The organism is Pseudoalteromonas distincta (assembly GCF_000814675.1).
Lineage (GTDB): Bacteria > Pseudomonadota > Gammaproteobacteria > Enterobacterales > Alteromonadaceae > Pseudoalteromonas > Pseudoalteromonas distincta.
The window spans coordinates 57,672-115,342 of the sequence record NZ_JWIG01000008.1 but is presented as its reverse complement, the minus strand read 5'-3'; the positions used below and the strand labels follow the sequence as shown (position 1 = coordinate 115,342).

51 protein-coding genes (1 of these 51 only partly in view) are annotated in these 57,671 nt (G+C 38.4%); 26 read left to right on the top strand and 25 right to left on the bottom strand.

Annotated features, from left to right (window positions below; genetic code table 11):
• Positions 1 to 272 precede the first annotated feature (272 nt).
• Positions 273 to 1,838, top strand: coding sequence for a diguanylate cyclase domain-containing protein (locus tag QT16_RS06315; RefSeq protein WP_234047856.1), 1,566 nt, complete (start codon positions 273 to 275; stop codon positions 1,836 to 1,838).
• 49 nt (positions 1,839 to 1,887) lie between these two features.
• Here QT16_RS06315 and QT16_RS06310 read toward each other — a convergent pair whose 3' ends face one another.
• Positions 1,888 to 2,103, bottom strand: a complete 216-nt coding sequence (locus QT16_RS06310) for a hypothetical protein (RefSeq protein ID WP_002958138.1) — start codon at positions 2,101 to 2,103, stop codon at positions 1,888 to 1,890.
• Between the two features lie 170 nt (positions 2,104 to 2,273).
• Between QT16_RS06310 and QT16_RS06305 the strand changes: the two genes are divergently transcribed.
• From QT16_RS06305 to QT16_RS06290, 4 genes are all read left to right on the top strand, one after another.
• Complete coding sequence (locus QT16_RS06305; protein WP_039487212.1) at positions 2,274 to 4,181, top strand: DUF1800 domain-containing protein; 1,908 nt, start codon at positions 2,274 to 2,276, stop codon at positions 4,179 to 4,181.
• A gap of 9 nt (positions 4,182 to 4,190) precedes the next feature.
• A complete protein-coding gene (locus QT16_RS06300; protein WP_039487210.1) occupies positions 4,191 to 5,531 on the top strand; it encodes a DUF1501 domain-containing protein in 1,341 nt (446 codons plus the stop codon).
• A gap of 106 nt (positions 5,532 to 5,637) precedes the next feature.
• Positions 5,638 to 6,351, top strand: a complete 714-nt coding sequence (locus tag QT16_RS06295) for a DUF1499 domain-containing protein (RefSeq protein ID WP_039487207.1) — start codon at positions 5,638 to 5,640, stop codon at positions 6,349 to 6,351.
• A 143-nt stretch (positions 6,352 to 6,494) separates the two neighbouring features.
• The gene (locus tag QT16_RS06290; RefSeq protein ID WP_002958143.1) at positions 6,495 to 7,541 is read left to right on the top strand and encodes an NAD(P)-dependent alcohol dehydrogenase; all 1,047 of its coding nucleotides are present in this window, start codon (positions 6,495 to 6,497) and stop codon (positions 7,539 to 7,541) included.
• Between the two features lie 63 nt (positions 7,542 to 7,604).
• On the opposite strand, the gene QT16_RS06285 is transcribed toward QT16_RS06290, so the two are convergent.
• A complete protein-coding gene (locus QT16_RS06285; RefSeq protein WP_039487205.1) occupies positions 7,605 to 8,810 on the bottom strand; it encodes an MFS transporter in 1,206 nt (401 codons plus the stop codon).
• Positions 8,811 to 9,170: 360 nt separating this feature from the next.
• On the opposite strand from QT16_RS06285, the gene QT16_RS06280 reads away from it, so the two are divergent.
• Positions 9,171 to 10,469: a methyl-accepting chemotaxis protein gene (locus tag QT16_RS06280; RefSeq protein WP_039487203.1), complete on the top strand. Its 1,299-nt coding sequence runs from the start codon at positions 9,171 to 9,173 to the stop codon at positions 10,467 to 10,469.
• Positions 10,470 to 10,688: 219 nt separating this feature from the next.
• Here the strand turns inward: QT16_RS06280 and QT16_RS06275 are convergent, their stop codons facing one another.
• Positions 10,689 to 12,608 (bottom strand): alpha/beta hydrolase family protein, encoded by a 1,920-nt coding sequence (locus tag QT16_RS06275; RefSeq protein ID WP_039487201.1) that lies wholly within the window; start codon positions 12,606 to 12,608, stop codon positions 10,689 to 10,691.
• 404 nt (positions 12,609 to 13,012) lie between these two features.
• On the opposite strand from QT16_RS06275, the gene QT16_RS06270 reads away from it, so the two are divergent.
• Entirely contained in the window at positions 13,013 to 15,178 is a 2,166-nt protein-coding gene (locus QT16_RS06270) for a TonB-dependent receptor (protein ID WP_039487200.1), read from the top strand.
• Between the two features lie 211 nt (positions 15,179 to 15,389).
• On the top strand, positions 15,390 to 16,352 hold the full coding sequence (locus tag QT16_RS06265) for a TDT family transporter (RefSeq protein WP_039487199.1): 963 nt from the start codon (positions 15,390 to 15,392) through the stop codon (positions 16,350 to 16,352).
• 2 nt (positions 16,353 to 16,354) lie between these two features.
• On the opposite strand, the gene QT16_RS06260 is transcribed toward QT16_RS06265, so the two are convergent.
• Positions 16,355 to 16,546 carry a DUF2986 domain-containing protein gene (locus QT16_RS06260; protein WP_039487197.1) on the bottom strand — a complete coding sequence of 64 codons (192 nt, stop codon included), beginning with the start codon at positions 16,544 to 16,546 and terminating at the stop codon, positions 16,355 to 16,357.
• 249 nt (positions 16,547 to 16,795) lie between these two features.
• Between QT16_RS06260 and QT16_RS06255 the strand changes: the two genes are divergently transcribed.
• Positions 16,796 to 18,283 (top strand): dipeptidase, encoded by a 1,488-nt coding sequence (locus QT16_RS06255; RefSeq protein WP_039487193.1) that lies wholly within the window; start codon positions 16,796 to 16,798, stop codon positions 18,281 to 18,283.
• A 47-nt stretch (positions 18,284 to 18,330) separates the two neighbouring features.
• On the opposite strand, the gene QT16_RS06250 is transcribed toward QT16_RS06255, so the two are convergent.
• Positions 18,331 to 19,077, bottom strand: a complete 747-nt coding sequence (locus QT16_RS06250) for an EAL domain-containing protein (RefSeq protein WP_238719425.1) — start codon at positions 19,075 to 19,077, stop codon at positions 18,331 to 18,333.
• 247 nt (positions 19,078 to 19,324) lie between these two features.
• Between QT16_RS06250 and QT16_RS06245 the strand changes: the two genes are divergently transcribed.
• Complete coding sequence (locus tag QT16_RS06245; protein ID WP_002958152.1) at positions 19,325 to 19,507, top strand: 2TM domain-containing protein; 183 nt, start codon at positions 19,325 to 19,327, stop codon at positions 19,505 to 19,507.
• Positions 19,508 to 19,849: 342 nt separating this feature from the next.
• On the opposite strand, the gene QT16_RS06240 is transcribed toward QT16_RS06245, so the two are convergent.
• From QT16_RS06240 to QT16_RS06235, 3 genes are all read right to left on the bottom strand, one after another.
• Positions 19,850 to 20,287: an OsmC family protein gene (locus QT16_RS06240; RefSeq protein WP_039487188.1), complete on the bottom strand. Its 438-nt coding sequence runs from the start codon at positions 20,285 to 20,287 to the stop codon at positions 19,850 to 19,852.
• A gap of 124 nt (positions 20,288 to 20,411) precedes the next feature.
• Complete coding sequence (locus tag QT16_RS20560) at positions 20,412 to 20,552, bottom strand: DUF2256 domain-containing protein (RefSeq protein WP_002958154.1); 141 nt, start codon at positions 20,550 to 20,552, stop codon at positions 20,412 to 20,414.
• Positions 20,553 to 20,554: 2 nt separating this feature from the next.
• On the bottom strand, positions 20,555 to 22,072 hold the full coding sequence (locus tag QT16_RS06235) for a cryptochrome/deoxyribodipyrimidine photo-lyase family protein (RefSeq protein WP_039487186.1): 1,518 nt from the start codon (positions 22,070 to 22,072) through the stop codon (positions 20,555 to 20,557).
• 120 nt (positions 22,073 to 22,192) lie between these two features.
• On the opposite strand from QT16_RS06235, the gene QT16_RS06230 reads away from it, so the two are divergent.
• The 6 genes from QT16_RS06230 to QT16_RS06205 all read left to right on the top strand — a co-directional run bounded on the left by QT16_RS06230 (position 22,193) and on the right by QT16_RS06205 (position 29,212).
• The gene (locus tag QT16_RS06230; protein ID WP_039487183.1) at positions 22,193 to 22,801 is read left to right on the top strand and encodes a flavin reductase family protein; all 609 of its coding nucleotides are present in this window, start codon (positions 22,193 to 22,195) and stop codon (positions 22,799 to 22,801) included.
• 43 nt (positions 22,802 to 22,844) lie between these two features.
• A complete protein-coding gene (locus tag QT16_RS06225; RefSeq protein WP_024598254.1) occupies positions 22,845 to 24,776 on the top strand; it encodes an alpha/beta hydrolase family protein in 1,932 nt (643 codons plus the stop codon).
• A 76-nt stretch (positions 24,777 to 24,852) separates the two neighbouring features.
• Positions 24,853 to 26,514: a YHYH protein gene (locus QT16_RS06220; protein WP_082007389.1), complete on the top strand. Its 1,662-nt coding sequence runs from the start codon at positions 24,853 to 24,855 to the stop codon at positions 26,512 to 26,514.
• A gap of 9 nt (positions 26,515 to 26,523) precedes the next feature.
• Entirely contained in the window at positions 26,524 to 27,054 is a 531-nt protein-coding gene (locus QT16_RS06215; protein ID WP_039487178.1) for a hypothetical protein, read from the top strand.
• Positions 27,054 to 28,499 (top strand): ATP-binding protein, encoded by a 1,446-nt coding sequence (locus QT16_RS06210; protein WP_039487174.1) that lies wholly within the window; start codon positions 27,054 to 27,056, stop codon positions 28,497 to 28,499. Before QT16_RS06215 ends, QT16_RS06210 begins: the two co-directional genes overlap by 1 nt.
• A gap of 38 nt (positions 28,500 to 28,537) precedes the next feature.
• A complete protein-coding gene (locus tag QT16_RS06205) occupies positions 28,538 to 29,212 on the top strand; it encodes a response regulator (protein WP_024597035.1) in 675 nt (224 codons plus the stop codon).
• Between the two features lie 24 nt (positions 29,213 to 29,236).
• On the opposite strand, the gene QT16_RS06200 is transcribed toward QT16_RS06205, so the two are convergent.
• Positions 29,237 to 30,094, bottom strand: coding sequence for a PA4780 family RIO1-like protein kinase (locus tag QT16_RS06200; RefSeq protein ID WP_002958167.1), 858 nt, complete (start codon positions 30,092 to 30,094; stop codon positions 29,237 to 29,239).
• Between the two features lie 302 nt (positions 30,095 to 30,396).
• Between QT16_RS06200 and QT16_RS06195 the strand changes: the two genes are divergently transcribed.
• On the top strand, positions 30,397 to 30,672 hold the full coding sequence (locus QT16_RS06195) for an EF-hand domain-containing protein (protein WP_007581281.1): 276 nt from the start codon (positions 30,397 to 30,399) through the stop codon (positions 30,670 to 30,672).
• A 12-nt stretch (positions 30,673 to 30,684) separates the two neighbouring features.
• Complete coding sequence (locus tag QT16_RS06190; protein WP_039487169.1) at positions 30,685 to 31,140, top strand: hypothetical protein; 456 nt, start codon at positions 30,685 to 30,687, stop codon at positions 31,138 to 31,140.
• Between the two features lie 88 nt (positions 31,141 to 31,228).
• Here the strand turns inward: QT16_RS06190 and QT16_RS06185 are convergent, their stop codons facing one another.
• The 5 genes from QT16_RS06185 to QT16_RS06165 all read right to left on the bottom strand — a co-directional run bounded on the left by QT16_RS06185 (position 31,229) and on the right by QT16_RS06165 (position 37,622).
• Positions 31,229 to 32,608, bottom strand: coding sequence for an FG-GAP repeat domain-containing protein (locus QT16_RS06185; protein WP_039487167.1), 1,380 nt, complete (start codon positions 32,606 to 32,608; stop codon positions 31,229 to 31,231).
• Between the two features lie 499 nt (positions 32,609 to 33,107).
• The gene (locus tag QT16_RS06180) at positions 33,108 to 35,048 is read right to left on the bottom strand and encodes a putative bifunctional diguanylate cyclase/phosphodiesterase (protein WP_039487164.1); all 1,941 of its coding nucleotides are present in this window, start codon (positions 35,046 to 35,048) and stop codon (positions 33,108 to 33,110) included.
• Between the two features lie 259 nt (positions 35,049 to 35,307).
• Positions 35,308 to 36,153: a glutathione-dependent disulfide-bond oxidoreductase gene (yghU, locus tag QT16_RS06175; protein WP_039487161.1), complete on the bottom strand. Its 846-nt coding sequence runs from the start codon at positions 36,151 to 36,153 to the stop codon at positions 35,308 to 35,310.
• A gap of 87 nt (positions 36,154 to 36,240) precedes the next feature.
• Positions 36,241 to 36,822 (bottom strand): rhomboid family intramembrane serine protease, encoded by a 582-nt coding sequence (locus QT16_RS06170; protein ID WP_010555361.1) that lies wholly within the window; start codon positions 36,820 to 36,822, stop codon positions 36,241 to 36,243.
• Positions 36,823 to 36,938: 116 nt separating this feature from the next.
• Entirely contained in the window at positions 36,939 to 37,622 is a 684-nt protein-coding gene (locus tag QT16_RS06165) for a type 1 glutamine amidotransferase domain-containing protein (RefSeq protein ID WP_039487157.1), read from the bottom strand.
• A 157-nt stretch (positions 37,623 to 37,779) separates the two neighbouring features.
• Between QT16_RS06165 and QT16_RS06160 the strand changes: the two genes are divergently transcribed.
• A complete protein-coding gene (locus QT16_RS06160) occupies positions 37,780 to 38,703 on the top strand; it encodes a LysR family transcriptional regulator (protein WP_039487155.1) in 924 nt (307 codons plus the stop codon).
• Positions 38,704 to 38,722: 19 nt separating this feature from the next.
• Here QT16_RS06160 and QT16_RS06155 read toward each other — a convergent pair whose 3' ends face one another.
• The 5 genes from QT16_RS06155 to QT16_RS06135 all read right to left on the bottom strand — a co-directional run bounded on the left by QT16_RS06155 (position 38,723) and on the right by QT16_RS06135 (position 44,933).
• A complete protein-coding gene (locus QT16_RS06155) occupies positions 38,723 to 39,457 on the bottom strand; it encodes a dienelactone hydrolase family protein (protein ID WP_024597042.1) in 735 nt (244 codons plus the stop codon).
• A gap of 559 nt (positions 39,458 to 40,016) precedes the next feature.
• Complete coding sequence (locus QT16_RS06150; protein ID WP_039487152.1) at positions 40,017 to 41,342, bottom strand: glycerophosphodiester phosphodiesterase family protein; 1,326 nt, start codon at positions 41,340 to 41,342, stop codon at positions 40,017 to 40,019.
• 69 nt (positions 41,343 to 41,411) lie between these two features.
• Entirely contained in the window at positions 41,412 to 42,263 is an 852-nt protein-coding gene (locus QT16_RS06145) for a carboxylate/amino acid/amine transporter (protein ID WP_002958180.1), read from the bottom strand.
• Between the two features lie 114 nt (positions 42,264 to 42,377).
• Complete coding sequence (locus tag QT16_RS06140) at positions 42,378 to 44,513, bottom strand: M3 family metallopeptidase (protein WP_039487149.1); 2,136 nt, start codon at positions 44,511 to 44,513, stop codon at positions 42,378 to 42,380.
• 213 nt (positions 44,514 to 44,726) lie between these two features.
• Positions 44,727 to 44,933 (bottom strand): hypothetical protein, encoded by a 207-nt coding sequence (locus tag QT16_RS06135; protein WP_002958182.1) that lies wholly within the window; start codon positions 44,931 to 44,933, stop codon positions 44,727 to 44,729.
• 196 nt (positions 44,934 to 45,129) lie between these two features.
• On the opposite strand from QT16_RS06135, the gene QT16_RS06130 reads away from it, so the two are divergent.
• The 6 genes from QT16_RS06130 to yegD all read left to right on the top strand — a co-directional run bounded on the left by QT16_RS06130 (position 45,130) and on the right by yegD (position 52,098).
• Positions 45,130 to 45,990, top strand: coding sequence for a mechanosensitive ion channel family protein (locus QT16_RS06130; protein ID WP_002958183.1), 861 nt, complete (start codon positions 45,130 to 45,132; stop codon positions 45,988 to 45,990).
• A 414-nt stretch (positions 45,991 to 46,404) separates the two neighbouring features.
• Entirely contained in the window at positions 46,405 to 48,657 is a 2,253-nt protein-coding gene (locus tag QT16_RS06125; protein ID WP_039487146.1) for a TonB-dependent receptor, read from the top strand.
• Between the two features lie 105 nt (positions 48,658 to 48,762).
• Complete coding sequence (locus tag QT16_RS06120) at positions 48,763 to 49,062, top strand: hypothetical protein (protein WP_002958185.1); 300 nt, start codon at positions 48,763 to 48,765, stop codon at positions 49,060 to 49,062.
• A 76-nt stretch (positions 49,063 to 49,138) separates the two neighbouring features.
• Entirely contained in the window at positions 49,139 to 49,795 is a 657-nt protein-coding gene (locus QT16_RS06115; RefSeq protein ID WP_039487143.1) for an HAD family hydrolase, read from the top strand.
• A 33-nt stretch (positions 49,796 to 49,828) separates the two neighbouring features.
• Entirely contained in the window at positions 49,829 to 50,671 is an 843-nt protein-coding gene (locus QT16_RS06110) for a DNA ligase (protein WP_039487141.1), read from the top strand.
• A gap of 62 nt (positions 50,672 to 50,733) precedes the next feature.
• On the top strand, positions 50,734 to 52,098 hold the full coding sequence (gene yegD, locus QT16_RS06105) for a molecular chaperone (protein WP_039487138.1): 1,365 nt from the start codon (positions 50,734 to 50,736) through the stop codon (positions 52,096 to 52,098).
• 19 nt (positions 52,099 to 52,117) lie between these two features.
• Here the strand turns inward: yegD and QT16_RS06100 are convergent, their stop codons facing one another.
• The 3 genes from QT16_RS06100 to QT16_RS06090 form a co-directional block, all read right to left on the bottom strand.
• Complete coding sequence (locus QT16_RS06100) at positions 52,118 to 52,582, bottom strand: methylglyoxal synthase (protein WP_039487135.1); 465 nt, start codon at positions 52,580 to 52,582, stop codon at positions 52,118 to 52,120.
• Between the two features lie 66 nt (positions 52,583 to 52,648).
• The gene (locus QT16_RS06095) at positions 52,649 to 53,293 is read right to left on the bottom strand and encodes a LysE family translocator (protein WP_039487133.1); all 645 of its coding nucleotides are present in this window, start codon (positions 53,291 to 53,293) and stop codon (positions 52,649 to 52,651) included.
• Complete coding sequence (locus tag QT16_RS06090) at positions 53,290 to 54,489, bottom strand: multidrug effflux MFS transporter (RefSeq protein WP_039487131.1); 1,200 nt, start codon at positions 54,487 to 54,489, stop codon at positions 53,290 to 53,292. The genes QT16_RS06095 and QT16_RS06090 overlap by 4 nt, the downstream gene beginning before the upstream one ends.
• Positions 54,490 to 54,672: 183 nt before the next feature.
• On the opposite strand from QT16_RS06090, the gene QT16_RS06085 reads away from it, so the two are divergent.
• Entirely contained in the window at positions 54,673 to 55,146 is a 474-nt protein-coding gene (locus QT16_RS06085; protein ID WP_039487128.1) for a hotdog fold domain-containing protein, read from the top strand.
• Positions 55,147 to 55,167: 21 nt separating this feature from the next.
• On the opposite strand, the gene QT16_RS06080 is transcribed toward QT16_RS06085, so the two are convergent.
• The 3 genes from QT16_RS06080 to fahA form a co-directional block, all read right to left on the bottom strand.
• Positions 55,168 to 55,650 (bottom strand): bactofilin family protein, encoded by a 483-nt coding sequence (locus QT16_RS06080; protein ID WP_002958196.1) that lies wholly within the window; start codon positions 55,648 to 55,650, stop codon positions 55,168 to 55,170.
• Positions 55,640 to 56,803, bottom strand: a complete 1,164-nt coding sequence (locus QT16_RS06075) for a M23 family metallopeptidase (RefSeq protein WP_039487126.1) — start codon at positions 56,801 to 56,803, stop codon at positions 55,640 to 55,642. The genes QT16_RS06080 and QT16_RS06075 overlap by 11 nt, the downstream gene beginning before the upstream one ends.
• Before the next feature lie 143 nt (positions 56,804 to 56,946).
• A protein-coding gene (gene fahA, locus QT16_RS06070) for a fumarylacetoacetase (protein ID WP_039487124.1) crosses the window boundary here: on the bottom strand, positions 56,947 to 57,671 show its 3' portion. 589 nt of this gene lie beyond the right edge of the window; 725 of the gene's 1,314 nt are visible here — the last part of the coding sequence; the start codon falls outside the window, past its right edge; the stop codon is at positions 56,947 to 56,949.

The following is a 57,671-nucleotide window of genomic DNA, read 5'->3' as shown; positions in this document are numbered from 1 at the left end:
AATTTTTTGCCTAGCTATCAACACGTTTTTCTGCCCTCAAAATAGACCACTTAATTAAGCGAATTGGTATGATTTTATGTCTATATTAAATATATTATTGAAAGTGCTAAAGTTTTAACGCTATAAAACTTAATAGTAAGCTTTGTTTATTCCTGCTCATGAATTTATACTACGCTTTAGTAAGAAGCTAATTATTTATAATTTAGATGCAGAAGTCTAAAACATAAAACGTAAGCTACTTTGACTTAATTCTACACGATTAGATAGAGACTATGACATTAAGATTTTTTGTAATAATAGGTACTTTAATTTTAATGTGCTTTGTAACAAGTTTATTAGTTGGGTATCGCTATTTTTTTAGCCTGCCGACTATAAACACTAGTATTGAAGATTATCAAAATCGTGAATTACTGAGTCTTAAAATTGCGCTTGATAAAGAGTTTATATTTTTAGAAACACTCAATTATGACTACGCCGTATGGGATGATACCTATAATTATATGGCAGATTTTGACGCAGAATATGTAGATTCAAACTTTGTAGGGGATACCTTCTATTCTCTCAAAATTGATGGTGTGTTTATCTACGATGTAAACTTTAATATGGTGTACGGACAAGCGTATGATTATATGAAGCATACGGAGTTTGATGCGCCTGATTTAGATTTACAGGTTAATAAATTAAACCGCGCAATTATTCCTAATCCAAAAGCTGCTAATGACGACAATAGTTTAAGCCATTCTGGTTTTTTACAAACAGCGGGCGGCCCTGTTATGTTTGCATCGCATGTAATAAAGCGAACAGATAAAACAGGTGAGCCTGTTGGTAGTATTGTTTTTATAAAAAAAGTAAGACCGTCGTTGATCAAATCCTTAGCGGAAATTGCACAAGTGGAGCTTAGCTATACACAAATAGCACACGGTAGTTCTTTAAACGATATTGCGACGCTTAAAGGGAGCCTCCAAGAAGAGGACATTGCCACTCAAAGGAAGAGGGTGATTCTAGATGTAAATGGTAAGCCATTGCTTGCTTTGAACATTAAGCACCATCACCAAACACTGCCAGTTTTATTTGATCATTATTTAAAGCTTATTTTGTTAATGTTTTTTGTAATGTCATTATTAGGTTTTTATATTGTAAATCGTTATTTTATTGAACCGCTTATTAGTGGTGCGTCCGCTATTAATTCAATGTTGGTTAAAAACGATTTACAGCCTTTGAGGTTCACTAATCAATTTTTAGAAATGCGCGTTTTAATTAGCGGTTTTAATGCGTTAATTAAACAAGTAAAAGAGCAAAATTCTAAGCTCGAAAAAATAAGTAAAATTGATGGGTTAACCCAAATTTACAACAGGCGTGCCTTTGATGAAATTATAGCGGCTCAGTGGGAGCAGGCTCAACAGCAACAAAATGCCTTTGGAGTAATATTACTTGATGTAGATCACTTTAAAAATTATAACGATTTTTATGGTCACCAAGGCGGAGACAACGCTTTACAGCTCCTAGCTGGTAAATTACAAAAAATGGCAAAGCAAAACACAGGAACAGTTGCGCGCTATGGCGGCGAAGAGTTCATATTATTCTTTAAAGAGCTTTCTTATGAAGAGTTTGTAAATATATCTCAGCAATTGCTTTTGGCGGTTCGGGAGTTAAATTTACCTCATGAAGCGTCGCCTGTACGTAAATATTTAACAATTAGTGCTGGGTGTGTATTTGCTACAAAAGAAACCTTAAGTGGTAATAATGTGTCTATTCAATCACTAATTAAAGAAGCCGACATAATGCTCTACGAAGCGAAAAACTCAGGTAGAGATAAAACATCAATCAAATCTATATAATTTAAGTCAATTATTAAAGATGCATCAGCTGTTTTTTATTATTAAACGCTCAAACCTCTTTCCCGCCATGGCTCTGTGCTAGGTCGTCAAGTTCGGCGCAAGTGTAATCAAAACCACTTTCGTCGTATTCGTATGTCACTTTTACACTATCGCCGCCATTAAAAAGTCGTGTTTTTACATCGTTAACCGGCCAGTCTTTGAGCTCGTGTAAAAACCGGTTAGCAACTTGTGATGATTCAAAACAATAGCGAATTTCTGTTTTCATAAATAATAAAGCTCTGGCTGTTTACCCCAGCTGCTAGCGCATTATTAATGGGGCGTTCATGATTCGGTTACAAAAAATAAAGAGTTAAATTGTAAATTTTGTGTTTCAATAAATGCATTAAACTCGGTACACACTAACGTACTTTAATTAACAAATGATGACGACTTTACATGCATTATAAATTTGCTCTTATCGCAAGCTCGGTTTTTATACTATGCGCTTGCGGTGGTTCAGGCTCTGATGATACGCCAACCGTTAACGGAAATAAAATCCCCATTTTGTCAGTCGCTGATATTCCTAGTGAATTAAGTAAAGGCCAAACAATTGAGCTAACAGCAATAGCCAGTGACAAAGACGGCACTATTACATCTGTTGTGTGGCAACAAACGCAAGGGCCTGAACTAATTAGTGGGCCTTTAGAGGCAACAACTACTTCAGTAACACTGCTAAATGCGCAAAGTTATAAGCCTGTTGATTACGCTTTTTCGGTCACAGCAACCGATAACGAAGGGGCAAGCAGTGTAAAAACGCTAAGCTTTACTGCACGTAATAATATGGATGACATTAGCGCCGCACGGTTACTACACCAAGCAACAATGGGACCTAAGCTTAGTGAAATACAAAACGCACAAGGATTAAGCGAGCAGCAATGGCTTGATAAGCAAATAGCGCTACCTATTAATTATCACCGTGATTATTTAGTAAAGTTAAATGACGATGACGACTTTAAATACATAAGCCGCATAGACGCATGGTGGAAGGCAGTAATGCAAAGTGACGATCAACTTCGTCAACGTGTTGCATTTGCGTTAAGTGAAATATTAGTAGTGTCGGATGAAAACAGTGCCTTAAGAGGGCAACCTGAGGGCATGATCACTTATTACGATTTGCTACTAAAGCATGCCTTTGGTAATTATCGTGACTTACTCGAAGATGTCACGCTTTCGCCTATTATGGGAACTTACTTAAGCCATTTGGGTAACGAAAAAGCAGACGATACACTTAATATTCGCCCAGACGAAAATTACGCACGTGAAGTAATGCAGCTATTTACTATTGGCCTTGAAGAGCTAAACCTAGATGGCAGCGCCAAGCTTGATGCACAAGGTAATACCATTGCCACTTACGGGCAGGTCGAAATAGAGGGTTTTGCACGCGTATTTACTGGTTGGACGTTTGCCGATAGTGAAACATTTAAGCGTAAAAGTCGTGACTATATTAAGCCAATGGAAGCATTTGACGAGTACCATTCTAGTAAACAAAAAACCTTACTAAAAGGCGAGGTTATACCGCAAGGTTACGCAGCAGAAGAGTCATTGCAAATAGCGCTCGATAATTTATTTAACCATCAAAATGTTGCGCCATTTATTACTAAGCAACTTATTCAGCGATTAATTACCTCAAATCCAACCCCCCAATACGTTGAACGAGTAGCTAATATATTTATTGATAACGGCGCTGGTGTACGCGGCGATTTAGCGGCTGTAGTAAAGGCTATATATTTAGATGATGAAGCGCGCCACTTTGGCTCAGTGCTTAACTATCAAGGTAAAATTAAAGAGCCTATTTTAAAAACCGTACAGTTTTGGCGAAATCTCGATGCTAAATCTTTGGCTGGTTACTATAAAACATGGAATTTAATAAATAGCTACGGGCAAGGACCCATGCAGTCGGCTTCGGTATTTAACTTTTTTAGGCCTGATTATCAAACCGCAGCTTTGCGAAATGAAGGTATTGTTGCGCCAGAGTTACAAATAGCAAACGATGCAACACTGATTGGCACCATGAATGCGCTTTACGCAAGTTTAGTGTGGAGTACCGCTGAAGCACACAGTGATTTAAATTCAAATGGTATTTATGTTTACATTCAAGACGACATGAATGTGTTAGAGAAAAACGGTGTTAGCGCGCTATTAACTCAGTACAACACGCTATATTTTGCAGGCGCAATGAGCAGTGACACACGCCAAGCATTACTTGATTTAGATGCCTACTTTAATGAAGAGCAATACCGTGAACGGGTTTCGTATTTACTATATATGATTGCTATTTCACCTGAATTTAACGTGCAGTATTAGGAGCGCATAATGAGCATTAATAGAAGAGAGTTTTTGTCGTTATGTGTAAAAGGCAGCGTATCGGCTGCCGCGTTAACGAGCCTGCAATTACAAGCATTAACTGGAGCGACTAATGCCGTTGAGTTAGGTGATTATAAAGCATTAGTGTGTGTGTATTTATACGGGGGGAATGATTCGTTAAATATGCTCGTTCCGCTTGAAGGCGAGCAACGGAATTTGTACGAGCAAAGTAGGCAAAACCTAGCGGTAGAGAGCCCACTTGAGCTAAGCATTAAAAGCCAGTTTGCCGGTGGCGTCGGTATTCATCCTTCACTTGAACCGATACAAAATGTGTTTGAATCTCAAAATTTAGCATTTATAGGCGGGGTAGGTACTTTACTCGCTCCCACAACATTGAATGACTATAAAAATAAAACAATAGGTTTGCCTAAGCATTTGTTTTCGCATAACGATCAGCAAGCTGCGTGGATGTATGGTCGAGAAAAGCAATCACTTAATAGCGGGTGGGGCGCACGACTTTTAGAGCGTTTAGAGTTACAAGATGAGTTTGCAGCTAATGTATCACTCGACGGTACTAATTTATGGCAAACGGGAAGTGCTAGCAATGCATTTGCGCTTAACAAAAGCGGCATTAGTAGTATTAACGCGTTTGGAGGGTATCAACCTCGTAGCGAGCACGTAACCGCTATTATGAACCGCTTACTAAGCAATACGAGCCATCCGTTAAGTACAGCTTATGCCAATGGCTTAACAAGTGCGATAAATAACACTCAAGCAATGAACAGCGTGTTAGAAAGCGCGCCTGCACTTATTACCCCATTTAGCGATAATAGCCTTAGTGAGCAATTTGCCGCAGTCGCTAAAACAATTAGCGTACAGGCAAAATTGAGTACTCAGCGCCAAGTGTTTTTTGTTTCTATGGGGGGGTATGATACCCACGACAACCAATTAACAACGCACCCTGCTTTATTAAATACGTTAGCTCAAGGCTTAAGTGAATTTGATAGTGCAATGAAAGAGCTTGATATGGCTGATAAAGTGACTACGTTTACTATGTCTGATTTTGGTCGCACGTTGACCTCAAATGGCGATGGCACTGATCATGGTTGGGCAGGGAACCAAATAGTAATGGGCGGCGCAGTAAAAGGCGGCAATATATGTGGCGAGCTATTAACTCAACATTTGGATGGCCCACAAGATACCGGTGGCGGGCGTTTAATTCCAAGTGTTGCTAATGAGCAGTACTTTGCCACACTGGCTCAGTGGTTTGGTGTGCCAAGCTCTGAGCTTGTTGATATTTTTCCAAACTTGAGTAACTTTGATCACACAACATTGGACTTTTTTGTGTAATTAGTCGCTAATAGTAATCTAAAAGCACTTGTTAGTAGTATAAGCTACTGGTTAATAGTGCTTAATTGTTTTAATAATAAAAATCACACAATATAGGAATCATAAAATGAAAGTTTTAGTGAGCTTAGTTAGTCTAATCGCTTTTTTACTCGTCATACTGCCAGGGCCTTTGTATAAATTTGGTATTGTAGAGCTAGGAACTGCGTTTGCTGGTTTTAAATTTGGTGTTTACGCTGGTGGCGCTGCATTGGTGCTACTTATAGTACAAGCGTTATTTATGCGTAAAACGTTAACGCTAAGCAATGGTGTTATTGCGCTTGTGTTTTCGGTTGTGGCTATTGCTATGCCACTTAACATGATGAACAAAGCTAAAAGCGTACCGGCAATTCATGATATTTCAACAGATTTAGTTAACCCACCAAAATTTGTAGCAATTGCGCCACTGCGTGCTGAAGCACCAAACCCAGTAGAGTACGCGGGTGAAGAAACGGCAGTACAGCAACGCAAAGCATACCCTGAACTGGCAACGTTAAGCTTTGCACAATCTAAAGCCGATTTGATGGCAGCAAGCGAACAAGCAGTTAAAAATCTTGGCTTTGCAGTGGTAAGTGCAAACACGGCTACAGGTATTGTAGAAGCTACTGATACAACCACATGGTTTGGTTTTAAAGACGATGTGGTAATTCGTATTAAAGATGAAGGCAGCCAACGTTTTGTTGATATTCGTAGTAAATCGCGAGTAGGGCGTAGTGATTTAGGAAAAAATGCAGAGCGCATTCATTCAATTATTAATGAACTAAACAGCTTACTTGCAAAATAATTAAATTTAGTGCCCTAGTACTAACGATTGAGCTCAAACACTGTTTGGGCTTTTTTTGTGCCTATTTTATATTGTCAGGTTCTATTCACGGGCTATGGACTATGCTGTTGATGATTTAAATTTTTAACCACTATGGAGTTATTATGAAAACAGTAGGATATGCAGCAAAAAGCCAAGGTTCTGAATTGACAGAGTTTTCTTTTGAGCGCCGCGATTTACGAAATAACGATGTAGAAATTGAAATTTTATACTGTGGTGTGTGCCATTCAGATTTACACGCCGTACGAAATGATTGGGGTGGCAGTGACTATCCGCTAGTACCTGGGCACGAAATTGTTGGTAAAGTTATGTCGGTAGGTAGCGACGTTAAAAAATATAAGCAAGGCGACACAGTTGCTGTGGGTTGTATGGTTGATTCGTGCCAAAGTTGCGATCAATGTGATAACGACGAAGAACAATTTTGCCGCGAAGGCATGGTTGGTACTTACGCAGGCAAAGACCGCGTTAGTGGTGAAATGACCCAAGGTGGGTATTCTAAACATGTTGTTGTACGCGAAGAGTTTGTACTTTCTGTACCAGAAAATTTAGACCTTTCTCGCGTTGCACCGCTACTTTGTGCAGGTATTACTACGTATTCGCCACTTCATAAGTGGGGCGTAAAAAAAGGTAGCCGTGTTGGTGTTGTTGGTCTAGGCGGGCTTGGTCACATGGCCGTTAAAAATGCAGTTGCAATGGGCGCAAGCGTTACGGTAATTGGTCGTAGTGAGTCTAAAAAAGATGATGCGGTTAAATTGGGTGCTCAGCACTATTTAGTGTCATCTAATGATGACGAAATGAAAGACTCGCAATCTGCCTTTGACGTCATTATAGATACAGTCCCTGTAAAACATGATTTATCTATTTACACACCGCTACTTGATGTAGATGGTACATTAGTTATTGTTGGCCAAGTTGGCCCTGTAGATGAGCTAAGCACGGTGCCACTGTTAATGGGTCGCCGTCGTATTGCAGGCTCACTTATTGGTGGCATTGCACAGACGCAACAAATGCTCGACTTTTGTGGTGAAAATAACGTGCTACCTGAGTGCGAAATGATCAACATTGACGAAATTAACACGGCATACGAGCGTATGGAAAAATCTGACGTACGATACCGTTTTGTTATTGATATGGCATCGTTAAACGCTTAATTTCACCTAAAAAGAGCCGCTAATTAGCGGCTCTTTTTGTATTTTAAATTAACCAGGACTCAGTTAATTAGCTGCTTGCGCTGTTGGTTGCTGTTTGTTTAGTTGTAAGTAACTTAATAGCCACATACCCAAACCACCTAAAAACAATGCAGCTGCTACGTAACCTGTTTGATTTGGTGCAGCACCTTGCGCTATTGCAATTCCGCCAACCCAAGGACCTATAGCATTGGCAGTATTAAATGCGCACTGTACTAAGGCACCAATCATAGCGTGGCCTTCGGGCGCAACATCCATTAAAAGCGTTTGAATCAGCGTAGCCAAGCCCACACTGCAACCAATAAAGAAGATCACCGCGTAAAGAGCCCAAATATTATGGCTTGCCGTTACATATGCAAAGGCAAATACAATAGTACATACAAGCGCAAGGCCAGTCGTTTTAATTGCTGATTTATCGGCAGCTTTACCCAGTACATAGTTACCGAGTGTACAACCGATACCAAACATTACCATTGCGATAGAAATAGTATACGGGGCTGTTTTTGTTACCACTAATATGGTGTCGGCAATGTAAGTATAAATACAAAACACCCCGCCAAAGCCAATAATTACAATACCCAAAATGGACCAAACCAGTTTATTTTTAAGTACGCCAAACTCATTTAGTAAGTTAGAAGGCTTAGCGTTATCTATATTTGGCACTACTTTATAAACAAAAACAAAAGCAATAAAGGCCAGTACTGCAGCGCCAGCTAAACAATAACGCCAACTTAAATTTTGACCTACAAGTGTAACTATAGGCACGCCAACAATAGTAGCCACAGTTAAACCCATAAACACCTTAGACATAAAGCTAGCACGCTTACCTTTTGGAGCAATATCTGATGCTAATAAAATAGCAGCACCAAAATATGCACCATGAGGTAAGCCACTTAAAAATCTAAATATTACAAGCTGCTCAAGCGATGTTGCCATCGCGCTTAACCCGTTTGAGATAAACATTAAGCTTATAAAAATGAGCAATGCTTTGCGCTTTCTCATATTAGCAGTGGTAAGCATTAAAATAGGCGCACCCACTACAACGCCAATGGCGTAAGCACTAATTGCATAACCACTTTGTGAGGGCGTTGAGCCAAATGTTTCGCTAATTAGTGGCAGCATAGGCATCATCGAAAACTCAGATAATCCTAAAATAAATGTGCCAAGTGCTAATACGAGTAAAATAGCGGTTCTGTTAAGTTGACTAGATGCCGACGTTACATCTGATGTCATAGATGATCCCTTAAGATTTAATTTTAAAAGTGAAACAGCACAATAAATTCTGAATAGAAAATATTATATGTATGCTTAAATTTTGGTGTGAGAGGGTAGTCTGTGAGAGTGCTATTTTAAGTTAAAAAAAGTACAGAGTCATGCATAAATTAGTGTTTTTGTTAGGTTTTTAAAATGTTAATTAGAAGAAAATACTACTTAAAATTTATAAAATAAAAAAACTATTTATAAAGCATGCATCTATAAGGTGTTAAATATTCGCCGAAAGGTTATTTAGAGCTTATATTTACAGTATAGTTACATATTTGTTTAACATTATTCTGCTAATGTTTTTACTAATTTACTCCTTAAGGTTTTTATATGTTTGGTATTTCTAAAAGAAACGCAAAAATTGAAGAAATGGAGCTTCAATTAATTCAAAAACAGTCTATCTTGTCGGCAATTAACAAGCATGTGGCTTATATAGAGTTTACACCGGAAGGAATAATATTAGACGCAAATCAGTTATTTCTGGCTACTGTTGGTTACAACAAAGAGCAAATAATTGGCAAGCACCATCGCATATTTTGCGAACCTGAATATGCAAAGTCAGACGAATATAGCCAATTTTGGCAAGCATTAAAAACCGGAGATTCTAAATCAGGATCGTTTTTAAGATACAAAGCTAATGGCGATAAGCTTTGGCTTGAGGCAACTTACTTTCCTGTAGATGAGCATGGCGTAGTCACTAAAGTGATTAAAATAGCCTCTGATATTACGACTAGTTATATACAACGAAAGGCACAAGAAGCGATAGCTAGTGCACTCGATAAAGCATTGGCTACAATAGAGTTTACCCCACAAGGTAATATTTTAAGCGCAAATCAAAACTTTTTAGCAACAGTAGGCTACAGCTTAAAAGATATTGTAGGTAAACATCATAAAATGTTTTGTACTGAAGTGTTTTATGAGAAAAACCCACACTTTTGGAATGAATTAGCGCAGGGGCAGTTTAAGTCAGGAAAATTTAAACGTATTGCTGCCGACGGTTCAGAAATTTGGCTAGAAGCTACTTATAACCCAATATTAGATAGCAAAGGTAATGTAATTAAAATAATTAAGTTTGCATCAAATATTACTGATCGTATACACAATAATAATGCAGTAACTGAAGCCGCTGCAATCGCGTATGAATCGGCGGTAGCTACAGCGCAAACCGCTAAAAAAGGTTCTGAGATACTACAAAGCTCTGTTGCAAACTCAGATGCCATTGTAAGCCAAGTTCTTAAGTCAGTTGATTTAATTAAAAATCTTAATGAACAATCAGCTGTAATAGGCTCCATTGTTTCTACAATCAGCAGCATTGCTGATCAAACTAATTTACTTGCACTCAATGCTGCTATTGAAGCTGCACGTGCTGGTGAATACGGTCGAGGTTTTGCTGTAGTAGCTGACGAAGTAAGGCAACTTGCAGCCAGTAGGAGTAGTTCAACTAATGAAATAGCGACCGTTGTTAAAAATAACCAAGAGCTCACTAATGATATATCAAGGCAAATTACGTCGGTTTCAGACTCTTCAGAGCAAGGCCGAGAGCTTATTGCGAATGTATCTGAGGTTATTAAAGAGATTGAGCGAGGGGCTGATATTGTCTCTCAAACAGTCGCTGAGTTAAATGTATAGAACTTATCTTATTTATACCAATCTACAGTAATACTTAATGAACTTGGGAGACTAAACCTGACTTTGTTAAAAAATTCTGACATGTGTTTGCAAGAGTAATTACCTAGAGCAACTAAATAAGGAGGTTTTTTATTACATCATTGACCCAATTTATTATCTCAAAATTGACCTTTTAATTAAATAAATTGGTACCAACAAAATAGTTGGTACCAATTTATTTTACTTATTTAAATTCTCTTCAAAAAAAACAGCCATTCTTGTATAAAACTCGGTGCGATTTTTTGGCTTATGATAGCCGTGCCCTTCATCTCTAACCATTGACTCGTAAGGGTAACTTATTCTATCTAGTTCATTAGTTAAAGCTTCATATTGCTCCATCGGGACCCTCACATCATCTTTACCATGAGCAATAAACAGCTTTGCTTTTATTTTATCAACGTTGAAAGATGGTGAGCGATTTTGCATATCTTCTAAATCGGTGCCATGCACCATATCTAAATATTTTCTGCCAGATTCTCTAGTCGGAATATCGCCACTTTTCTTCATCTCCGGTATTGAATAAACACCTACGTAGCCAATTGCACATTTATAAAGATCTGGCTCTCGGACAACGCCCATTAATGCGGCATAACCACCATAACTTCCACCATATATACAGATTCTGTTTTTGTCTGTTATTCCTTGGTTTATTGCCCAGTAAGTAGCGTCTGTGACATCATCTTGCATTTCACGCCCCCACTTTTTATAACCACTTTTTTCAAATTCATTTCCATAACCACCAGAGCCTCTGAAATTTATTTGAATAACGGCATAACCTAATGACGCGATGTATTGCACCTCTTTATTGTATCCCCAAAAGTCTCTTGGGCCATGAGGGCCGCCATGAGCCACTACGATAGTAGGTAGGTTTTTATCTGCAAGCCCTTTTGGTATTGTTAAATACCCACTTAAATCTACGCCATCACGAGCTTTAATTTTAAATGGTTCCATTGTTGATAAACTTTTTTTATCGATTTCAGGTGAGCTTGAAGCAATAAATGATGCTTGTTTTTTTTCAATATCATATAAATAAAATGTAGTTGGAGTAGTATCTGCTTCTACTTTAAAAACAGCTAAGTTTTTACTTTTAGAGTGGCTTGTGAATTCTAATCTATAGTTTTTAAAAGTGTCGCTTAAGCTTTTATAAATAGCGTTTTCATCGTTTGAATCAAAGTACTTATATTGAGGGTAATCAGGGTCAAAAGTTACCCCAATTACATTACCTTGAGGCCCAAAAATTGCGTCTGTAATATTTACGCTATCGTTTGCGGCGAGAAGGCTAAGTTCTTCATTGACTAAATCAAGAGCATAAATTGCAATTGTTTTTCTTCCTGAATCATTGAGTATAAAAGCTTTATTACCTTTTAAGTTCATTCCTAGAAAATTCAGTCGATCGCCTTTATTGTAATTTAATTTCTTAAGATCTAAAGACTGCCACTCGCTTTTAACTGTCTTTCTAAAATAAGCTTTAAGGTCACCTTTACCTAGCTCTTGTTCTTTATCTTCTTTGTAGCTGAATGCTATTCGTGGATTACCACTAATATCTGTAGTTATACCAAAAACATCTTCTTTTGGCTGACCTGCTACATAGTCCATTTTCCCGTTATAAATATTAAGTTTATGAACTTTTACTGCAAAATCGTCATTATAGTGGCCTTTAGTGACTAGAATGTTTTCTTTATCGTTTGGTAATATACTGATTATATTAATAAAAGAAGTGTTTGAAAATAAAATTTCTCTGCGGTTAGAACCATCAAAATTAGCTGCAACGTAATAAGGACGACTTCCTTTTGTATCTAAGTAGCCTACAGTTTTGGCGACTGACATCATAAATCTTTCGTCGTTAAGCCAAGTAACCGTTTGTATTTTTTGATATTCTCCGAAAGAAAATGCGGCAGTCGTTTTACCTGTATCTTTTTCTAGAATAACTAGCTTTACTTCAGTGTCTTCATTATAAGTTATAGAATAAAATTGACCGCCAGGAGATATTTTCACTTCAACATAACCACTTACATCAAAAAAATCTTCTAATGTATTTTTACTATGTAAATTAAAGCTTAATATCATTAAGCACAAAGCTATAAAACTTCTTGTTAACATTTCACTTCCTTTTTTACAGTGTTCTTGTGTTTTTAGTAACCTTTATTTAACAACTCTATTTTATTGTGTTTTTCCTCTTTTTTCCTCTTTTTTGTGAATTTAATTGTAATGCTTTGTAAATTAAATATAAATAAAATACTTTTAGCTATTGTAAAGTGAGCTGTATTTCTGGGAGTTAATTAAAAATATAACTAAATGTAATGGGCCTTATGTTCTGCCATTAGTCAAAAATTAATAAAATAGATAAAATTTTCACTCCAATTTTTTAATTAAACCTAGGTCGATTCGTATAATAAAAGCACTTAAGATCATGCTAATTTGATAAAGTGCGACAATATGTCGCGCTTTTGCTTTTGTAGTTCACACTATAATTACGCCAATTATTACAGTGGCATAAATTAACAATGGTTTATAAAAGCAAAACTCAAAAAACTTACTTACTTTCCCCTGTCGCACTTTTTATTAGCTGTGTGCTATCTCCTTTTGCATTTGCCGACGATACGTCTTTAGAAGTAATTGATGTACACGGACATGCTCAAAATAAGCATTTAGCACTTGGTTCCTCAGAATCGTTATTAAGTGACTTAGGTGTCGACTTTTCAGCTGCGGGCGGCGTATCTAACCTCCCTATTTTAAATGGTTTAATGGGCGACAGAGTTAAAGTGTTAGTTGATGGTGCAGATGTTACCGCTGCATGCGCTAATCATATGAACCCGCCACTGTCGTATATCTCGGCTAATCAAATTACGTCTTACAATGTGGTTGCAGGCGTGTCGCCAGTGAGCGCGGGCGGCGATAATATTGCTGGCGTAATAAGCGTTAATTCTATTTCACCAGAGTATAGCAATAGCAATGAATTAGATTGGCACTCAGGCTATGTGTCAGCAAAGTACAGTAGTGTTGATAACGGACGTAAACTTGGCGTAGGTGCACGTTTAGCAAGTGACACGTTTAGCCTTAATTATCAGGGGTCGTTTAGTGATGCAGATAGTTATGAAGACGGTAACGGCGATGTAGCATTAGATACATTGTATCGAGCACAAAATCATAGTTTAACTGCCGCTATGCGCGATGATAAACAGCAATTAGTTATAAAGCTAACGCATCAAAAAATCCCGTATCAAGGATTTGCAAATCAGTATATGGATATGACCGATAACACCAGTTACGGTGCAATAGCTCAATACAAACGCTCTTTTGATAACAGCGAGCTTGAAGGGCAAGTTAACTGGCATAGCGTAAAGCACGAAATGGGTTTTTTCAGTGAAGAAAAAACAGGCATGATGCGAATGAAAACCGATGCACAAGATATAAGTACGCAGCTTAAATGGCGTATCGCGCTTAATAAAAGCAGCAGTATTTTACTCGCTCAAGAATATTACAATTACCGCATTGATGATTGGTGGCCAGGTATTGAAGGCTCAACCATGATGGGACCAAACGATTACGTAAATATAAATAATGGCAAACGAGAGCGCATAGCAGCATTTGCTGAATATGAGAGCCAAATAAATACAAAACTGTGGTTAAACGCAGGCGTACGCATTGAAAGTATTAATACCCAAGTAGGTGAGGTTCAGCCTTACAACGACGGTATGAGCATGATGGATATGGACGATATGAGCGATATGGGCAGTATGGAAAGTATGACCATGAGCGATACGTCTACAGATAATACAGTTGCTGCACAGAACTTTAATGCTGGCGACAGAGATAAAACCGACACTATAGTTGATGCTAACTTATTAATTAACTACCAAATAACAAATTATGATGAGCTGCAATTTGGTCTTGCCCGTAAAAACCGCGCGCCTAATTTATACGAGCGATACAGCTGGGGCGTAAGTAATATGGCAACCACCATGATTGGTTGGTATGGCGATGGTAATGGCTATATTGGTAACCCTGATTTAGGCGTTGAAACAGCGCATACTTTAAGTGCTACTTATATTAAGCAGGCTAAAGATGATGGTTGGCGATTAAGCACCAATGTTTGGTATACAGATGTGAATGATTATATTGATGCTGATATTGTAAGAAGCTTCAATAGTTATGACTTGGACAACACAGCGCGTAACATTTTGCAGTTTACTAATGTAGATGCCATTTTATATGGTGCAAAAATAGATTTAACAGCCAACATTTATGAATCTAAGCAATTAGGTAACTGGCAGTTACACGCTAATGTTACTAATACCAGAGGTAAGCGAGACGATACTAACCAACCGCTTTATCAAATTAAACCACTGCAAACCCAGCTAGGTATTAGCCAGCAAATGGGTCGATTTGAAAATGCGTTATCTTGGCAGTGGGTAGATACTAAAACACGTGTAGATAATAATCGTTTTGAAAACCAAACAGACAGCTACAGCTTGGTTAATTTAAGCTCTAAAGCCACATGGGATTCATTAACGCTAAGCGCAGAAGTGAGTAACGTGTTTGATGAGTACTATCAACTCCCACTAGGCGGCGTAAGTATTGCGGCACTTAAACAAGATAGCAGCAACGGGTTTGAACAACTTGCTGGGCAGGGCCGTTCATTTAATGTAAGCATTAGTTACGCGTTTTAACTAAATTAAATTTTAAAATAAAGTAAAAGCCATAACTGTGTTATGGCTTTTTTCATACGCTTTAATATGTAAGCCGTAAACTTATTTTTATGAAATATTTGTACGCAAAAAGCGTTCTATTAAGCACGCTTGTACTAATTTTACAGCGTTATTTTAAGGCAATGCAGTAAAAAGCAGTAACTTGTTCATCACCCAATGATTAGGAAATACAGTGTTTAAGCAATTTAAAAATAAAGTGATGGGTGCGCCAACAGCTATGGCCGGTTTAGCTTTGGGTATTGCCAGTATGGGGTGGACATGGGAAAACGTTTTTAATTTAAACTCCCAAGGGCAATTTTTGGGAGCGGTACTAGCTGGCGTATTAGTTTTACTTTTGGCTGCTAAGTTTTTACTGCACCCTCATTTATTAAAAGCCGATTTAGCACACCCAATTGCAGGAAGTGTGATCCCTACATTTGCAATGGCTAATCTTGTTATTTCAAACTCAGTTGGGCAATTTAGCTCATTAGCTGGCGACATTATGTGGGTTTTAGCTTTTGTGCTGCATCTCACATTTTTGGTGAGTTTTTTATACCAGCGAGCAAAAAAGTTTAACTTTGAGGATATGGCGCCCAGCTGGTTTGTGCCGCCAGTGGGGATAATTATTGCAGATGTTACTTTTTCGGGAAATCCGACATTAGCGTGGTTAGCATATAGTGCGTTAGTTATTGGTATATCAACGTACGCTATAATGCTGCCAATTATGTTTTATCGTTTTTTATTAGCATTAAAAAGTGACTACGAAATACAGCCAACACTTGCCATTTTAGCTGCGCCTGCCAGTTTAACATTAGCGGGGTATTTTCATGTTGTAGCTAATCCGTCACTTGTTATAGTGGGGGCATTATTTATATTAGCGATAATAAAAACACTGATTGTATATGTGTTATTTATAAAGTTATTAAGCAGACCTTTTACGCCGAGCTACGCTGCTTTTACATTTCCAATGGTTATTGGGGCAACTGCATTATTTAAAATGGCTGATTGGATGCAAAGTATAAACCTCGCAATGCCATATGTAGATACAGTTAATTACTTAGCTACGTTTGAACTTATAGTTGCCACGGCAGTGGTATGTTTTGTAAGTGGTCGGTACTTTTGCCACTTTAAATTATCAAAGCAACAGGTAACATAAAGCTACTCTTGGATTACCTGTGGCTCATTACTTTCTTGTTCAGCTAGTTTTTCGCGCTCAGCTTTTGATACATAAGACGGTTTGTTGCTTTTATGCAATTTAGCGTTAGTGCGTTTATCTTTCTTTTGAAATTTAGTGACGATTTTTTTACGACGGTTCACAATTAAATACTCTCTTAATTTTAAGTCGCGCATTATACAGTCATCCTCATAAAAGCTGCTATATAAATATTTAACATGAACTCTGGGCAATAGATTTACTTGGCCTATTGCAAGTAAGTTCAACGCAGTTAGCGCTGAAAATAGCTGCTTGAGATAGATTTATTATCCAGAGTTTCGGTTATTTACCTTAAGTTACCTGTGTGTTTGGCGTAAAGAGCTATAAGTAGGTACTTCATAGCGTTATAATTACCGCTCTTAGTTATTAATTAAATGGGAATTGTTTTGAAAAAGTTAGCTTTAGCCAGTATTGCTTTATTTGCATTTGGCGCACATGCGCAGTTAAATAAAAATATTGATAGCGTTGCCGATTACGCAGTAAATACCTACCAAAATGCTCAAATACACACACTAACTAACTTAGTGGCTTTTCCGACGGTTAATAAAAGCGACATTACAGCCCCTCAAAATCCCGATTTTATTGGCTTTAAAGCACTTTTAAAAATGAAAGCCGCAGAGCTTGGTTTTGACTACCAAGATTTAGGCTACACCGTATTAATTGGTATGGGCGAGCAAAGCGAAAAAGTAACGGTAGTAACCCACGGGGACGTGCAACCTGCTAATGCAAGCAAATGGAAACAAAGCCCTTTTATTATTGATACATCTGAACCGGGTAAATTAGTTGGTCGTGGTACGGAAGACGACAAAGGTGCAATAGCAACAGCGCTTTACGCTATGAAAGCAATTAAAGATAAAGGCATAACCCTTAATAACCGTATTGAGCTTATGATTTACCTTGCTGAGGAGTCTGATTGGGGTCCGCTTACTCAATTTATGAAAACGTATGAACAACCAAAATATGCAGTAACGATTGATGCATCATACCCTGTAGTGGTAGCCGAGAAAGGCTGGAGCTTAATTGCACCTACTTTTAATGCAACATCACCACAGACGGGTTTATATGTAAAGGATGTAACTGGCGGTGCGTTTAGAAGCCAAATTCCAGAAGATGCAAGCTTAGTTTTGCACAATGCAGACGCGGCACTTATTAATACATTAAAAGCAAAAGCTAAAACATTAAATAAAGTTGAATTTAACTTTAGTGAAAAAAGTAATGGTTTAGCAATAAGCGTTAAAGGTATGTCGGCGCATTCATCTGAGCCGGAGTCGGGTATAAATGCTATTGCTTATTTAGCTGAGTTATTTAAAGGTGTGGAGCTTGAAAATAACAGTGACGGCGAGCTAATCGGCTTTGTGAATCAGTTAATTGGTTTAGATATTCATGGTAAACAATTTGGCGAAATAGCTTACAAGCACGACTTTATGGGCCCAATGACAGTGGCACCAACAGTTATTGAACGCGATGGTAATGCGCTAACACTTGCTGTAAATGCACGTCGCCCAATGGGTAAAGACGAAGCTGTATTACAAAAGCAAATTGATGATGCACTCGCTAATTGGCAAGCTACTAACAATGTAACACTTGCTAACATAGAAACAATTATTGGCACACCTATGCTACTTGATGGCGCGCCGCATGCGCAAAAGCTGCTTGATATTTTCAAGCATTTTACGGGCGACGAAAAAGCTGACTTTGTATCAATAGGTGGTGGCACTAACGCAAAGCTGTTTGATAATGCGGTATCGTTTGGCCCTTCAATGCCAGGTAAGCGCTACACAGGTCATTCAGAGCATGAATTTATGACACTTGAGCAACTTGAACTGAATTTACGTATGTACACAGCAATGATGATAGAGCTAGGTAATATGTAGTTTAAACGTACTTAGGCTCAATAAGGTTTAATAATAGGTGTTGAGTACTAATCAGCACCTATGTCCTTAAAATTTACCTCAGGCAAGTTTTCAAAGCTTGGTTTGGCAAATAAATACCCTTGCATAAGCTCAACACCTGCGTTTTTAAGCCACTTATATTCTTCTACTGTTTCAATGCCTTCAGCTAGTGCGGTTATGTTTAAATCGCGAAACATATTTAAGCAATGAGTTACTATTAGTTGGCGTTTTTTGTCGTTGTTAATATCGCGTATGAGCGCCATATCCAGCTTGATAATATCTGTTTGAAAGTCAGCCAGTAGATTTAAACCAGAATAACCTGCACCAAAGTCATCGGTGGCGGTTTTAAATCCGAGAGACTGATAGTAATCAACAATGCGTTTAATGTGTGCGGTGTCTTCTATTTTTTCTACTTCAGTAAATTCAAACATAATATTTTGAATTGGGAAGTTATACTTTTTTGCAGCTTCTAGTGTGGTGCGTATACATCGCTCTGGTTTATAAATAGCATTAGGTAAAAAGTTAATGCTTAGTATTGATGTTATGCCCAGCTTTGCGGCTAGTTGAATGGCTTTAATACGACAAAGCTGATCAAATGCATAGCGGTTGTCTTCATTCACTTTTGAAATAATTGAATAAGCAGACTCGCCATTTAAACCTCTAACCAATGCTTCATAGCCATAAATTAGGCGAGTTTTACAGTTTATAATCGGTTGAAAAGCCATAGAAAAATCAAATTCGAGATCGTTAGCGTCAGCACAATTACTACATGTCACTTTTTCACAATCTTTTGATTTTTCGATAACTTAGTTCATCCTCTTATGTTTATTTTTAAAGTTAGTTGAGGGTAGATGCTAACACAAACAGATTAAAGTATTAGTTTATATTTTTTTTAACGTAATAAGTAATTATTTATATGTGAGTGATATTATGACTAATGTCATGCTATTTAATGACATTTGGCAGGGGTTTACATTTCGTTTTTATATAAAAATAGATTTATACATTAACAGGAGGATAAACATGAATACATCAACAACAATATTTCAAAGTTTTAAACAGTATGCAGTTGCTTTAGTGTTTTTAGGATTAATTAATTTAATTACATCACCAAACACCTTATGGGTGATTTGGCCCGCGCTAGGCATGGGGATCGCTTTATTATCTGAAGTCTTAGGTATAAGCAGCTCTAAAAAGGTATCTTGATGATTAGGGTCTGTTGATCTTTGCGGATTAAAATTTGTTCAAACTAGGGGCTATTTAATCGCGGCGCGAGGTTTGTAACCTAGTGGGCTAAGTAAAAACCGAGCAACAAAGAGTAAATAGCCCCTAGAAAGAACCCTTTGGGCAGCGCCTGTTTGGCATTAATGCTACGTTATCGCCCATTTATGGGGAATAACCACACTACATAGGCTCTGCCTTGCCTAAATACCAAACAGACTGCTGCAAATTTAACCTTGAAAGATCAACAGACCCTAGTAAGCCAAGTAATAATTTACTTGGCTTTAATTTAATGTGTTCTACTTATAATAGTCTAAACCTAAATAGTTAAAATGCTGATTGAAGTGTCGCATCTAGTGATATTTCGGTATTTAAGAGCTTGGAAATAGGGCAGCTCTTTTTAGTTTGCTCACATAAGGCTTGAAACTGCTCGTTTTGAATATCATCAATACGCGCTTTTACCTCAAGGGCAATATGCGTTACTGAAAAACCGTCATCTACTTCATCAAGGCTTACAGTGGCTTTAGTATCAATTTTATCTGCGGTAAAGCCTGCATCACCTAATGCAAGCGAAAGTGCCATACTAAAACATGCACTGTGAGCTGCACCTACTAATTCTTCAGGATTTGAGCCTGCCTTATCTTCAAAGCGGGTATTAAAACCATAAGGTTGTTTGTTAAGCGCGCCACTTTGAGTTGATATGCTACCTTTGCCTGTTTTAATGTCGCCAGACCATGTTGAACTTGCCGTTTTTTTAATCGTCATCATCTTCTCCTTGCTAGAGTGTAAGCTTTTCAGGTTAGATAAGCGTTATTTACAAAATAAGCTTACATAAAGCCTTAAAAGCACTAATTACAGATGATGCTGCAAAATAGGCGCCAGTTAATTGTTATCCCTGTTTATTTCGTTTACAGCGCTCTGAACAGTAAATAACGTTATCCCAGTCGCGCTGCCATTTTTTACGCCACGTAAAAGGTTTATTACAAATAGGGCATATTTTCTGAGGTAAGTTTAGCTTTTTGTGCGCCATGCTTACTTAGCCTTACTGTTACTTTTAGTGTTATTTTTTACTTGGGTTGTTTTTGGCGTAGTTGCTACGTGCCTTCTAAGAATTTTCCCTATGGCGCGTTTAACATCGGCTCGCTCACGGTATTGCCATAAGCGCTCGCGTGCTTCTTTTGAAGCCGCTGTTAAATCAAGCATGGGTTCAGGGTAATCCTCCCCTAACTTAAAGTCGTTAAAGAGTGCTTCCATCGGAGTTTGCTCCCAAGGCTGATGTAAATATTCAATAGGGAGTTTCTCAAGCTCTGGGCACCACTTTTTAATAAACGAACCTGTAGGGTCTTGATCTTCTGATTGTTTAATTGGGTTGTAGTGCCTAATGGTATTAATACCTGTGACCGAGGCTTGCATTTGAATTTGCGGATAATGAATCCCTGGCTCAAAATCTAAAAAGTAATTAGCGAGCGGAAAGCTTGCTTGCTGCCAACTTATATTTAAATGATGCGTGACAAAGCTTACAAGCATGGCGCGCATTCTAAAGTTGATATAACCGGTGGCTTTTAAGCAGCGCATGCAAGCGTCAATAATGGGAATACCTGTTTGACCTTGCGCCCAGCGTTCAATATCGTTTTTCACTCGTTCATCATTACGATACGGAAATACGTGATAACCCGGATTAAGGGCTAAAAACTCCATAGAGCACTCGCTTTCAAACTTTTGCATAAAGTGGCAGTGCCAATGCAAGCGCGATACAAACGCTGCTAGTGAGCGTTTCCAACCTCTTTTGTCAGGGTGTTTTGAATGATATTCATCAATGGCCATTTGATACACTTGCCTAAGGCTAATGTTCCCCCACGCTAAATACGGGGAAAGCCGAGAGCAGTGGGTTTGGCTTAAACTTGGGCTCGATATTCCTTTTTGATAACCTTTACCACGCTCGGCAAAAAAGCTCTGCATTACAGTTCGCGCATGCAGTGGGCCACCTTGTTGAAAGCTGTCGTGATCTTGCGTGTAAGCGCTAGGCAGCTCAGGTGCTTGATAGTTATTAAGAGTAATTGTTTTTATACTCTTCCAATTAGGAACAGCAATAGGTGCTTGCATTGTTTGCTGCCAGCGTTCGTTCCAATTATTACGATTTTTTTTGCCGCGAATTACCGCGCCTGTTTGCGACTCTTGCCAATTAATGTGGTTATGCTGGCACCATGCTTTTATTGCCTTATCGCGCTCAAAGGTGTTGTTTAAGCCTATTTCTTGATGGCTAAAAATATTAACTATTTCAAACTGCTTCTTTAACGATTCAAGTAAATCGTTCATATTTAAATTAAATATATAAACACAGGCGTTAAAACGCGCTAGCTGATTATTTAACTCAACTATTGATTGATATACAAAGCGCCAGTGCCGCTCATTGTAGTGTGCATCTTCGAGCAGTAATGGCTCAAAGTTATAAAGTAACAGGGTCGGTAAGCCATTACTAAATGCATTTTTTAATGGTTGATGATCGCTAAGACGTAAATCACGTTTAAACCACACGATGTTTATTTTCATATAATTGGTTTATTGCTTTAAATAGAAATAAAAATTAACTTGTTATTTAATTGAGTTAGCCAAACCTATACGTAACTACCTTGAATTAAGATTTAGTTTTAATGTATTAAAAGGAAATGTATGTTTTTAGATCTCACCGAAAATACTAACCAAAATGTTTACTCTTACTTAGTAGGCGGTATAAGCCCACGGCCTATCGCATGGATAAGTACATTAAATAGCGAAGGTATTGCAAATATTGCGCCTTATTCATTTTTTACTGTGGCTAGCTGCAAGCCACCTGTTTTAAGTGTTACGCAAGTAAACCCTAGTGATAAAACGAATAAAGATACGCTCAGTAATCTAATGGCAACTAAAGAATGTGTGGTTAATATAGTTAGCCAAGAGCTAGTTGAAAAAATGAATCAAAGTTGTGCAAATTATCCTAGTGATATAAGCGAATTTGATGCAGCAAACATTGCCCAAGCTCCAAGTAAGTTAGTTAATACGCCAAGTGTTGCCGATTCAAAAGTAAGGTTTGAATGTAAGTTACGCGAAGTTATTAGTATTTCAAATGAGCCTGGCGGCGGAAAAATGATGTTGCTGGATGTAGTGGGTATTTGTATAGACGATGAAGTGATGAGTGGTGGCTATATTGACCCTGAATTATTAAATGCAGTGGGCAAAATGGGCGGCGATTACTTTAGTACAACCAAAGATAAGTTTTTGCTTAAAAGGCCACAGTTGTGAAATAATCGTTTACTTAGGAATACAATAATAAAAGGATTTACGAATGTTTAAGTTCATTTTCACTTTGTTAATTGCTTTGCAAAGTTTTGGCTCTTTTGCCACACAAGATAAAAAACTACCTATAGAAGTTTTTGCAGGCTTAAAAGATTTTAGCCAAGTTAAGCTATCTCCCAATGGTAAGAACCTCGCTTTTGTAAGAAATCATCAAGGTACTTTAATCTTAATGGTTAAAAACTTGGAGACGGGGGTTACTACACCAATTATAAACTCAAATAACCATACAGTGTTTTTTGATTGGTATAACTGGGCAAATGATGACGTACTATTACTTGGTGCTCGCTATATAAAATATCAGTTTGGCGGAGTTAAATATACATCAACGCTTATGTATGCGTATAACTTTAAAAATGATAAAGGTCTTAAATTAGCTTTTAAAGCCAACACAGTAAGAGATGAAATCCAGCCACAATATTCAGACCGAATTGTTAGTTTTTTACCTGAAAAAGAAAATAAAATTTTAGTTCAAGGGGATTTTAAAATAGCAAATACCCCAGCAGTTTATGAGTTAGATTTAACCACATTACGTAAGACCCAAATACAAAGGCCACGCAGTAATGTTGTTACTTGGTTTGCCGACAGGCAAGGTAAAGTTCGTATTGCAAAAAAAATGGACGATACGCAATTTACTTACGATTATTTTGATGAGAATAAACAGTCGTGGGAAACTTTATTTGATTATGAGGTTTTTAGTAAGCAAAGTATTTCTATATTAGGGTTTGATAAAGACTCTAATTTTTTATACATCACTGCGTTACATGAAGGGCGCGATGCATTATTTAAACTCAATTTAACGACTAAAGCTCGCGAGCTAATTTACAGTAATAGTAAATATGATTTTGATGGGTCTATTTTTTATTCACAACAAACTGGCGAAGTTGCAGGCTTTACTGATTCCCATTTAGATGATGGTATTAAATATTGGGATAAAGACTTAGATAAATTACATCGTTCTTTGCGCGTATCGCTCCCTAAAGATGAATATAAATTAGACATTGTAAGTACCAGTAAAGATCAGCAAAAATATATACTCTATATTAGCTCAGACAAAACGTCGGGTAGTTATTTATTTGGGGATAGAGTAAAAAAGCAGGTGAGTGCAATTGCTGATGTTTATCCGCAAATAGATGCCTCTGTATACAGAGGCAAAAAGCGCATTAGCTACAAGGCAAGAGATGGCTTGAAAATAGAAGGCTATCTAACTCTACCAGTAGAATATAAAGAAGGTGATAAGTTACCAACAATTATATTTCCACATGGCGGCCCCATGGCAAGGGATTATGCTAATTTTGATTACTGGACAGCTTTATTAGCCTATAACGGATATGCTGTTTTACAGCCTAATTTCCGTGGTTCGAGTGGCTATGGGCACGACTTTTTAATGCAGTCAATCCAAGGTTTTGGTTTGGCTATGCAAGATGACTTGCAAGACGGTGCAAACTGGTTAATTGACCAAGGAATAGCACAAGCAGATAGCATTTGTATTGGTGGTGCTAGCTATGGTGGCTATGCAGCGTTAATGGCTGTAATTAAGCACCCAGAAACGTTTAAATGTGCAGCTAGTTTTGCTGGGGTAAGTGATTTACAGTATTTAGTGAGTAAAGCACGACACTTTACAAACAAAAATATCGTTAGAAAGCAGTTTGGAACTGATGATGATTTACTAGAAGCTAATTCTCCAGTGAATTTTGCTAAAAAAATAACAAGACCAATATTGCTTGTACATGGAACTGACGACAGTGTGGTACCTGTTTATCATAGTAGAGAAATGCAGGATGAACTTGATGATGAAGCAAAAGATGTTACTTATATTGAGCTTGAGGATGGCGATCATTACTTATCTTATCAAGAGCACAGAGTTAAAACTCTTCAGGCATTTTTAGACTTTTTTGATAAACATTTGAAAAAAAATAAATAGCCAGACTCCAGTTAAATAGCAAAAAGACAACTTAGGTTGTCTTTTTTTGATCACAATCTTCCTTTGTTTGTGCACATTGTTTGCACTTTTACTTGTTAACTTTGTTTTATTAAACGTTAAAGTAAAGGTTCAAGCATTGAAAACACTTCTTAAAACAAAAGCTGCTAATGCAACTAAGTTATTTGCGTTAAGTGCGCTTTGTATCGCTTTAAGCGCATGTAATAGCGATTCAACAAGTACTGCAACAGACGGCGATACAGTCAGTAATAGTGCTCCAACGGTTGATGCTGGTATTGACCAAACTGTTAATGCGGGCGATACCGTTTATTTAAGTTCAACGGTTGAAGATGACGGTGAAGTATCGGTTAGTTGGTCACAAACATCAGGCACTACCGTTAGTTTATCTTCAAGTACTGCAACGTCTACAGAGTTTGTTGCACCTGAAGTTTTAACCGATGAAGCACTTGTATTTGAGATCAGTGCAGATGATGGCACAAACGATGTCGTTGTAGATACAGTTATAGTTAATGTTATTGCTTCATCAAACTCAAACTCAGATACAGTTGATAATAGTGCAAAACTTACCAGTTGGTTAATTAACAACGATACAACTTCTACATACATACAAAATAATGGTGCAGTGGTTGAAGATGTTCAATCAGTTGAGGTTGTTAGCGTTACTGAGGAAGATGCTGACGTTGAATACATGTATGTGCAAACAACTGACATTCCTAAATATGATGTAACGCTTACACAAGACCAAGTAGACGCGTTAAATAACCGCCCGCGTGCAGCTACCGATTTTTATAACGGTGTAACTTCTGCAGCAGTAGGGCAAACCATTTCCTTTGGTGAAGATATTGGCTATAACAGCAGCACTGAAAACTGTGATGACACAGGCGGTGCAGGTTATTGGCCTCCAGGACCGGGTTGCCCAACAGAACAAGCGGTTGAAGCGTATTTTCCGCTAACACCTACTGATTTATCTGACACTGAAACTTGCGAAACAGGTTTAGGTACAGTTGGCTTAATGGTTAATGGCACCAGTATATTTAACTGGGGTGATGGTATGAGTTACGGTAATAATATTTGGTATACATTAGCGCCCATTGCTGAGCAATACGATGTTGATGTGTGTGGCGGACATGCTGCTAACGGTGAATATCATCACCATTTTTATACGAGTTGCTTAGCTGATTTACTCGAAGATGATGGCGATGCGCATTCACCTATTTATGGGTTTGCAGCTGATGGCTATCCGCTTTATGGTCCTTATGAAAGTAACGGACAACTAGCATTAAGTGGCTGGGAAATGCGAGATTACGGTGCACCTACAAGTGAAGGGGGTTGTGGTACTGAGGGTGAGCGAAGCTGTACCTTAGTTGATCAATACGATGTTAGCCAAGGTACACAAACAAGTGATGCAGGTCCTGCTATTGGTGCACAAGTAACGACGCTCTCTGGTAACACATTAAATGCCGACGATGGTTATTACTTTGAAGATTATTACTACGCACAAAAAACAGTAACCGGTGCTCAATTAGATGAGCATAACGGCCACGATACTAATGATGGCAAGGGTTATCACTACCATATAACACTAACGTTAGACAGTGATGGTAAATTACAGCCTTCTTTTCCTTATCAAATAGGGCCTCGTTTTAAAGGTCAATTAGCCGATAATTCAATTGGTCGCTGTGATACTGGCGAAACAATGGGTCCACCACCAGGAATGTAAGGAGTAACTATGCGTTATTTTAAATACGCATTGATCCTAACAACTGCTGTGCTATCGAGTTTTAAGCTCTTTGCGCAGCAGGAAATGATGGATCATAGCCATATGCCTATAGCAGTGCCAAATGATGCGCCAATCCCGGCATTAAGCCTTAAGTTATTAAAAGATAGTATGTCGGGTTATAACTTAATTTTAGATACACAGCGTTATGATTTGTCTGTGCCGCCAGAGGGGACGATGAACATGCAACAAATGATGGATGTGACAACAAACCAAGACACCGGTTTTTTACAAGGTCATGCTCATTTATACATTAATGGGGTTAAAATACAGCGAATTTACGGACAAGCGTTGCATTTACCTGCTAACTTATTTAAAACTGGTATAAATACCGTATCGGTTACTTTAAATAATCATGGTCATATGTATTGGACCGCTCAAGGTAAAAAAATAGTTGCTACGCTGTATGTTAACGACCAAACCAAAGAGTTTATAACATACCGATTTGAAAGCTTTCCTAGCAAGGTTGAAAACACGCATTAATGAAAATTCATAATAAACTTTTTTTAATACTATTTAGTTTTACCTTTAGTGTTATTGCAGGGCTGGTAGTTCTTATACAGTGGAGCATAGGGCAAGGCGTAATTGATTTTGTTAATGCAAAAGAGGTGAAAGCGCTTGAACCACTTGTTGTGCAATTTGCAAAGCAATACGAACAAACACCCTCTTGGGAGCGTGTTGTCGGCAATGGCGAAAGCTTTAGAAAACGTGTTGAATCGCAATTAGAAAATAGCCAGTTTTTGCCTAGGCCACAAGAAGGCCCTGGTCCGCGTGGGCGAATGATGCGACGACCGCCGCCAGATCATATTCGTTTAGAGGAAGATCGCCGCCCACCGCCAGAAAATATTGCTCACTACGCTTTGCTTGACGAAAATAAACAGCGAGTAGTGGGTAAATACCTCAACGATTTAAAATATATAACAACCCCAATTATTGTTAACGATAAAATAGTGGGTTACTTAGCAGTTTCTAAAAGAGATAGCTTGGTTGATGGCTATGAGCTTGATTTTTTACAGCAGCAAACTAACTACTTATGGTTTATTGCTTTAGCTGCGGTATTGCTAACATTAATGGTTACTTTTTTATTGTCTCGTCACCTAGTAAGCCCTGTAAAGCAAATTGCTAACGGTATGCATCGCTTAACGCAAGGTAATTACGAGACCAAGCTCACGCTTGAGCGAAAAGACGAGCTAGGACAGTTGAGCGAAGATTTTAATACGCTTGCATTTACACTCGCTAAAGATGAGCAAGTACGTAAGCGTTGGCTTGCTAATATTTCTCATGAGCTTAGGACGCCAATGAGCATTTTACTCGGTGAACTTGAAGCTATGCTACTTGGTATACGAGAACCGAACGCAAAAAATATAAGTTCGGCTAACGATGAAGCCCTACATTTAAAACGCTTAATAGACGACTTGCATATGCTCAATAGCGCAGAATTAGGAGGTATGCACTATACTATGCAACCTACTGATATGGCGTTATTATTAAATACTATTGAGCAAAAGTATCAGGTTGTGCTTGAACAACATAATATAAAAATATACCTACTAAATAGCGCTAAACACATAACTGTACAAGCAGATAAAACACGCCTTTTGCAGCTACTCGATAATATTCTAATGAACGCAGTACACTATGCACAATGTACAACTATTTCTTTAACGGCTAAAAATATAAGTATTAAAGGGCAAACTTATTTAGAGCTTATAATCGAAGATAATGGCGTAGGTGTAGAGCAGTCGCATTTATCGCATTTATTTGAATATTTATACCGAGTAGATAGTTCGCGTAATCGCCAAGAGGGCGGTTCTGGCTTAGGTTTATCTATTTGCCAGCATATAGTTAAAGGTCATAAAGGTGAAATCGCTGCAGAAAAAGCCAGCTTAGGCGGCCTTGCTATTATTATTAGATTGCCAACTATTTAGTTTATAAAATAAAGTTAAGGTTACTTACAGAGATGCCTATGAGTGAACAAATACTAATTGTGGAAGATGAAGTAAAGCTGGCTAACTTAATGAGTGACTTTTTAAGCAGCCATCACTTTATTACTCATCAAATACATCACGGGAATGAAGTATTACCTTGGCTTGAAATTAACAGGCCGAGTGTAATCTTGCTAGACATAATGTTACCAGGTCAAAGTGGTATTGAACTGTGTAAAGCAATCAGGCGCTTTTCAAACGTGCCTATTATTATGGTATCGGCAAAAGTAGAAGAAATAGATAGGCTGCTTGGGCTGGAATTAGGTGCAGATGATTATATTTGTAAGCCGTTTAGTTATGCTGAGCTGGTGGCACGCGTAAAAGCTATTTTAAGGCGATTAAATAACGCAAGTGACGTTACAGAGTCAACAATGAAGCTTGACGAAAGCAGCTATAGCGTAAAATATAAATCAAACAGTATAGAATTGACGAACTTTGAATTTCAGCTATTTAAACCTTTGTTTAACAACCCAAATCGTATTTATTCGCGCGATAGCTTAATGGACACTATGTACGCCGATCAGCGTATTGTGAGCCACCGTACAATTGATAGCCATATTAAAAAGTTGCGTAAAAAACTAGATGAAGTGACACAAACTGAAAGTGTTATCCAGTCTGTTTATGGGGTTGGCTACCGGTTTGTGCATCCACAGTAAGGTGGAATGAGCTATGACGATGAGTTACTCATCATCGTCAGCATTTTTAATTCGCTCTAAACGGTCAAACTCTTCGTATTCTGCTGCTTGGATTTCATCAAGAATAGAATCTACATCAGCAAGTTCGTCGCTGTCTTCAAATTCACCTGTAAGCGTTGAATTAGGCGTTAAATTGGCCTCTTCAAATAGTGCCCACATTTCTTTAGCGTATTGAGTTTTTAGTATGCTTGGCGCAAATTCACCATAGTAGCGGCGTATGTTATTTACATCGCGTGCAAACATAGCTTGTGCACTGTTATTTGCTGAGGCGTTAACAGCTTGCGGTAAATCTATAATTACAGGGCCGTTATTATCTACAAGTACATTAAACTCAGATAAATCACCGTGTATTATACCTGCGCAAAGCATTAGCTTAATGTAATGTATCATGAGTTTATACTGCTCAATCGCTTGCTCTTCACTAAAAACGACATGTCCTAGTTGAGGGGCCACGTTACCATCTTCATCAGAGACGAGCTCCATAAGCAGCACGCCATCAATACAAAAGTAAGTATCAGGAACACGTACACCCACGCCAGCTAAACGAGATAACGCATCAACTTCGGCATTTTGCCAAATTTCTTCTTCTAATTGGCGGCCATAGCTAGAGCGTTTACCCATTGCACGCGCTTGGCGTCCACCGCGTACTTTTCGGCCTTCTTGATATTGTGCCGCCTTTTTAAAACTACGTTTAACCGCATCTTTATACACTTTCGCACAGCGAATATGTTCACCACAACGCACAATAAATACATCGGCTTCTTTACCGCTCATTAGTCGGCTTATTACTTCGTCAATAAGGCCATCATCAACAAGAGGTTGTAGGCGTTTAGGTATTTTCACAGATTGCCTGCTAAGTAGGGTTGGTTATTAATCATTATTTATGAAAGTGCTCTGTATTTGTTTGTTTAATTGGCTCAAGCAGTATATCAGCTTTGAGAATTAAGGGCAGTAACACTACTGCCAGAGAGTAATTAATCGTATTATTTTATTAGCTTATATATTGATTGCAAAGCAATCAACCAGAACTTTTTTTGAATCATCAGTTTTTATTAAAAATAATTTATTACTTCCTCATTATTTGCACATTGTTTGCGTTTTTAAAGCGTAAGCTTAGTTTAATTCTTAAATACGAGGTTATTACTATGAAGCATTTTTCAACTCTTGCCACTGTGGCAATATTATCTATTGCTTTTTCAGCTAATGTAGCTGCTCGAGGCGGTGACAATCCTCCTGAAAAACCTGACTTTTCAACTATTGATACTGATGGTGATGGCGTAATTAGCTTTGAAGAGTTTAGTGCTAAAAAACCACCGCACGGTGATGCACAAACAATTTTTGATTCTATAGATGCCGATGGTAATGGCGAAATTAGTGAGCAAGAGCTTAGCGATCATAAACCACCTCGTCGTGAACGTTGAAAGGATACTAAAATGATTAATAATATTGGCAGCAGCTCTGCGAGTTTTGTGCCGCAACAAAGTAATCAAGCTGCAAAATTAACAACAGAGCAAAGTGATTTTGTTAAAGAAACGCTTGCACAGTTTGATGCCGAAAACTTAACTAGCGACGATGCGCAAAGTATTCAAGCGGCATTTAAAGAACAAGGTATTGAACCAACAAAAGAGCTTGCTGATTTAATGGGCGAACTCGAGTTTGATGCTAAAAGCATTGGTGATGCAGGAAGAGCAGAAGGTCAAAGACCGCCGCCACCGCCACAAAACTCATTAGAATCAGTCGATACAGACGAGGTAGTGAGCTATTTAGATGAGCTCTTAACTGAGTATTCAAACCAGTTGTCTGATGAAGATAAAGAATCAATCCTTGCATCAGTGCAAGAGAAGTTTGGTTTAAGTGAAGGCGATTCACTGCTAAATGTAACTGCTTAGGTGTTATTACTTAGAGTAAAGCTGACTGTTACTCGAAAGTCTTAAGTCCAAAGCCCAACGGTTAATTCTGTTGGGCTTTTTTATTGGCTTAATTTAACTGTGTTTCTATTTTGCTGGTGCCATCTTCTTCGGTAAATTTAAATACAAAATCTTTTTTACCGTCTTGGTTTATATCTACTAGAAGAATATCTTTATTATTTTTAGGCAGCGTTAGCTTTAATTTTTTGCGTTTATCATTTAGCAGTGAGTCTTGCTCTCCATAATAAATATACAGCGTTTTTTTACTGTATTTGTATACCGCATCAATATAGCTGTCGCCGTTAATGTCACCTAAATAGAGAGCCGGTTCTGATTCATCGCCATTCATCCCCACTTCCATTTCTAAATCAAGTTCAATACTCGATTTATTGGCAAATGAGCCGTCGGGTTGCTGCTTATAAAGATTCATTTCTACATCTACATCTGTACTGCCACCGCCCAATGCCATAGACGCGATGGTACCTAAGCCAATATCTAAGTCCATTTTTTGTAAATCAATTAAGCCATCATTATTAAAGTCAGTTTTGAGCAATAACTCACTAGGGCCCTGTGTTTCAAATAAGGTAATGGGCGTATTAGTAAAACCTTTAGCACTCCCTAGGTACAAAGTATGTGCTATTTTTATATCTAACGAGTCCATACCTTGTGTAGGCTTAAACTGCCTGGTTGTAAAATCTAGAAATCCGTCGTTATTAATATCAATAATTTGCTTTATTTTGCGAGTCTCGCCATTGCTTAGCTCGCCTAGCTCAATGTTAAAATCAATTGAGGTGAGCTTTTGCTCAAAGCCCTCTGAATTAGCAAGTAGTACATCTGCTCCAAAGTCATTTGAAAAAACCAGGTCGTTTAATCCGTCGTGGTTAAAATCGATAACGACAGGTTTATTGTTAATATTAACTTCTAAAGAAAGCCCTTTTCCTGAAAAGCGGCCTTCATACTTAGGCGTTTGTTTAAATTTGTTAGGCTTAAAGCTGCCATCTTTATTTTGAATGTATAAAGTACTGCTTGCTAATCCAGGGATAAAAATATCGCTTAGACCGTCGTTGTTAGCATCGAAAACAAAGTCTACTTTTTCAAATTTATCTATTTTTAATTGATTAAGAACCGACTCATAATTAAACAACAATGTTGGTTTACCTGCTTGGGCTTTATATACGCCATCACTTGTTAGTACGAGTGCTTGTTTATCGGTGATGTTAGCAAGTGTTGCCACATCAAACCCGATGGCGTTTTTTGGTAAAGCAAGTTCACTACTAAGTGATGTAAGTAAATTGATGGCTTCTAATTGTTTTAATTCTTTATTATATGCAAATAAAATCTCTGAATCGGTTGATACTAATTCATCCGTTGTTTTTATTGCCATTGTTTGAGCAATAACGCTTATGGGGGTAAGTAAAGTGATGAGTGAATAGCAAAGTGGTTTTATCATGCAAATTCCTTTTTATATTTAGTTGTATCGTTAAAATTTTTATTATTTAAGCAACGTCAGCGCATAATTTTACGTACTATCCAGCGCTGGGGCTTTTTTGTTTAAACGTAATATACATATGTAAGTTGGATTATATTTAGCCTACGCTAATTACTATGTACTGGTTGTAAGCAATTGTAAGTTTATGTTTTAGGGAGGGGCTGTTGACCTTTAAGGATTGAAATTTGTTCAATCCAAGGACTATTTAATCGTGGCGCGAGGTTTGTAACCTAGTAACAAAGAGTCAATCTCCCTAGGGAGAACCTTTGGGCAGCGCATGTTTGGCATTAATACTACGTTATCAACTATGTATGGGTAATAACCACACTACATAGGCTCTGCCTTGCCTAAATACCAAACAGTCTGCTGCAAATTCAACTTCAAAAAATAAATAGGCCCTAATAAGAAAGGTAGCGCATAACTCATATGGTAGCTAAGCGCTTTTAGAAGTGTTTGGTTATTAACTACATTGCTTATTTTGCTCATTTAAATAAGCATCTACAAAACCTACTTCCATCGGTTTTGAAAAGTAATAACCTTGTAGGTGAGATACACCAATTTTAGTGAGTGTGTTTGCTTGCTCAATAGTTTCAACGCCTTCTGCAACAACAGTAAAATCTAAAGTAGAGGCCATTTGTACAATTGCATGAATAATACTTAACCCTCTTTTATCCATATTTTGAATAAAGCTTCTGTCTATTTTTACTATATCTACACCAATATCAAGCATGCTTGATAGTGATGAGTAGCCTGTACCAAAATCATCAATTGAAATACAAAAGCCTTGTTTTTGTAGTGCTTTAACGGCTGTCAAAAATGTGAGTTTATCCTCGGCAAATACTGACTCAGTAATTTCTATGTGTAGGTTTTTAGGTTCTACCCGGTGGCGATTTACTATTTTTAATACCTTAGATACAAAATCAGGATCTTGTAGCTGAATAACCGATACGTTTACGCTTATAGCAATTTGTGGTTGTAAGTGACTTAATTTTGTTGCTTGTATACATGCCTGTTCTATTACCCAAATACCTAACTCGGTTATTAAACCGTATTGCTCGGCAATAGCTATAAATTCATCAGGGAAAATATTTTCACCATCTAATTGCCAGCGTAATAATGATTCAAAAGAGGTTACTTTTGAGGTTTTGCTATCAACAATTGGTTGAAATACTAGCCTTAAGCTATTTTCTTCTATGGCACTGACTAGGCGTTGACTCAAAAGATACTCTCTTTCTTGTATTAATTTGAGTGAATCGTTATAAATATTGATATTACCTTTCGCGATGCGTTTTTGGTGATACATTGCAGTATCAGCAGAGCGAATTAAAGTATTAAAATCACTCCCGTGCTCAGGATACATGGCAATACCAATAGTTGCAGATACCCATTTTTGATATTTATATGTTTCATGCTCGGCACCAATGCTTTGAAGTACTTTATCTGCAAACTCGATAAGCTCAGCTTGTTTTTGATACGTTGCTAAAATTAAAAACTCATCCCCGCCCCATCGGCATTTAAATAGCTGTTGATTGCATACATTACTAATTCTTCGTGCTATTTCTTTTAATACTTTATCGCCTACTTTATGACCCAACGAATCATTTATTTGTTTAAACCCATCTAAATCTACGAATAATAAAGCAAAGGGTTCTTGAGGGTTGTCTGCTAGTTGTCTGTTTGCATTTTTTAAAAATGCGGTTCGGTTTAATAGATTTGTAAGTGGATCGGTATTCGATAAACGGTAGATTTCTTCTGTGCGTTGCTCAACCTTGTTTTCCATTTCATTAAGCAGCTCTCTGTTTTGGTTTTTGAGCTTGATTGCGCTGTGTGTAAATGTGGCTGATTTGTACGATGAAGCCACCATAATAGCAGTAAATGCTAGGCCTAAAATACCGAGGACAGAGTTGTAGTTTTCGTTAGAAAAGGTTAATAAAAAAGAGTAGGGCGCCAGTAAAATAATGCTATAGAGTACAGCGGTTACTCGACTTCCTGAAAGCAGATTTGCAGAGCCTCCTGCAAAGGCAGATAAAATAGCAATAGTAGTTGTAGTTTCTATTGCTGATGAGGTGCTATGAAACCAAAGTGCATACCCACACCACGATAGCGCAGTTAAAATACACCCGGTTGAAAATCTTTTTGAGTATGTGTCAGCATAAAATAAAGGGCTATCCTTTTTGGTTTTATAAAACCACATTACATCAATAGCGCGAGCTGCTAATAAGACAACCATAATGCTTAGCCAAATACTTTTTTCGTAGGATATTTTCTGGTTATTTAAATCAAAAGCAAACACTAATATAAAACTGACTACAGTCGAAATGGCAATGCCAGAGATGGCATTAGAGTATAAAATTTTAACGGATTCTCTGCGTTCTTCACTATTTAGATTTTTATATGGCACTAAGTAAAACCTTATACAAAAGTCACTCCAACTAGCGATGGAGAAACGTTCAAGAAATACTGCAAATATTCCAGATGAACATAAGCGTATTAAACATCGATTAGTTAGGCTCTAATCCTGAGTATAAGAATAAATATAGTTTATGAAAGCAAAAAAAAAAGTTAGTACAGTAAAAAGGCTCATAATAAATAATCATTATGAGCCTTAAAATTATCTAGCAGGTTGAAGTGTTAACGACTTTACTTGCTGTTTAGTAGATTTAACCTTCGAAATCACTATCGTTATGGCGCTCTGCCATTTGATCTTCTTCAGGGCCCCATGTGCGATTTACGCGACGACCGCGCTTTACAGCAGGGCGATCAGCAACTTGTTTTGCCCAACGAACAACATGAGTGTATGAGGCAACATCTAAAAATTCAGCTGCATCATATAAGTCGCCTAAAACAAGCGAGCCATACCAAGGCCAAATTGCAATATCGGCAATTGAGTATTCATCACCCGCCATGTATTCATTTTCGCTTAAATGACGATTTAACACGTCAAGTTGGCGTTTGGTTTCCATGGTAAAACGATCAATAGGGTATTGCATTTTACTTGGTGCGTAGCTATAAAAGTGACCAAACCCACCACCTAAATATGGCGCTGAGCCCATTTGCCAAAATAGCCAGTTACGACACTGCGTTTTAGCTTTTAAATCCTTAGGGATGAGTACATCAAATTTTTCAGCCAAATACTGTAAAATAGAACCTGATTCAAAGATGCGAGTAGGTGGTGTGGTTGAATGATCCATTAGCGCTGGGATTTTTGAATTTGGATTAATATCAACAAAGTCAGATCCAAACTGATCGCCATCACCTATGTTTATTAAATATGCGTCATAGTCTGCATCGGTGCAACCAAGCTGTAAAAGCTCTTCAAACATGATTGTAGCTTTTTGGCCATTTGGTGTAGCAAGAGAATAAAGCTGAAATGCGTGCTCGCCAATAGGTAGAGTTTTGTCATGAGTCGCGCCTGCAATTGGGCGGTTAATGCTGGCAAATTTACCGCCACTTTCACTTTCCCACGTCCATACTTTTGGTGGCGTGTATTCGTTTTTATCACTCATAAATAACCTCAATGTTAAATGGAAATGTTTAATACTTACTCATAAATGTGGCCATAAAAAATTAATTAAAGGCCCTAAATATTTAATTTACCGACCTTTTAATTTATCGGCTTTTGCTAATCTATAACCTAAAAACAACCCGCTTAGCGCTCCAAATAAATGGCTTTCAAACGATACATGATAGCGCTGAGGTAAAACACCCCATATAAAACCGCTATAAAGTATAGCCACTACAACTGCAATTATAATTGATTTTAATGAGCGTCTTACTAAGCCGTAGCATAGAATAAAGCCCCATAAACCATATATAACACCGCTTAAACCAACATGTATGTTACTGCGCCCAAATGCCCAAACTAAAAGTCCACCGACTAGAGCGGTAAAAATAAATACGTTATAAAAACGTTTTACGCTGTACTGGCAAATTAGCCAACTTAATACTACAAATGGGATCATATTACTGGCAAAGTGCCACCAGCTACCATGTAAAAAAGGTGCGCATAGTATGCCAATTAATCCTTGGATACTGCGTGGATATATGCCTAAACCATTAAGGTTTATGCCAGGTAGACTATTGATCACCTGTAGTACAAAGCAAATAACAACAATACTAAATATTGCGAAACGGGTACTAGTTAGTAATGACAGTGTGGTTGGCTTGGTTGCCATATAATCGCCCTAATTGACTTTAAGAGTTGCCAGTATAGGAATTGTATTTGCTAATGAAAAGCAATTAAAAAAGCACAGCATAAAATGCTGTGCTTAATTTTAATTATTACTCACTATTAACCTAATTTAGTTAATAGTTTTTTTGCAGCTAGTTCAGAGCTTGCTGGGTTTTGGCCGGTAATTACTAAACCGTCTTCTAGTGCTAATACACCCCAGTCGTCAGTTTTTTGATAATCGCCACCTTTTTTAATTAGCTCGTCTTCAACTAAAAATGGCACGATATCGGTAAGTTGCACTGCAGCTTCTTCAGTGTTAGTAAAACCAGTTACTTTTTTACCCGCTACTAGTGCATTGCCATCGGCATCTTTAACATTTAAAAATGCAGCACTTGCATGACATACCGCAGCAACAGGTTTTTGCTCTTTTACAAAGCTTTCGATAAGCGAAATTGAATCTGTGTTATCAACTAAGTCCCATAATGGACCGTGACCGCCTGGGTAAAATACAGCGTCAAAATCGCTAGATTTAACTTCACTCAACACTTTAGTGTTTGCCATTAATGTTTGCGCCGCGCTGTCTGCGTCGTAACGTTTAGTTGCATCTGTTTGAAAATCAGAAAGTGTACTTGTCGGATCAATGGGTGGTTGGCCGCCAGCTGGAGACGCTAATGTTACTTCAACGCCTGCATCAACAAAGGCGTAATAAGGGGCTGCAAATTCTTCTACCCAAAAACCTGTTTTTTCGCCAGTGTTACCAAGTTCTGCGTGAGATGTAAGAACCATAAGTATTTTTTTAGACATTGAATATATTCCTTCTGATGATTTAAATTAGTTTATCTTGCTTACCAATTACTATATGCACTAATACTGCTTTAAACAACGATGATAAATTTAACTTTATTGGTTTAATAATTGATACAATAAATAGATTGAATTTAAAACACACTACGGAGCATTTATGAAAGTGTCGTTTGAGCAGTTAAAGAGCATGGTTGTATTTGCACAAATTGTAGAGCAGGGCAGCTTAACCGCTGCTGCCAAACAGTTAGGGCTTACGCGAGCAGTTGCAAGTTATCATTTAAAAAAATTAGAAACGCAGCTTGAAGTTACTTTACTAAATCGCTCAACCCGTACCATGGCGCTGACTGAAGCGGGTATTGCTTATTATGAGCGTTGTAGAATAATTACCGAACAAGCTAATGCGGCTAATCAGCAAATAGAAAATATAAAGAGTGAGCCACAAGGTTTACTTAAAATTAGCTGCCCTGTAAATGTGGGAATGCAGCTAATTGTGCCCGCAATAAATACGTTTAAGCGCCAATATCCTAAAATTCAAATAGACTTACAGCTTACTGACGATGTGGTTGATATTATTAAAAATGGGTTTGATTTTGCAATTAGGGGCGTGGCACTGAGTGACTCCAACTTGCAGGCAACCAAGCTGACTACAATGAGCACTTGTATTTGTGGCGCGCCGGAATACTTTGCACATTTTGGTAAACCTAAAACGCCTTTAGAGTTAGCAGAGCACCAATGGGTCGTTTATCAATTGGGCAGTAAAACATTAACACTTCAAAAAGATGGCAAAAAACACGATATTACAATGCAAGGCGGGCTAAGTACTAATAACGCAGCCGCACGTACTGCCTTTGTAGAAGCGGGGCATGGCATCGGGCGTATTCCGCTTTACGATGCGTGGCCAAAAGTACAAGCTGGGTTGCTTGAAATAATATTAGATGATTATAAAAGCAAAGATATTGAGCTTTACGGGGTATTTCCGCCAGGGGCTGCGGGCTCTAAAAAGCTACGATTGTTTATTGATTACTTAAAAGCATACTTTGTAAAACAGCATACCGCTTTAGGTATGCTGAAAAGTACTTAATGAGTAGTTTTTACAGCATTTATAAAGTTCGGCTAAATAATGCCACCGCTTGTTGATACATATTTATCGCAAGTGCTGCATCGTATCGCTCACCTTCATCACGCATAAAGGCATGCTGTGCGTTAACTTCCTGCCACTGGTAATTGATGCCCGTGCTTACACATTGTTGGTATATTTTAGCGCGGCCTTCCTTTGGCACATGCGGGTCTTGTTTGCCCCATATAAAGTGAATTTCGCCTTGTATATCAGCCATACGCTCGAATGAGTTATTTCCAGGTTGCGCAGGTAATGTATTGCTGTGAATATCAGTTGCGTATAAACAAAAAGCCGCATTAATTTCAGGGTTTAGTGCCGCTCTGTAAGCTAAGTGACCGCCAATACATACGCCCATTGCGCCGACGGAGCCTGTGCAATAGCTTTGTAATCTAATGAAGTCGATCATAGTTTGTGTGTCACTGTCGTGGTGCTCAAGTGGCTTTGCCCATTTGTCGGCATTGCCTTTGTCTTTACCTGTATCATCATAAGCAAGCACAGTGCCTATAGGGTTTAACTCATGAAACACTTCAGGCACTAACACTACAAAGCCATGGCTTGCTAAAATAGCTGCGCTGCGTGCGATGGGGGCAGTTTGCTGAAATATTTCAGAATAAAAAATGATAGCAGGGAACTGTCCTTGCGCTTGAGGGCGATATACAGTTGTTCGCATTAAACCGGTCGGTGTTGGCAAGTCAGCATTATGTTGTTGGATTATCATAAAAAGCGCTCAGTAAAATAAAATTATACATGCTGATATGGTAACTGAGCGCGATAAAATATACGACTTTTGTCGTTGAGTATTTATACCAACCTGCATAAATCTTTGATCAATTTAACGAATTAAATTTCACTATAACGTCGTTAAAAATTTTTTATTTAGAACAACTAGGGTCTGTTGATCTTTGCGGATTAAAATTTGTTCAAACTAGGGGCTATTTAATCGCGGCGCGAGGTTTGTAACCTAGTGGGCTCGATAACTGCTCCTGCGTTATTCTACTGACTTACATCCATGTAAGAATAAGTAAAAACCGAGCAACAAAGAGTAAATAGCCCCTAGAAAGAACCCTTTGGGCTGCGCCTGTTTGGCATTAATGCTACGTTATCGCCCATTTATGGGGAATAACCACACTACATAGGCTCTGCCTTGCCTAAATACCAAACAGACTGCTGCAAATTTAACCTTGAAAGATCAACAGACCCTAGATAAAAAAATTTTTGCCTCGTTCTAGCGTAATTTTCTTAACGTTAAATAGACCCCATATATAAGCAGATTGGTATTAAATACTTGCAGGCATTTTATTACAACTGGCGTAGTAACTTACCGTAGCTGGCCAATCTGAAAAAATACCCATTACCCCCACGTCCTTTGCGAGTACGTCGACTACCGTCATCATGTCGCCATCGTTATCTATAACATCAGCAATTGATTGATAGTAATAACCGCCACCTTCATTAAGCGGGCCCGAGCGCTCAAGGCTCCATGCAATAAGCTTTAAACCTGCTGCTTTTGCGTCAATAGCGTATTGCGATGGCACAATATTACTTTCGTTATCTATTGTTAGCATCATCCAAATTGGAGGAGCTAAAATTTTCACCCCATCAGCCACTAACTCATCCATACCCGGTTGCCATGTTTGTGGGTTACTTGGATCAAATCCGGCTTCACTGTCACGTCCATCTAGGTAAACGCTTTTATCTGCAAAGTCAGGATTAGTGTTAATCCAGTATTTTACGTCTTCAAGGTTAAATGATTGCGGATAAACTTTTGAGGCTGGCACACCCATTTGCGTGTACTCGTCTAGCATTTTTTGCGCATATTGTTCTTGCGTCATTCCATCAAATGGCATACTTACTTGTGGCGATTTTAGCTCTGGTGTCATTTTTACACCTAGCTCATTAAACAGTGCAATGCTTTGTTTATGGGTCATCAATGTGCCGTTGGTGGCATATAAATCAGTGCGCCAACTTGGTGTGCCATCCATGTAATCGGCAACGGTTGTTGCATTAGTGTTTGCACCATCCATTTTACCTTCAAGGGTTAAAAACTCCGCTAAGCTTATATCGCTGGTACAACATTTTGCAGAAGCGGCAATACCATTAGCAGGGTCGGCTGGTGTAAATGGCACACTGCATTTAGCTGCAAGTTCAGGAATGGCTAAAATATTAGTTGTGGTATGCAAATCGCATTGAGAGTGGCGACAAACAAGCTCTTTGTCGTTTGTAAATGTAACATCGCATTCAACAATGCCAGCGCCCATTCTCGCTGCCGCAATGTAGGCTTCTTTAGTGTGTTCTGGGTATTGCATTGATGCACCGCGATGACCAATAGAAAAATCGGTGCGGTAAAAAGGACCTTCGCTGCATGACTCTAATTTTGTTTTTAGTGTGCTTTGCGCCATATCATTAATTAAATAGTCAGGGCGAGTCCCTAGCTGAATATTTACTCCTTCAGCAACCTCTACAACAATGGGCGTAGGTACTTCAATAATTTCCACTTCGGTGTTGGTAACAACCACTTCTTTTTCTACTATTTCTACATCGTCGTCGCAGCCAGCAAGTGTGGCTAACAATATACAGCTTGTAAGTAAGGTAATACGTTTCATTGTTTATCCTTAAAAAGTAAAATTTGTACTACCTTAATGATTATTAATGACAATCTTGCTACAAGCTTATTAATTTACTTTTTTATTAAGCATTTGATTGACCAATAATGCACCTAACATTATAGCAGCCCCAATACTTAACCTGACTATATCGGCATCTCGGTTCCAGATCAGCACGTTAATTATAATCCCAGCTGGAATAAGCAAGTTATTCATAACTGCCAAAGCACCTACGTTGACAAGGGTTGCGCCTTTATTCCACATAAAGTAACCGAGTCCTGATGCAACCAACCCTAAATAAATTAGTATGCCCCACTGTGTAGAAGTGGTTGGTAATTTGTTTGAGTTACCAAATAATGCATAGCAAATTGTGGCAATTATAAGTGCGCCTATAAAAAACCATCCAAATACGGCTTTGTCATCAAGCTGATTGTTATTCATTAAGCGTTTGTAGGTAACTTGGCCTACAGCAAAACTTATATTCGCCCCTTGAACGATTAATAAGCCGATTATGAAATCGCTATTTAGGTTTTCGTAACGAATAGTAATTGCACCGATTACAGCAATAAGTGCGACTATAAAAAAGCGTGGGTTAAAGCGTCTGTTCAACCCATCATTTAGCAGGGTAATGTACAAAGGAGTCATTACAGTAAATAGCAGCACTTCGGGAACGGTTAAAAATAAAAATGAGTGGTAGTAAAAGCTATACATAACACCAAGTTGTATAGCGCCAATCAGCATAAGCTTTAAGGCTAAAGGTTTAGGCGTTTGTTTGAGCTTTAAAAAAGGTAAAAAAATCAGTGTTGCCAGTGCTATGCGTATTAATACGCTAAACCAAGCGTCAACTTGGCCTGCTAAGTACACACCAATTAAACTAAACGAAAACGCCCAAAGCAAAGTGACTGCAAATAAGTACTGCATAACCATCATCTTTTAATAAATATTGAGCTAAGTTTATCTGTTATATGTGAGGGTATAAACAATAAAAGCCCGCAAGCGGGCTTTTATAAAAGTGAGCTTAATAAATTAAGTTATTTACTCAACTAAACCACGGCGCTTAAGTAATGCGTCGGTAGTTGGTTTTTGACCTCTAAACTCAATGTAGCTTTGCATTAAGTCGCGGCTGTTACCTTTAGATAGGATTTCTTTACGGAACTTATCACCATTTTTACGTGTTAAGCCGCCGTTGTTTTCCATGTGTGCAAAGGCATCGGCTGCAAATACTTCAGTCCAAAGGTATGCGTAGTAACCCGCAGAGTAACCACCGGCAAATGTATGGCTAAAGTAGTTTGATTTATAACGCGGTGGTACAGGGTGGTAATCAATACCGTGTGCTTTTAGCGCATCGCTTTCAAACTTTTGAACATCAGTAATTTTTTTATCTGAGCCAAACGAGTGCCATTCCATATCAAGTAAAGCAGCTGCTAAATATTCAGTGGTACCAAAACCTTGGTTGAATTTTTGCGATGCAAGTACTTTATCAAGTAAAGCTTGTGGAATTGGCTCACCTGTTTTGTAGTGTTTGGCGTAGTTAGCAAGTACCGTAGGTTCAATCATCCAATCTTCATTCGCTTGCGACGGAAACTCAACAAAGTCACGCGCTGTAGCAGTACCTGCTAAGCTTGGGTATTTAACGTCAGAGAATAAACCGTGCGCCGCATGACCAAACTCATGGAACATAGTTGACACTTCGTCAAACGTCATTAACGTTGGCTCGCCTGCAGCAGGTTTTGGAATGTTCTGCGCATTGTAAATAACTGGTTTAGTGCCTTTTAAGCCGCTTTGACTTACGTAAGCGCTCATCCATGCACCGCCACGCTTACCTTCACGTGCGTATGGGTCTAGGTAAAATAAACCGATGGCGCTGCCGTCAGCGTTAAATACTTCGTAGGCTGTAACATCTTCATGATAAACCGGTAAGTCTTTACGCTCTTTAAATGTAATACCGTATAGCTTGTTCATTGCAAAGAATAAACCATCGTGAATTACAGAATCCATTTCAAAGTAAGGCTTAACAAGGGCAGGATCTAAGTCGTACTTTTCAGCACGTACTTTTTCTGCGTAAAAAGCCCAATCCCATGGTTTAAGCTCAAAGCTTTCACCTGAATCGTTAATTACTTTTTGAATAGCAGCTGCTTCAATTTTAGCTTTTTCAACTGCTTTTGGTGCTAGGTCATCTAAAATGCCGTACACGTTGTCAGTTGTTTGTGCCATACGCGAAGTCATTACATACGATGCCCAATCTTTAAACCCTAGTAGCTCTGCTTTTTGAGCGCGTAGGTTGGTTTCTTCAATAATAATTGGGCCGTTAGTTTTTGCTGCACGGTTAGCAGAGGCTTTAAATATTTGCTCACGTAGGTCGCGGTTTTCAAGGCTTGATAAAATTGGCTGTTGAGTCGTATTTACTAGCGTGATCATGTAGCCGTCTTTACCTGCTTTTTTAGCAGCGGCCGCAAGGCCTGCAATTTCACCTTCAGAAAGGCCAGCAAGTTTAGATTTATCGGTAACGACAATGACATCTTCTTTAAACGATTTTAAAATGTTTTGAGAAAACGCAGTAGAAAGCTCTGCAAGTTGTGAGTTGATTTCACGCATTTTTGCTTTTTCAGCGTCATTTAATTTAGCGCCTGCTTTTACAAATTGCTTATAGTAAAAATCCACAAGGCGTTGATCTTCAGCATTAAGCGAGTCTTTGTTGTCGTAAATAGTTTGTACGCGCTTGAATAATGCACCATTTAAGTAAATGTCGTCAGAGTGAGCAGATAATACCGGCGCCATTTTTTTACTTATACGTTGGTATTCGTCATCAGAAATCAAACCTGAAAGGTTATAAAAAGCAGCTGATACACGGTTTAGTAGCTCGCCAGACATTTCCATTTCAACTAATGTATTTTTAAAAGTTGCAGGAGCTGGGTTGTTAGCAATAGCTTGTACTTGCGCAGTATGCTGAGCAATACCAGCATCAAAGCCGGCTTCGTAGTCTTTTGTACCAAACTTATCAAACTCAGGTGCCATGTATTGTAATGGGCTTGGTTTGAATAAAACATTGTTTGCGTTCATGTCTTGCACTTGTGCTGCGCTCTCTTTTGCCATGTCTTGAGGTTCGTTAGAAGAACAAGCCGATAGGATTAGGGCACTAGCAATAGTAGTGGCGATCAGGGTTTTACGCATAATAACTCCATAAAAAGATTAGCCGAAATAGGCTTTGCGAGTCGAAAAACCTAGTTAACTTATCAAATTTGTGGGTTTATACAATAAAGTTTATCGGTATTAAGGGGGATTTGAACGCAAATTAGCTAATAATTAGTATTAAGGTGGGTAAAAGTAGCTCTAAAATTAAACGTTAAAGCTACTTAAACATACGATTGTGTGTTTAATAGGGGGTTAGTTATAACCTAAAACAAATTTTTTCTCTGAGCCAAAGCTATTAGATTGCTGCCCAAACTCTTTATTAATAGTTGCTAGAGTCTGCTCTTGTTCGGCCAGCAAGCACAAAACTTTATTTCGGTAATCTAGGCTGCTTTCAAACAATTTTAAATCTACCTGCGGCTGCAAAGTAGCGAGTCTTTGATTTAGAGTAAGTTGTGTCATATGTGATCTCCAGTGCTTGTACACTATTTATATAGCACTCGGTGCAATAAAGAGTTAATAAATTGTTTATAAAATTCATATTGAACTTATTAACTTGGCGTTTTAGTTATATTATGACGTGCTAGGCTTAGCGAAAACTGAACCACACTTATTTTTAGTGAACAAATAACAATCAAAAAAGATATTGGGAACACTTATGACCCTCGAACAAATTAATCAATACTTAGCCTTTGTAATATTCACTTATAACGATGTGAATATTACGGTAGCAAAAGTAATTCAAGTGCCACTTATATTGTTTGCTATGTGGTTTGTAGTCACACGTATTGGCAAGCTTATTAAAAAAACATTACTCGCTAAAAAAATAAGCCAAGACGCAGTGCATTTGTTTACTCGAATTTACTTTATTTTAAGTATCGCAATTTTAATTTTTACATCGCTTGAAGTGCTCAGCATCCCGCTTACGGCATTTGCTTTTGTATCCGGTGCAATAGCCATTGGTGTAGGTTTTGGTGCGCAAAATATTATTAATAACTTTATCAGCGGTTGGATATTGATGTGGGAGCGCCCAATTCGCATTGGTGACTTTTTAGAGGTAGGTAACGCAAAGGGCGTAGTTGAAACTATTAATACGCGTTCTACACGTATTCGCCGAAATGACGGCGTACATATGCTTATACCTAATTCTCAATTGCTCGAAAATACAGTAACAAACTGGACGCTGATAGATGGCAATGCACGCTCATCGGTCAGTGTCGGCGTTGCGTATGGTTCAGACGTTATACTGGTTAAAAAGCTTATCCAGCAAGTGCTTGATGATCATGATGCAATATTGGTTAATCCAAAGTCATCAGTGTTATTTGATGACTTTGCAGATAGCTCGCTTGTATTTAATGCTATTTTTTGGGTATGCGCCGAGTCTGAAACCATGCTTAGAAAAGTGCGCAGTGATATTCGTTTTAGTATTTATGCTGTATTTGAAGAGCATGATGTAGTGATTGCGTTTCCACAGCGCGATATTCATATAGATGGTGAAATTGCTTTTAAAAGGTCGTAGTTCTAATAAAAAAGTCGCTTGCGGGTGACTTTTTTTATGAGTAACCATAACGTTTCTATTTTGGGTTAATATGTAAAGCAATCTATTTTTCCTACTTTACTTCGCGATCTTCAATAAAGGACATATGTCCTTATTATTAGGTTTTCGCATCTAAATATTGATAAAAACACGTAATCTTGTAGTTAAATGTTGCAAAAAAGTTTCCATTTATGTTCATATTTATGCAGTAAAATTATTACACAATGGTATAATCTTAATCGTTCGTTCAGCCTTGTTACTCCGTTTTGTACTCTCGGTGATGAGGTCCGCGCGCCATATAGCAAGTCGCGAAAAATTGTACGAGCCCGCAATGAATACATTGCGCAACACAAAAAACCGTTGAACAAGAGTGCATACTAAAGGTTAATACCCGACATGAAATCATTAAAGAAATCTGCAATAGCGACAATTATTAACGCTGCACTACTATCTGCTGCTGGCACATCTATTTCAGCATTCGCCGCTGAAGAAGAAACGGCTAAAAAAAGCAATCAACTAGAAGTTATTCAAGTTACCGCCCGTAAACGCGTAGAAAATGCACAAGAAGTACCTGTAGCTGTATCTGCATTACAAGGTGATAACCTTGATGCATATAGCTCTGCAGGTATGGATATTCGCTTTTTAAATGCGAAAATTCCAAGTTTATCTATTGAGTCTTCATTTGGTCGTTCATTCCCACGCTTTTACGTTCGTGGTTTAGGTAATACCGATTTCGATTTGAATGCATCACAGCCAGTATCACTTGTTGTTGATGAAGTAGTTCAAGAAAATGCAATTTTAAAAGGTTTCCCAGTATTTGATGTTGAACGCGTAGAAGTATTACGTGGTCCTCAAGGAACGCTATTTGGCCGTAACACGCCAGCTGGCCTTGTTAAGTTTGATACTGTTAAACCAAGCCAAGAATTTGATGGTTATGGCTCTGTTTCATACGGTAGCCGTGGTGCTGTAGATACAAGTGGTGCTGTAGGTGGTGCTTTAACTGACCGTTTATCTGCTCGTGTTTCATTATTATGGCAAGACAAAGACGATTACATTGATAACCAAGCTCCAGGCTTTGAAGCTAAAGATGAGCAAGGTGGTTACACTGAAAAAGCGGCACGCGTTCAGTTTTTATATGAAGGCGATGATTTTACTGCTTTATTAAACTATCACACACGTGACTTAGATGGCTCACCAATTGCCTTTCGTGCAAATGTAATTAAAGCGGGTACTAATGAGCTAGTAGATAACTACGAAAATGATGTTGTTTATCAAGATGCGGCATCTCGCTCTACTCAACAAGTAGAATCTGAAGGTGCAAGCTTAAAGCTTGAGTGGGAACTTAAAAACCACACAATTACTTCTATTTCTGCATGGGAAAGTGCTGAAATTTATTCTCGCGCTGACATCGACGGCGGTTATGGTTGTGGTTTTTGTGGACAAGATAATGGTCCTGGTTTTGTCCCATTTGAGGCTGAAAGTGCCGATGGTATTCCAGATCACGACCAGTTAACGCAAGAACTACGTTTATCTAGTAACTTTGATGGTGATTTAAATTATCAAGTAGGTGTATTTTACTTTGATGAAGAGCTGACAATTGAAAACTTTAATTATAACACCGCTGATAATGGTGTATTAAACGGTTATGTTGAGCAGCAACAAGATACAACAGCATGGGCAGTATTTGGTTCTGTAGATTATGTTGTATCTGATGATTTAAAAGTAACAGCTGGACTTCGTTATTCAGATGATGAAAAAGATTTTTCTGCTAATCGGTTAGTGGGTGCTCCAATACCACCAGTTAATCTCAATTTAAGCGATGACCATATTAGCTGGGATTTATCGGCAAACTACAAAGTAAACGACGATGTTAACTGGTACGGCCGTGTAGCAAATAGCTTCCGTGCACCAAGTATACAAGGTCGTGTTTTGTTTGGTAGTGAAGCAACTACGGCAGAGTCAGAAACAATCACTTCTTACGAAACTGGTATTAAATCAGACGTGCTAGACGGGCAAGGCCGTGTTAACGCCACTGTGTTTTATTACACGATGGATGACCAGCAACTTACTGCTGTAGGTGGTGATACAAACACTAACCGCTTAATCAATGCAGATAAAACAACAGGCTACGGTTTTGAGTTAGACACACAGTGGGTATTAAGCGATGAGCTAAATGCAACATTTAACTTAAGCTACAATAAAACTGAAATAAAAGATGACAGTATATCCATACCTGTACCTGACCGTGTTACATTAAACGTGACTGATCCAATTAACAATTCAGGTTTTGCTCTACTTGATGGTAATAGCTTACCGCATGCTCCTGAGTGGATCTCTAACTTTACGCTTCGTTACACTAAAGAACTTGCCGATGGTAACTTCTTCGCAAGCGGTGATATTTCTTATCGCAGTAAAATCAACATGTTCCTTTACGAATCAGTAGAGTTTGAAGGTAAAGAGCTTATTGAAACAGGTTTGCGTACAGGTTACACATGGTCTGAAGGCGATTACGAATACGAAGTTGCTGCATTTGTTCGTAACTTATTTGACGAGCAACAAGTTATTGGTGCTGTAGACTTTAATAACAATACAGGTATTGTTAACGAAGAGCGTTATGTAGGTGCTGAATTTAAAGTTAACTTCTTCTAAAGATAACCTTAAATTATATTAATTTTTAAAAGCCTGCCTTGTGCGGGCTTTTATGTTTTTATAAAGCTGGTAAAGTAGCGTTAATTAATTTAAAGAGATAAAAAGATGGCTGGATTTTGGAATTACCGTGTAATTTTTTGTGAAGCAACGAAAGACGAAGCAGCGCAATATCAAATACATGAAGTAGAATATAACCTAAATGGTAAAGTAACTAACTGGTCAGAAACTGGCGCAGCCCCTTTTGGAACAACCTTAGATGAGTTAAAAGATGACTCGGAGCGTTTAAAAACAGCATTTGATAAACCAGTACTTAAAGTTGTACGTAAAACGCGTGGCTACGAGCTTGTTGATGTTGAAACGGGTGAGGAAGCAACGGGTGAGCCGCCAGCAGGCTTAACGCAATAACTGTATTTATATAAAAGGTGCTTAAGGCGCCTTTTTTTATTGTCAAAATTTAGCTCAAGTTAAATAAGGAATGAGGATGACTTTAAAAGCAATATTATTTGATATGGATGGCACATTAGTTGATTCAGAAAGCATGCACTTTGTATGCTGGAGTAAATTACTTAAACCCTACGGTGTTAGTTATTTAGAAAATGATTTTTGTCAGCGCTTTTCGGGACGGCCCACTTTAGAAGCCGCAATCGAAATTAAGCAAGAGCATAACTTATCGGTAAGTGCACAGTTTTTAGCAGATGAAAAATACCGTTTATTTGGTGAATATGTAGTAACATATTTACCGCCACTGATGCCATTTACAGAGCAAACATTGAAAGCTGTAAAAGCGAGTGGCTTAAAAATGGCGCTAGTAACAGGCAGTGCTAAAAGTGAAGCTATGCCAATACTGAAAGGCTTAGGGTTTTATGAGCTGTTTGATACGGTGGTTACAAAAGATGATGTAACTAATCCTAAACCTGCAGGGGATCCGTATTTACTGGCACTTGAGCAGATAAATATACAACCTGGCAATGCAATTGCTGTTGAGGATACTTACACAGGGGTAACAGCTGCTAATAATGCTTTGTTACGTGTTGTAGCCATTGCTAATAGCCACACTAAAGATCACGACTTTAGCCAAGCTACCTATCAAATGAGCAACTTAGATGAGTTTTGGCAATGGGCGCAATCTCAACTATAGTTTAAGCCAACTTTTACGTGCTTGGATGCGCCAATGTTTACTATTAAACACCTGCTTTTAATTGTTATTGTACTTTTTACGCAATGCATAAGTGCAGCACAACCGTCTGTTTTACTGGCTAAAGTATATGACGAAACTAAGCATTATGATGTAAGTAAATATTTAGTCAGTGAAAAATATGATGGCGTAAGAGCTATCTGGACCGGCACGGAGTTTGTCACTCGTAAGGGTAATATTATCAATGCGCCAAGTTGGTTTACAGTGCCATTGCCAAATGTATGGCTTGATGGTGAGCTGTGGACTAAACGTGAGCACTTTTCTGCGCTTAGTGGCATAGTCAGAACTAAAAAACCTAATAATCATGATTGGCAAACTATTACTTATAAAGTATTTGATATGCCAGATAAAAATCTGCCTTTTAGCACTCGCTATAAAAACTATAATGAGCTTATTACTAGCCTAAACTCGCCGCACATTAGTGCTGTAGTTCAATATAGTTTTACAAATAATGAGCAGCTTACAGAGTATTTTGAGAACATAACTAAGCAGGGCGGCGAGGGCGTAATGCTTCATTTGGCCAGCGCTAAGCACAGCAATGGAAGAAGTAATGCACTACTAAAATTAAAACCTTATTTAGATGCAGAAGCGGTTGTAATTGCGCACTTACCAGGCAAAGGTAAATATCAAGGTATGTTAGGGGCATTGAGGGTAAAAACAGCGCAGGGGCAGGTGTTTTCTATTGGTACTGGGTTTAATGATGCACAGCGAGCCGCTCCACCGGAGATTGGTAGTACTGTAACGTACCGATTTCATGGCTTAACAAAAAATGGGTTACCGCGTTTTGCCAGTTTTTTACGGGTCAGAGATAGTTTATAGCATTTATAAATTTTACAAAGTGTGCTAAATTGCGCGGCCTTTTTGGTAATGTGTGGTGAAGTATGTTTGTAGGTTTTGATTACGGTAGTTCTAATTGTGCTATGGGTGTAATGAGCGAGGGTAATGTTCAATTAGTACCGCTAGAGCAAGGAAAACATTACTTACCGTCTACACTTTACACTCATCACAGTGCGTTGGTTGTGGATTTTGTTGCTAAGCATTTACATGGCACAGTCCATGAGCATGACTTTTTAACGCAGCGCCAAGCATTATTAAATACCTTACCTCGTATTAAGTCAGACCTTGATTTACAACCTTCAGATGAAACCCTATTTATTGGTCGTGAAGCGATTAGCGAGTACGTGCAGTTCCCTGAAGAAGGCTATTTTGTTAAGTCTCCTAAATCATTTTTTGGTGCAACAGGTTTAAAGCAAGGTCAAATTAACTTTTTTGAAGATATCGCAACCGCGATGATCTTAAAAATTAAGCAACGCGCTGAGCTCTCTTTAGGTAAAACACTTACACAAACAGTAATTGGTCGCCCAGTAAACTTTCAAGCTGTGGGTGGTGAGCAATCAAATCAACAAGCGGTCGGTATTTTAGAGCGTGCTGCTAAACGCGCTGGTTTTAAAGACGTAGAGTTTTTATATGAGCCACTTGCTGCGGGTATCGATTACGAGAGTGATTTAACTCAGGATCAAAAAGTACTCGTTATTGATATTGGTGGTGGTACAAGTGACTGCTCATTTGTACAAATGGGCCCAAGCTTTAGAGGAAATAGTCAGCGCGATGGCGATTTTTTATCTCACAGTGGTAAACGTGTTGGCGGAAACGATTTAGATATTGCTTTGAGCTTTCATGGTTTAATGCCGTTATTGGGTTTAGGTAGTACGTTTAAATCGGGTTTGCCTTTGCCTAATCAAGCGTTTTGGCAAGCGTGTAAAATTAACGATGTAAACTTACAAAGCCAATTTTATAGCGAAAGCCATACCCGAGAGCTAAATGCACAATTACGTGATGTAAGTGCGCCTGAGCTTTATAAGCGTTTAATACATTTACAGCAAAACAAGCAAGGCCATCAGTTAGTACAACAAGGTGAAGCGGCTAAAATAGCACTTTCGTCTGCTAGTGCGTTTGATTGCGATTTAAGCTTTTTAGATAGTGGGCTGAATAAAAATGTATCGGTAAGCGATTTAGCTGTTGCCGTTGAGAGTAGTATTAGCCAAATAGTTACTTTAGCAAAACAAGCAATCAGTGACGCTGCGACCACGCCAGACATTATCTATTTAACAGGCGGTAGTGCACAATCACCATTGATTAAAGCGGCTTTAAGTGAGCACTTAGGCGATATAAAAATGGTTAACGGGGATCACTTTGGTAGTGTAACTGCTGGCCTGACTAAATGGGCCAGCATGCTTTATAAATAACCTAGATTACAATTGAGGTTTAAAGATCTATTTGTCGGGTTGCGAGGTATTTTTCGTAATCTGGCAATGTACGTTCAAGCTCTACGTCCATAAGCGGTGAGCTTAATAACATATCTGCACTCACTTCATTACACGCCACCGGAATATTCCAAACAGCGGCTAAACGCAGCAGCGCTTTAACATCAGGGTCATGAGGCTGTGATGCTAATGGGTCCCAAAAAAATATTAAAACATGTATCTCATGTTCTGCTATTTTTGCGCCAAGTTGTTGATCGCCGCCCATAGGACCACTTAAAAGCTGAACTACATTAAGCCCCGTGGTTTTTTGGATTAAATGCCCCGTAGTACCTGTGCCATATAAAGTGTGCTTACTTAGTATTTCTTTGTGCTTTTCACACCATAATTTTAGTGCTGCTTTTTTACCATCGTGTGCCACTAAAGCAATATTTTTTTGTGCGGGAAGAGATTGTGTTTTTTGTTCCATGCTAATTCTTTTTATTGGTGAACCTAAACTCGGAAGAATAAATCTCTTAACCAAAGTGCAGGTTAGTTAAAATAATAGATTGATAGCAAGGGCAATAAATACAATGCCAGTGATCCTATCAATCCAAAGTTGGCTATTTGGGTTACGTCTAAAAAACTGTGCAATTTTGTCGCCAAAATAAATATACGTGCAGTCAATCGGAAAAGCAAAAAGAGGGTAAAGTAAGCCAAAAAAAGCGAGCTGAAAAGTAGCCGATGAAAGCGTTGGATCTACAAATTGTGGAATAAATGCAATAAAGAATAATGCTACTTTAGGGTTTAATACTTCAGTCATCATGGCCTGAAACATGACATTACTTTTTTTACTGGTACTTATATGCGGTTTATCGGTTTGCTTGTCACCAGGTGTCGGCTCTGGCTGATTTAGCGTGCCTTTAATCATCATAAACCCTAAATAGCATAAGTATGCTGCGCCTGCGTATTGCACTGCTGCATAGGCACTAGGGGAAGCTTTCAGTACTGCGCTTAGGCCTACAACAGCAAATAGCGTATGAACAACCCCACCTAATGCAAAACCAAAAGCACTTTGCATACCAGCGCTTCGACCATTAGCAAATGTTTGCGCCATCAAAAATGCATTTGATGGCCCAGGCGCTACTGCCATTAAAAAGCTGGCTAATAAAAATGAGACTAGAAAGTCAGGATTGATCATTGAGTACTTTTAGCTGGGTGTAAAGTATGTGCTTTTTTGCTCATTAAAATAAGCCAAAGCGGAACTAGCAATAATAAGTGAAAAGCAATCAACCACGGTGTGCTTAGCCCTAAATATTGGGTTAAAACAACAAGTATACTTGCGCCACTCATTTGCATAGCACCGAGTAATGCAGAGGCTGTGCCTGCTTGTTTAGGAAAGCTAGACAGAGACATTCCTGCAGCAGAGCCTAAACTTAAAGCAAACCCTAATGCAGCAATTAAGATAGGTAGCATAAGCGCAAATGCTGTTTCTATACCGCTAAGGGCTAGCATTAAAATACCTGAGAAAACCAGTACACTCACACCGACACGCAAAGCACGTTGGCTATTTCGTTTAATGTAGGTTGGTAAAATAAAACTTGCGACAATACTTATTATGGCATTTAACGTAAACCAAAAAGTAAAGTCGGCTACGGTGCCGCCTAAATGTGTAATAAGCCAGCCTGGTGCGAGCGTTACATACACTAATATGGCTGACATTGAGACCATACAAATTAGGCTATTAAACAAAAATATCGGTGTTTTAATAATCGGTGTAAAGCGACGTAAATCTAAAATATGCCCCTGATAATGACTATCAGCAGGACGAGTTTCTCTAAAAAAGAATAGGGTAACAATAAGGCCCAAAATAGCAAACGCGGTTAAAAACATAAAGTTCATACGCCAGCCAAACTGTACGGTAAGCCAAGCCCCTAAAATAGGTGCCATTGCCGGAATAAAGCACACAATCCCGTTAAGGTAGGTGATCATTTGCCCGCTTCGTTCACTACCATATTTATCACGCACTATCGCAAATGCGACAACAAATGTGGCACACGCTCCAAATCCCTGAAAAGCACGTGCTATTAGTAATATCTCAAAAGAAGGCGAGTAGTATGCGAGTAATGCAGAGCTTGCATACAAACTAATGCCCACTACTGCCACTGGTTTTCGGCCAAATCTATCAGCCAAAGGGCCCGCAATTAATTGGCCTAAACCCACTGTTAGCATAAAAATAGCAACGGTTTGCTGTACTTGTTGTTCAGTAACTGCAAATTGTTCTGCAATAGTTGGAAAAGCAGGTAGGTAAATATCGATTGCCATAGGGCAAAATATAACGAGTAACGCTAAGATAAGTAACAAAGTCATATTAGGTTTAGCGGGCTGTGTTTGCATTGAGTCTCCTTTTGTCGAGTATTTTAGGTGGGCACTCATAAAAAAGAAAGGGCTTATGACCCCTGCATAGGTCGTCATTCTTACTTTTTGATTGGATTAAGCTAAAAAGCCAGCATAAATGCACTTTTTAAAACTGGTCTGATGTGTTAATTTTAAAAAAGTAACTGTTGATGGAAAATAATAATGAGTAATAAATCTGCACTTGTACAAATATGGCATAAATTTAAGCGCCTACCTTTTGGGAATTGGCTTTTTACTAAAGCTGTTTGCTTTAAAGCGCCATATTTTGGTTCGATGAAACCTTACGTACTCGATTTGAGAGAGGGCCATTGTAGTGCGGTGGTTAAAAATCGTCGCAGCGTTCATAATCATATTGGTACCATTCATGCTATTGCGCAGTGTAACTTAGCTGAATTGTGTGCAGGTGTAATGGTTGATGCAACAGTGCCAGTTAAAACGCATCGTTGGATCCCAAAAGGGATGACAGTTAGGTATTTGGCTAAAGTAGATACAGATGTACGAGCAGTCGCTGAAATTGATTTACCACACAAGTGGATTGATAAAGAAGACTTAGTAGTACCTGTTAAACTGTATAATACCCGCAATGAGCTTGTTTTCACTGCAGATATTACTATGTACATTACTGAGAAAAAGTAACTTACGTAAAGCTGATTTGACTTAGCTTTTATCCGCGGCTTGTTTATTTACAAATGATAAGTCGCTGCCATCTTCTTTCAATAATGCTTTAACTTCTTTTGCGGGTTTTAGTTCTTTCGAAATTAGTTCCGGCTCTTCTTTTTCAAAGCGTTGCTTTAAACTGCCTTCAATTACTGCGCCTGCATCAATACTCAATGTATCGTGAAATACATCGCCATGAACATGAGCGCCACTTTGTACTTTTACTTCACTGGCATTAATAGACCCAATAACTTTACCTTTAACAATAACGCTTTTAGCTTCAACAATACCTTCAACAACTCCCGCTGAGCCAATAACTAAATGCTCCACTTTTATGTCACCATCAATACGGCCATCAAGCTGTACTTCACCTTGGCTAACTAAAGTGCCTGTAAGACGTACGTCTTCAGAAATAATAGACGGTGTGTGATTCACTCTTTTTAAATTAGAGCTAACTGTTTTTTGTTTTTTTCTACCAAACACGAGAAAGCGCCTTTGTTATTTTTAGAGGATTGACTTGTTTACCATTAAGTAATACTTCGTAGTGTAAATGTGTGCCTGTGCTTCGGCCGGTGCTACCCATTAGTCCGATTACATCATGTTTAGTGATTGATTGACCTTTTTTTACTTTAATTTTATTTAAGTGTCCAAATCGAGTCACTAAGCCATTTTTATGTTCAAGCTCAATAAAGTTACCATAACCACCATTACGACCGGCACGAAGCACTACAGCGTCTGCTGGGGCGAATATTTCGGTTTTATGCCACCCGGCTAAATCAATTCCTTTATGAAAGGCGTGATTACTATTCATTGGATCTTTTCTAAGGCCAAAATTACTCGAAATATAGTATTTAGCTTTAGCTAAAGGCAGGGTATTTGGTAGCTCAGTTAAAAAGTTTTCTAAATTATTTAATATTAATAACTTATCAACGATGGCTAAAAAGTGGCTCGGAATTTTTGTTTCGTTAAATATATCAAGTGGCCCACCTTGTGCAGTTGTTTGGGCGCTTAATATTAGGTGTTGCTCAAGCGCAGACTCAATTCCTGCGCCTTTGACCATAGCTAAAATGGCTTGGTGACGTTCACTAATTTGGTTATCTAAATAGGTAAAGCTTTGCTCATAATGATTATTTAAGTTGGCCACTCTTGTTGCGAATGTAATTGGAGCGATTAACTGTGCTTGTTTACCTTTTTGATTTTCATCGACTAATGGTTCATGAAATTCATTGCCATTTTCATTAATAGGTACATCAAGTTCTGTATCAAGCTTAATAACATCTTTGCTAATTGAAGCAGGAAGGGATTCTATCATGCTTTGTAGTAGCGCCTGCTTTTGCTCAAGAATTGCAAGTTGCTCTAACTGCGTTGCTTGAAGGGCTTGTTGCTCACTGACTTTTTGTTGCCACAGCGTTTGCTCGGTTATTTGATTTTGTTTTATGTCAGAGATTTTATTTGTTTGTGTATAAACACGAAAGCTCGAAATACTCAGCCAAGTAAAAGTGACTAAAATAAGCAACGCTACAAGAAGTTGAAACCAAGAGGCTAAAACAACATGCTTAACTTCGCCATTTTGACGAATAAGTAGCTGACGAGCAGGGAAAAATTTATGATAAAAAGACTTTATAAATACTGACATGGCATATAAACACTGGCTATTAACCGAATTAAGATAGCAATTTGAGTTAAAAAAGCTAGAAAAAAATTGTAACTGTTCAAAAATTAATAAAAAAGGGCTGCTTTTAGTAAGCAGCCCTTTTAATAAATTTTTTAATATGCGTATTATTTTGCCGGCAGTACAGTACTCTCTACAGAGCCAAAACCTATACGTGCATAGCCTTCTTTTTCACACCAGCCACGCATAATAACGTTATCGCCATCTTCTAAAAAGCTGCGTTGTTCGCCATTACTTAGCGTAATTTTTTCTTTACCGCCACGAGAAAGCTCAAGTAATGAACCTGCTTCTTCGTGCGTTGGACCTGACTGAGTGCCCGAACCTAGCATGTCACCTGGCATAAAGTTACAGCCATTTACTGTGTGATGAGTAACCATTTGTGCCACAGTCCAGTAAGAGTGCTTAAAGCTAGATGTTGATACGCGCGTTGGGTTATGGCCTTCGCTACGCATTTTTTGCGTTTGAATTCTAACATCCATTTGAATATCAAAAGCACCTTGGTCGCGATTCGCTTTTGATTCTAAATAGTCCATAGGCTGTGGATCGTTTTCATCACGTGTCCAGCTTGTTCTGTAAGGCGCTAATGCTTCGGTTGTTACAATCCAAGGCGATACAGTTGAGGCAAAGTTTTTAGCTAAAAATGGACCAAGCGGTTGGTATTCCCACGCTTGCAAGTCACGTGCTGACCAATCGTTAAATACACAAAAGCCAAATACATGGTTTTCAGCATTTTCGATAGCGATTGCATCGCCCAGTGCATTGCCTTTACCTAAGTAAATACCCAGCTCTAGTTCGTAATCAAGGCGTTTACAAGGACCGAATGATGGCACTT

Coding starts and splice junctions, on each gene's coding strand:
- QT16_RS06315 (WP_234047856.1), top strand. CDS start 273: ATGACATTAAGATTTTTTGTAATAATAGGTACTTTAATTTTAATGTGC.
- QT16_RS06310 (WP_002958138.1), bottom strand. CDS start 2,103: ATGAAAACAGAAATTCGCTATTGTTTTGAATCATCACAAGTTGCTAAC.
- QT16_RS06305 (WP_039487212.1), top strand. CDS start 2,274: ATGCATTATAAATTTGCTCTTATCGCAAGCTCGGTTTTTATACTATGC.
- QT16_RS06300 (WP_039487210.1), top strand. CDS start 4,191: ATGAGCATTAATAGAAGAGAGTTTTTGTCGTTATGTGTAAAAGGCAGC.
- QT16_RS06295 (WP_039487207.1), top strand. CDS start 5,638: ATGAAAGTTTTAGTGAGCTTAGTTAGTCTAATCGCTTTTTTACTCGTC.
- QT16_RS06290 (WP_002958143.1), top strand. CDS start 6,495: ATGAAAACAGTAGGATATGCAGCAAAAAGCCAAGGTTCTGAATTGACA.
- QT16_RS06285 (WP_039487205.1), bottom strand. CDS start 8,810: ATGACATCAGATGTAACGTCGGCATCTAGTCAACTTAACAGAACCGCT.
- QT16_RS06280 (WP_039487203.1), top strand. CDS start 9,171: ATGTTTGGTATTTCTAAAAGAAACGCAAAAATTGAAGAAATGGAGCTT.
- QT16_RS06275 (WP_039487201.1), bottom strand. CDS start 12,608: ATGTTAACAAGAAGTTTTATAGCTTTGTGCTTAATGATATTAAGCTTT.
- QT16_RS06270 (WP_039487200.1), top strand. CDS start 13,013: ATGGTTTATAAAAGCAAAACTCAAAAAACTTACTTACTTTCCCCTGTC.
- QT16_RS06260 (WP_039487197.1), bottom strand. CDS start 16,546: ATGCGCGACTTAAAATTAAGAGAGTATTTAATTGTGAACCGTCGTAAA.
- QT16_RS06245 (WP_002958152.1), top strand. CDS start 19,325: ATGAATACATCAACAACAATATTTCAAAGTTTTAAACAGTATGCAGTT.
- QT16_RS06240 (WP_039487188.1), bottom strand. CDS start 20,287: ATGACGATTAAAAAAACGGCAAGTTCAACATGGTCTGGCGACATTAAA.
- QT16_RS20560 (WP_002958154.1), bottom strand. CDS start 20,552: ATGGCGCACAAAAAGCTAAACTTACCTCAGAAAATATGCCCTATTTGT.
- QT16_RS06235 (WP_039487186.1), bottom strand. CDS start 22,072: ATGAAAATAAACATCGTGTGGTTTAAACGTGATTTACGTCTTAGCGAT.
- QT16_RS06230 (WP_039487183.1), top strand. CDS start 22,193: ATGTTTTTAGATCTCACCGAAAATACTAACCAAAATGTTTACTCTTAC.
- QT16_RS06225 (WP_024598254.1), top strand. CDS start 22,845: ATGTTTAAGTTCATTTTCACTTTGTTAATTGCTTTGCAAAGTTTTGGC.
- QT16_RS06215 (WP_039487178.1), top strand. CDS start 26,524: ATGCGTTATTTTAAATACGCATTGATCCTAACAACTGCTGTGCTATCG.
- QT16_RS06210 (WP_039487174.1), top strand. CDS start 27,054: ATGAAAATTCATAATAAACTTTTTTTAATACTATTTAGTTTTACCTTT.
- QT16_RS06205 (WP_024597035.1), top strand. CDS start 28,538: ATGAGTGAACAAATACTAATTGTGGAAGATGAAGTAAAGCTGGCTAAC.
- QT16_RS06195 (WP_007581281.1), top strand. CDS start 30,397: ATGAAGCATTTTTCAACTCTTGCCACTGTGGCAATATTATCTATTGCT.
- QT16_RS06190 (WP_039487169.1), top strand. CDS start 30,685: ATGATTAATAATATTGGCAGCAGCTCTGCGAGTTTTGTGCCGCAACAA.
- QT16_RS06185 (WP_039487167.1), bottom strand. CDS start 32,608: ATGATAAAACCACTTTGCTATTCACTCATCACTTTACTTACCCCCATA.
- yghU (WP_039487161.1), bottom strand. CDS start 36,153: ATGAGTGATAAAAACGAATACACGCCACCAAAAGTATGGACGTGGGAA.
- QT16_RS06170 (WP_010555361.1), bottom strand. CDS start 36,822: ATGGCAACCAAGCCAACCACACTGTCATTACTAACTAGTACCCGTTTC.
- QT16_RS06165 (WP_039487157.1), bottom strand. CDS start 37,622: ATGTCTAAAAAAATACTTATGGTTCTTACATCTCACGCAGAACTTGGT.
- QT16_RS06160 (WP_039487155.1), top strand. CDS start 37,780: ATGAAAGTGTCGTTTGAGCAGTTAAAGAGCATGGTTGTATTTGCACAA.
- QT16_RS06155 (WP_024597042.1), bottom strand. CDS start 39,457: ATGATAATCCAACAACATAATGCTGACTTGCCAACACCGACCGGTTTA.
- QT16_RS06150 (WP_039487152.1), bottom strand. CDS start 41,342: ATGAAACGTATTACCTTACTTACAAGCTGTATATTGTTAGCCACACTT.
- QT16_RS06145 (WP_002958180.1), bottom strand. CDS start 42,263: ATGCAGTACTTATTTGCAGTCACTTTGCTTTGGGCGTTTTCGTTTAGT.
- QT16_RS06140 (WP_039487149.1), bottom strand. CDS start 44,513: ATGCGTAAAACCCTGATCGCCACTACTATTGCTAGTGCCCTAATCCTA.
- QT16_RS06135 (WP_002958182.1), bottom strand. CDS start 44,933: ATGACACAACTTACTCTAAATCAAAGACTCGCTACTTTGCAGCCGCAG.
- QT16_RS06130 (WP_002958183.1), top strand. CDS start 45,130: ATGACCCTCGAACAAATTAATCAATACTTAGCCTTTGTAATATTCACT.
- QT16_RS06125 (WP_039487146.1), top strand. CDS start 46,405: ATGAAATCATTAAAGAAATCTGCAATAGCGACAATTATTAACGCTGCA.
- QT16_RS06120 (WP_002958185.1), top strand. CDS start 48,763: ATGGCTGGATTTTGGAATTACCGTGTAATTTTTTGTGAAGCAACGAAA.
- QT16_RS06115 (WP_039487143.1), top strand. CDS start 49,139: ATGACTTTAAAAGCAATATTATTTGATATGGATGGCACATTAGTTGAT.
- QT16_RS06110 (WP_039487141.1), top strand. CDS start 49,829: ATGTTTACTATTAAACACCTGCTTTTAATTGTTATTGTACTTTTTACG.
- yegD (WP_039487138.1), top strand. CDS start 50,734: ATGTTTGTAGGTTTTGATTACGGTAGTTCTAATTGTGCTATGGGTGTA.
- QT16_RS06100 (WP_039487135.1), bottom strand. CDS start 52,582: ATGGAACAAAAAACACAATCTCTTCCCGCACAAAAAAATATTGCTTTA.
- QT16_RS06095 (WP_039487133.1), bottom strand. CDS start 53,293: ATGATCAATCCTGACTTTCTAGTCTCATTTTTATTAGCCAGCTTTTTA.
- QT16_RS06090 (WP_039487131.1), bottom strand. CDS start 54,489: ATGCAAACACAGCCCGCTAAACCTAATATGACTTTGTTACTTATCTTA.
- QT16_RS06085 (WP_039487128.1), top strand. CDS start 54,673: ATGAGTAATAAATCTGCACTTGTACAAATATGGCATAAATTTAAGCGC.
- QT16_RS06075 (WP_039487126.1), bottom strand. CDS start 56,803: ATGTCAGTATTTATAAAGTCTTTTTATCATAAATTTTTCCCTGCTCGT.